Genomic DNA, 57,671 nt, shown 5'->3' on the forward strand with positions numbered 1-57,671 from the left:
GGCTAACCTAACTTATCGACGCCGAACACATGATCGTGGCCCCGGCGCCGCGCGCCCCCCTCACCCCAACTCCGCCCGCGTGAACGCCCGTCACGCCACAACACCGCTCCACCGACGCCCCCGTCGAGGGTTGCACGTTAGGTTACCCTTACCTAACTTTCCCCACAGGAGGTTGTTCATGCCTGAGCACATACCGGGCAGAAGAGGCGAGTTCGATGGCCGCACTGTCCTGGTCACCGGTGCCGCACAAGGCATCGGGGCGGCTGTCGCCGAATTGTTCGCCGGCCTCGGCGCCCGGGTGGCCGCCACCGACCGCGCGCCGGACGGCATCGACGCCCTGGCCGCGGAGTGCAACCGGCGACAGGCGAAGAACCCGGAGGGCGACCGCTCGGCAGGCCGTCTGGAGCCGTACGTCATGGACGTCACCGACCGGCCCTCGGTGGAGCGCACCGTGGCGCGTACCGAGCGCGAACTCGGCCCCGTCGACGTGCTCGTGAACGTCGCGGGCATCCTGCGCACCGGCCCCGCCACCGAACTCTCCGCCCAGGACTGGTCGGACACCTTCGCGGTCAACACCAGCGGTGTCTTCCATGTCTCGCAGACCCTCGCGCCGCTGATGGCCGGCCGGGGCAACGGCTGCGTGATCACCGTCGGTTCCAACGCCGCCGGAATTCCTCGCACCGGAATGGCCGCCTACGCCGCGTCGAAAGCGGCGGCCGCCATGTTCACCAGGTGTCTGGGCCTCGAACTCGCCCGCAGCGGTGTGCGCTGCAACGTGGTCGCACCCGGCTCCACCGACACGGCGATGCAACGCGCCCTGTGGACCGACCCCGGTGCCGAGCAGCGTGTCATCGACGGGGACCCGGCGACCTACCGCACCGGCATCCCGCTCGGCCGCATCGCCGCCCCCGAGGACATCGCCGAGGCCTGCGCGTTCCTCGCCTCGGACCGCGCCCGCCACATCACTCTGCAGGAGCTGTATGTCGACGGCGGCGCCACCCTGCGCTGAGCGGCCCTCAGTTCATCCGTACACCTCATCCACCGCACTCGCTGACGGAACCATCGAGAATGGAGCCCCCGTGTCGACGGCATCCCAGGTCGCCACACACGTACCCGCGGCCGATCCGGCCCATCCGGCCGTAGGCGCGGCCACCTCGCTGCTCGACGCCTACACACCGGGTGACCGCTTCCTCGCCACCCCCGGCCGCACCCTGCTGGCACGCGGTGCGGCCCGCCCCGTGCCGCACGACGAGAGGCCCCTGGACGACCGGGTGAAGTCCACCCTCGCCGAGGCCGAAGCGGCCGGGCAGGCGGCGCCCGTGGTCATCGGCGCCATCCCGTTCGACCACGGGGCACCGGCCGCCCTGGACGTACCGGCGGCCCTGCGCGTCGCGCCACCGCTCGCCTCGGATCCGCTGATCGCCCTGCCCGTCGGGGTGTCCGGCGCGGCGGACTGGGAGATACGCCCGGTGCCCGGCCCCGAGGTCTACGGAGCGGGCGTGGCCTCGGCCGTGGAGCGCATGTGGCGCGGAGAGTTCAGCAAGGTCGTGCTCGCCCGCACCCTCGAAGTCACCTCCCCCGACCCTCTCGACCTGCCCACGATGCTCCAGCGCCTGGCCCGCCGCGACCCCCTCGGCTACACCTTCGCGCTGCCGACCGGGGCGGGCCGCACCCTCATCGGCGCCAGCCCGGAACTGCTGGTCTCCCGGCGGGGGCAGCAGGTGGTCGCCAATCCGCTCGCCGGGTCCACCCCACGCAGCACCGACCTCGCCGAGGACGTCCGCCGGGCCGCCGCGCTCCTGGAGTCCGCGAAGGACCTGCACGAGCACGCCGTCGTCGTGGACGCCGTCCACCAGGCCCTGGCCCCGCACTGCACGGAGCTGACCGTGCCCGCCCGGCCGACCCTGATCCGCACCGCCACCATGTGGCACCTGTCCACCACGGTGACCGGCACGCTCGCCTCCCCCTACACCTCCGCCCTGGCCCTCGCCTGCGCCCTGCACCCGACCCCCGCCGTCTGCGGCACACCGACCACGACGGCACGTCAGGTCATCGCGGAGACCGAGCCGTTCGACCGCGGCTTCTTCACCGGGGTGGTCGGCTGGGGCAACGCCCACGGCGACGGGGAGTGGGTCGTGACGATCCGCTGCGCCGAGGCCGAGCGGCGCACACTGCGCCTCTACGCGGGCGCCGGCATCGTGGCGGCGTCCGAGCCCGAGGCGGAGACCGCCGAGACGGCCGCCAAGTTCCGTACGTTCCTCAGCGCCCTGGGGGCCGAGCTGTGAGCCCGGACGACGCACCCACCTGGCCGTCCGACTTCGCCGAGCGGTACCGGGCCGCGGGCTGGTGGCGCGGGGAGACCTTCGGCTCCATGCTCCGGGAGCGCGCCGAGGCGCACCCGGACCGGATCGCGGTGGTCGACCCCGTCGCGGACATCCGGTGGAGCTACGCGGAGCTGGACCGGCGTGCCGACCGGCTGGCCGCGGGCTTCCTCGCCCGGAACATCACCAAGGGCGACCGCGTGGTGGTGCAACTGCCCAATGTCGCGGAGTTCTTCGAGGTGGTCTTCGCGCTGTTCCGGATCGGCGCACTGCCCGTCTTCGCGCTGCCGGCCCACCGCGAGACGGAGATCTCGTACTTCTGCGAGTTCACCGAGGCGGTCGCGTACGTCATCGCGGCGGAACACGACGGATACGACTACCGTGAGCTGGCGGCGAAGGCACGCGCCGGGACGGACACCCTGCGGCACGTATTCGTCGCCGGGGACCCGGGCGCGTTCGAGGCGCTGGTCGACGTGGCGCGGGCTCCGGTGAGCTGCGTCCCTCCGCGCCCGGACGACCTGGCCTTCCTCCAGCTGTCCGGCGGGAGCACGGGCGTGCCGAAACTCATTCCGCGCACCCACGACGACTACATCTACTCGCTGCGCGGATCGAACGACATCTGCGGGGTCGACGAGCACAGCGTGTACCTCTGTGTGCTGCCCGCGGCCCACAACTTCCCGCTCTCCTCACCCGGTTCGCTCGGCACCCTCTACGCCGGCGGACGCGTGGTGCTGTGCCCGCAGCCCTCGCCCGAGGTGGCCTTCCCGCTGATCGAGCGGGAGGGGGTCACCCTCACCGGGCTGGTGCCGCCGCTGGCCCTGCTGTGGACCCAGGCGGCGACCGCCACCGGGCACGACCTCAGCAGCCTCGACGTCCTGCTGGTGGGTGGCGCCAAGTTCAGCGAGGAAGCGGCGCGGCGGGTCGGACCGGCCTTCGGCTGCACCCTGCAACAGGTCTTCGGGATGGCCGAGGGGCTGGTCAACTACACCCGGCTGGACGACCCGGACGAGGTGATCGTCACCACCCAGGGGCGGCCCATCTCGCCGGACGACGAGATCCTGGTCGTCGACGACGAGGACCGCGTGGTCGCACCGGGCGCGACGGGCCACCTGCTGACCCGGGGGCCGTACACGATCCGCGGCTACTGGAGGGCGCCGGAACACAACGCCCGCTCCTTCACCGAGGACGGCTTCTACCGCACGGGCGACGTCGTCCGGGTCGCCCCGAGCGGGCACATCGTCGTCGAGGGGCGCGCCAAGGACCAGATCAACCGGGGTGGCGAGAAGGTCGCCGCGGAGGAGGTGGAGAACCACATCCTCGCCCACCCGTCCGTGCACGACGCCAATGTGGTGGCCGAGCCCGATCCGTATCTGGGCGAACGCGTCTGCGCGTACGTGATCCCGCGGCCGGGCGCGGGTCCGCTGAAGCCGGTCGACATCAAGCGGTTCGTACGCGAACGGGGCCTGGCGGCGTACAAGGTGCCGGACCGGGTGGAGTTCGTGGACGTGTTCCCGCAGACCGGTGTCGGGAAGATCTCCAAGAAGGACCTGCGGACCGCCGCGGCCCGCAGCGCGGCCGTCTCCCCGAACGCCTGAACCGGGGCCGCACCGGCCTCCCCTGCCCGGCTTCCCCCTCCCCTTTTCCCGCTTTGAACGGATTCCCAGCACCATGGCTCTGCCCGTCATCACCCCGTACCCCATGCCGACCGCCGACGAGCTGCCCGCCAACCGGGTCGAGTGGACCGTCGACCCCGCGCGCGCGGTGCTCCTCGTCCACGATCTGCAGAACTACTTCCTTTCGGCCTACGACCGCCACACCTCACCGATTCCCGAACTCCTGTCGCATGCGGCGGAGTTGAAGAAGGAGGCGCGGCGTCTCGGCATTCCGGTGCTCTACACCGCGCAGCCCGGCGGCCAGAGTGCGGTCGAGCGCGGGCTCCAGCAGGACTTCTGGGGTCCGGGCCTGCCCGCCGAGCCCGAGGCCGCCGCCATCGCGGAGGCCGTCGCCCCCGAGGAGGGCGACACGATGCTCACCAAGTGGAAGTACAGCGGCTTCGTACGCACCGACCTCCTGGAGCGGATGCGCGAGCAGGGCCGCGACCAGATCGTCATCACCGGTGTCTACGCCCACATCGGCGTCCTCATGACCGCGTGCGACGCCTGGATGCAGGACATCCAGGCGTTCGTGGTCGCCGACGCGGTGGCCGACTTCTCCGCCGAGGACCACGCGATGGCACTGCGCTGGGCGGCCGGCAAGTGCGCCGTCGTCACCACCGCCCGGTCGGTCCTCGCAGGCGTCTGACCGCCACGGGGTGGGACACATCGCCGCCCGACGCGCGCGGCTACCGGTCGTCGGCCACGGCGGCGAGTCCGTCGAGCAGGGCGGTGACGGCGGCGTCCGTCATCCGGTAGCCGTCGGTGTTCCCGGCGATGTGCCCCGAGGCGACACGGGAGTTCCACCAGTCCTCGACGAAGCCGGGGGCGTATCCGCCGGTGCTGAAGTCGTAGGGATCGGCCACGAGACCGAAGACGATCATGAGTTCGTAGTCCGGCAGCGCGTAGGAACGCTCCTGCTCCGCAGGCGCTTTCAGGTACCGGCCGAAGGAGTCGACCTGGTTGAAGCTGGTGAACAGCCAGAACAGGTAGTCGTACATCAGCGTGGAGCGCTCATCGGCGTGCAGGGCGAAGAACCCCTTGTCGTGCACGATGGCCTCCGCGAGCACCCGCAGGCGCCGGTCCGCGTCGGGCAGGACGTCGGCGACCTCGCGGAAGGCACGGGACAGCACCGGGGAGAAGCTGCCGTCGCGGACGGTGGCCAGGGCGTCGATCCGGTCCTCCTCCGAGGTGTCGAAGACGGACTCGTCGACCAGCCCCGTGACGAAGGCCTCGAAGTTCTCGGCGACCGGGGTGATGGCGAAGTCGCCCTCCTGGTCGACGTGGACCACGGTCGGCTCACCATGCTTGCCGCAGGCACGGTAGTCGAGGGCGAGCATGTCGTGTCCGGCCGAGGGTGTGTCGGCGAAGTAGACACCGATGTCGGGGTACTCCCACATGTCGATCCAGAACCGGCTGCCGAACTCACCGCAGAGCGACTGCGGCCGTGTCCGCCCCACGCCCCTGATGCCGGTGATCGCGATGTGGTCGTCGGCCCAGGAGGTCGGCTCGTCCACGGGGAAGTGGTCCCGGTCCGGAGTGCCGCCGTTGTGGGCGGTCATCAGCGCGAGGTACGAGTCGGGCAGCCGGTATCCGCCGAGCTCCTCCTCCACCGACGCGATCAGCTCCGGCGTGGGTGGGGCCTCCTCCACGTACTCCCCCAGCGCGTAGGCCGAATCGTCCCAGAACCCGGCCATGTCGAAGCCTTTGAAATGTCCCACTGCGCCCTCCCAGGCCCGCTCGCCCGGCGATCGTACGTCCCGGCCCCGGACGCGAGCACGGCCGCCCCGGCTTCGGGGCAACCGGGCACGGTGTCCTCGCCGTGCTCCTCCCATCCGAGGCGCTACCCGCCCCTCGCCGTGGGATTGCCCTGATGGGTGAAGGCCGCCCAGTGGTGCAACCGGTGCAGATCGGGCCGGGCTGCCTCGGCGCGGAGGGGGCCGTCGAGGGTGGCGGGGGAATGCGGTGCGGGTCGGGCATCCAGAGCTGGGCGGCGCGCAGGGCATCGGGCGGTGTCAGGCCCCGGGCGGTGAGGTGGTGGTGGAAGACCGCCGTCATCACCGAGGTGGGCCCGTCGCGCACCGCCCAGCGTGAGCCCACGACATCGGCGGCCCCGCCCGTGACCAGTGCGGTGGCGAGGGTCAGTGCCTCGTCGTGGTGGCCCGCGCTCAGGTCCGTCTCGCAGGCGCTGAGGACGACCAGGGGGCCTGCGGTGCCGGGCCCCCGGTCGGCGGAGGCGTCGAGGATGTCGACGACGGTGAGCCTGCCCGCCTCGGCTCCGGCCCCGGGCGGGACGGCGAGCCGCAGTTCCGAGTCGGTGGGCCGGGGCACGGCGACGGCATGACAGGACAGGTGGACCGGGGAGGCCGGGGTCGTGCCTCCGGGCAGCACGGCGAGCAGGTCCTCCGGTGTGCCCCCGGCATCCCGCTCCTCGTCCGCCGTGAAGAACTCGCCGTAGCGCAGCGCTCCGGCATAGCAGGCGGAGCGCAGTGCCGCCGTCTCCAGCTCGGCCCATGGCAAGGTGAGTTCCGGCTCGGCGACGAGCACCTGCGGTCCGCCGGCGAGGGGCATCCGCCGCCGGGCGGCGCCGCCAGGAACTGGGCACCGGGGGGCGTAACTGACGTGGTGCGCGGCGAGGGGCCCGGGGAACTGCTGGACGAAGCCATCATCGAGTTGACCCGCGCCCGCGTGCTGATCACCGAGGGGCGTGGCCGGGCACACCGCGTGGACGTCCTGACGAAGCCGGCCGAGGCCCACCTCATGCGCGCCGCGCGCGGTGGCCCGCGCCGCGCCGCCGACCAGCGGGACTGCATCGACGTCTTCCGCGAGGCGCTGGGCGAACTGGCCGCCGACGTCCTGCTCCGGTCCGGCGCCGACCACGGCCTGACGGCGGCGCTCGACGGGGCCATGCTGGCGCGGCGCCTCGCGTTCATCGCCTTCCGCATCGACCGGCCGGTGGACGCGGTGGCCGACCTGGGGCGGGGCCGCGCCCTGCGAACAGCATCCGCAGTCCGAGAGCGCCTCGTCGGTCGTACTCCTGGTCGTGGTAGAGCTGTGGATCGTCGAGGTCACGGCGGAGCTCGGAGATCGCGCGGGACAGGATCTCCGGTGCGGCCGCCTCGGGCCGCGCGGGTCCGGCGGCGCCCCCGGGCATCCGCCCGTCCTGTCGGGGCGGCCGCAAGAGGGCGTCCAGCTCGGCGATCCGTTCCTCCAGCGCCCCGCGCCGGTCGCCGTCCGGCGGCAGGGCCGCGTACCGGCCGAGCAGTTCCTCGCCCAGGCGGGGCAGTTCCCCGTGGTTCCCGGTGCGCTGGGCATGGCTCAGCCCGGCACCGGCGGCGGAGAGCGCGAGGTCGAGGACGAACGGCGCGTCGGGCGGCACCGAGCCGTCAAGCTCCAGGGCGGCACGCAGTTCACGCAGGGTGGTCAGGGCGACCTCGGCGTCGTGGAAGCTGCCTCCGTACACGGCGGCCTGCTCCAGGAGGTCGACCAGCTCCGCCTGCAGGACCACGCCCCACCAGGAGCCGTCGGGGCTCGCGTCGATCGCCTCCCTGAGCAGCGCGGCGGCGTCGTCCAGATAGCCGGGGTCACCGGTGCGGTAGGCGAGGAGCCGGTCCCGCTGGGCTGCCGACTGCCGTTCGCGGATGCCGGTGTGCGCGACGAAGTCCCGTACGTGGCGGTCGAGGTACGGGAGGACGCCCGGATCCACCGCCGTACCGATCGGCCAGTCGGCCAGGCGGTCCGCGCTGTCGCCGTCCGGCTCGGGCGTGGGTCGCTCCACCTCGGAGAAATCGGCCGGCTCGCCGGTCAGGGTCTCCCATTCGAGCAGCAGGTAGGCGTGGAGCCTGGCCACCCGGGCTCGCTGCGGCGTGTCCGGCGGCACGGCGCGCAGACGCGTCAACGCCGGGTCGGCGGCCCGGCGTACCAGCCGCGCGGCTTCCGGGTCGAGAATCGAATCGGCGCAGGGTGGCATCGGCATCGAGAGCGGGCACGACCGTGCGCCAGGGGGTGCTGTCCGTGTCGCGGAGGACCGGGATTCCGGCTTCGGTGAAGGTCACCCGGGTCAGGTGGAGTCCATCGGGGGCGCACTCCACGAACGACAGTTCCGCGCTGCCGTGCCGGAGCGCGTCGAGCGGTGCTCCGTGTCCGGCCCGCGCGGGGAGGTCGCCGGGGAGACCGGTTCCGGACCGCTCCGCCTCGTCCCCCTGCGGTGGGCCGCCCCTGATGACGGCGGCGAGGCGCGGGTGGTCGTCCGGGCCGGGTGCGGCGAGTGTCAGCGCGCGCAGGTCCCAGGCGTGTTCCGCCGCCTGGAGGGCGGTCTCGGCGGCTGCCAGCTCCGACGCCGTCAGTTCACCGAGCACCGGGTCGTCGTGGAGGCGCCGGCCGCAGACCGCGCAGCTGTCGAGCCGGTCCTCCGGAGTCGCACACACCGGACAGACACCATGCACACCACAGCCCCCCGTAGTCCGTCCGTACCCCGGCTCGCCGTGGCGGTCCGGGCGCTGCCGAGGCCACGCGCCGGTGGCCGCGGTGATCACCCAACCCCCTTGAAAGGGAAGGATGATGATTTCACGTCAGATTTGCGTGCGGGCGACTTCCGTGAACCGCGGGCAGAACTCGCCGGAGACTCCATCAGCCACCCACGAACGGAACAATCCCCTCCGCTCTTCGTCGGCGGCACACCGTACGCACCCTCCCACCGGCCGCGCCGCTCGTACAGCCACGCGTTGCCCGCACGGCACCCCTGGATGCCGGTGCGAACGACCGGACGCCGTGCCATCAACCCGCTCACCACCCCATCGCTCACCGACCGGTGCCGTTGGGGAAAGCCACGACCGTGCGCGTCCCGACGGCGAATCCGGCGACACGAATGCGCCACGCCGCTCTCGCCGCGTCATCTGCCGGGCGGAGGGGCTCAGCTCCATTCCAGCGGGTCGGCCGGTCGCGGACCGGGCACGTTACGGGCGGATCCCGGACGCGATCCGCGCCACCAGGGCCGCCGCCTCCGGCGTGCGCACCACGAAGTGGACGTCCCAGTCCGCACCGCGCGCCAACTCCGCCTCGACGGCGGCCCACACGGCGCCCAGGCTGACGTGGTACGGCAGCCCGCCGCGTCCCGAGCCGAGCAGGGGGAAGCACACCGACCGCAGCGGCGGGGCCGTCCGCCCGGACTCCTCGGCCAGCACCGCGAAGGTCCGCGACACCGCCGCCGTGACATGGGTGGGCAGCACGTCGTAGTCGTTGGTGCCGGCCCGGGGCACCGCGATCGCGGCGTGGTAGATCCGCCGGACGCCCTGCGCGGTCAGGGCCCCCGAACCCGTGGCGACCACCGTGCCGGGCAGTACGGCGCGTCCCGACGTGTCGTGCTCGGCGGCCCACTCGCGCAGTCCGTCGTGGACCGGGTCCTCGATCACATCGCCGGTCACCCCCCACACGGTCGCCGCCCGCCGCAGTGACGCGGCGACGGAGGACTTGTACGCCTCGGGCAGCGCGAGATGGACGTTGATCGGCGAGACGACCACGTCCACGTCCCGCAGCAGGTCCACGGGGTGCATGTGCACGGTGAGCACCACCTGGCGGTCCCCGATGAGCACCCGCACCGTCCGGTGCGTGACGCCACCCCGCTCCCTTTCGCCGCCCGGGGGCGCCCCCTCCCCCGCTTCCCGCTCCGCAGGTGCCGCCGCCAGGCGTACGACGTGCTCGGCGACCTGCCCCAGGACCATCACCTCGTGGTCCTTGCGGAAGCGCTCGACGCTCACGCCGTACACCGAGGCCGCCCTGGCCCGGCGCGAGGACGCCGGCCAGTCGCGGGTGCCCTGCGCGAAACCCAGGGTGTACTCGGCGGCGGTACGGAGCGTGCCCTCGTCCAGGAGCGACACGGCGCGCCGCAGCAGCGACTCGACGGCCGCACCCGGCGTGCGGGCACCCGTCACGGCCACGGCCGCCGCCGACTCCAGGTGCGGCAGCGGGCGACCGCGCAGCCGGACGAGGCCGATGCGCCGGACTTCCCTGATCTCTTCCAGAGTTGACGCAAGGTCAGGTTGAGGCGATGCCATGCGATCACCATGGCACCGCGTCCCTCTGCGGACAAGCCGGTCCGGGTTCTCGCGGGTGTCACTCCCGTCGCGGCCGTGAGATCTCCGCGCGCAGGGGTTCGAGGTACTGGTTCGCCCGGTCGATGCCCGCGTCGGAGTCGAGCCGCGGGATCCCCGAGGCGGGCACCACGTCCAGCGGCTTGCCGTCACAGTGTGCGAACCGGTCGTGGAACAGCACCAGAGCGCGCTGCGGCCGGTTGTGCCGGGACTGCCAGATCAGCCCCATGGCCTCGGGCGCCTGCGCCCGGATCTCGCTCGCCCAGCGCCGGGCGGACACATAGTTCCGCTCGTCCTCCAGGAGCGTGGACTCCTGGCAGACGGCGGCGAGGTCCTTCGCCTCGATCAGGGAGACCAGGGTCAGCTCGCACCGGGTGCGCAGCACGCTCAGCGACCGGTGCAGGACGGTGGCGTACGGGATGCGCCGCCGCCCGGCCGGCAGTTCGAAGGGGCGGGAGCGCAGCACGCTCTCCGCGAGGGCCGTGGTCGCGGTGTCCCCGAGGTACAGACAGTGGTACGGGTCGAGCGGCGTGCCGTCGAAGCGGCTGCCGTTCTTGAACTCGAAGGGATCCGCCAGCTTCGGGTTGAACTCGTCAGGCGCGTAGCGGGTGTTGTGCACCCGCCACAGCTCGGTCCCGGCCGGGAGCACATGCGGGACGGGCCGCAGTTCCAGCGAGGTCATGGGAAAGATGCCGGTCATCAGTCCCCCTCCACCAGCGCGGCGGCCGCGCCCACCAGCTCCTGGTCCGGCAGCCGGCCCAGGAGTGCCGCGGGTGTCCCGCCCAGCCAGGTGTTGCCGCTGAGCCACCAGGCCGCCGCCCCCCAGGGGTCGATGTCGGCGAGGAGCAGCCGGTTGACCTGCATGACCACCTCGTACGGGCTTCCGCAGCCCTCGGGGAACTGGAACTCCGGGTAGCGCTCGCCGCCCCGTGGGTCCGCCAGCCTGATCAGTTCGGGCGGCGCCGCTCCCCCGCACCGGGCGTGCGCCTCGTCCCTGGAGAGGGCCGGAGCGCGGAGGAGGTCGTCCGAGGTGCCGTCCGATGTGTCCGGTGGCGGCACGGGCGCCATCAGCGCCATCAGTTCCCGCGCGCCCAGGACCACGGAGGGTTCGGGTGGCGCGGCGACCAGGCGTACGGCGTCCAGGGCGGCTCGTACGGGATGGTCGAACGGCAGCGCCAGCAGGGCGAGACGGATGCCCTGGCACGCCTTGCGGACGGCCATGCCGTCGTCGGGTACCACCGCGGCGAGCGCTTCCAGCCGGGTGAGCAGCAGTGCGTACTGTTCGTCGTCGAGCGCCGCGCGGACGGCGGTGCGGTGTTCCCCGATCAGTGCGAGCAGTCGGCCCGCCGGGCCCTCACCACTCGTGTTCATCCGGTCCCCCTCCTTCGTGTGTCTTCCTCGTCCCTGACGGGCCGGGGTGCCCCTGGTGGATGAACGCCGCCCACAGGGGGACGCGGTCCAGGTCGGTTCTTTCCGCCAGCCGCAGCAGCACACCGCTGAGCGAGCCCGGGTTCTCGCGGCCGGGATCGAGCATCCACAGCTGGGCGGTCCTGAGCGCGTCGACGGGGCTGAGCCCTTCGGCGTTCAGATAGTGGTGGAAGACCGCCATCAGCAGAGCCGCGGTGCCGTCGTCGGCCGCCCACCGGGATCCGACGACGTCCCGTGCGCCGCCCGAGACGAACGCCGTGGTGAGCGTCAGCGCCTCGTCGTGATCGCGGGTGCTCAGATCGGTCCGGCAGGCACTGAGGACGACCAACGGACCTTCCGTGGTTGCCTGTTGGTGTACCGGCTGGTCGAGCAGCCGGGTCACGGTGAGGTCGCCCGGATCCGCGCCCTCCGCTTCGGCGGGCGGGTCTCCCTCGGGCTCGGCGGCGAGGTGCAGGGCGGAGACCGTGGGCCGGACGCCCGCCGATCCGTGTGAGGCGACGTGCAGCAGGGAGGCCCCGTCGGCGAGGAACCCGAGGACCTCGTCCGGGGTGCCGGGAAGCAGTTCGTCCTCGGGCACCTCGAACATCCCCCCGCACAGCCGGGCCGCCGGGTAGAAGGCGTTCCGCAGGGCCAGGACTTCGACCTCGGCATAGGTCAGGCCCAGGGTGGGATCGGCGAGGAGCACGGGGGCGGCCGCCGGGTCCCGTGGCGCGCGCCGCACCGTACGCAGGAACTGGCTGCCGGACGCCGCGTAGCTGAACACCGTGGTCCGGCACAGATAGGCGGGCGAGGTCCCACCGGGCCCGCGCGCGGCGTGCCAGGGGACGATGCCGAGGCGGCCGCAGGGCACCAGAACGACGCGGAGCGGCTCCTTCGCCCGGTCGCCGCCGGGCCGCAGCGCCTCCTCCAGGGCGGTGACGACGGGGCCGAGCACGTCGTGGGCCCAGTCGCACAGCGCCCCCAGGGATTCCTCCCAGCCCTGGGCGGCGACCGCGTCGTCGGGGGCTGCGGCGTCGCGCAGGGCGGTGGCATCGAGGTAGCGCTCCATCGGGCCGTTCTCGGCGCCCGACAGGAGCGGCAGGACCTTCAGGGCGACGCCGCGCTCGGGCGCCACGATGATCGCCACTCCGGCTTCCGCGTCCTGTCCGGGGACGAGGTAGACCAGCGCGTCGGCACCGCTCGCCGCGACCCCGTCCGCGAGGTCGGCCGGCGTGGGGGTGCCGAGCAGCCCGCCCCGCTCGCGGTAGCCGAGGACTTCGAGGGCGCGGCGGCGCAGGGTGCTCGGCAGTTCGCTGGGTACCCGCTGCTCCCGGCTGTTGCCCGGTGCTCCGTCCGCCCCGGGCGCGACGGCCTCCCGCCAGGCGTCGGCGAGTTCGTGGTGCCCGTCCGCGTCGAGGAGTTCGGGGACGGCGGAGGAGGTGGACGCGGCGTGCAGCACCAGGGCCCGCCCCAGTTCGAGCACGGCCACCGCCTCGTGCAGCCGCCCCTGGGAGGCCGCCCACAGCGCTGCCTGGACCCCCCGGTTCGCCCCGGCGCGGGCGGTGAGGAGTCCGTGTTCCGCACCGGCCTGGAGGAGTACGTCGGCGGCGAGCGCGGTCAGTGCCTCCTCGGCCGCGCCCAGCGCCCTGATGTCCTGGACGTCCTGGTCGCGGACGCCGCGTTCGCGGTACGCCTCGGCCAGTCGCCACAGCGCCTCGGCGGCGATCCGGGGCGCCTTGCCCTCCCGTACGGCGTCCCGGACGCGCTCCAGTTCACCGATGAGCGTGTCGAGGACGGCCGGGTCGCGGGTGAGTGCGTACTGCAGTCCGACGGAGAGAGCGGCGGCGTAGACCTCGTCCGTGGAGGCGTCCGGCGGCGGTGGGACGTGGGCGACGCCGGGCGCCGTCCCGCCCGCGAGGGCGGCGCGCAGCAGAGCGAAGTCCGGGCCGGTGGGCAGAGGCATCGCCTCCGAGGACGGGAGGCCGCTCGCGCGGGCACCGGTCATCCCCCTCTCCAGGAAGGGGGTGCCGCGCCGGATCAGCTCCAGATCACCGATGACAGCGCCGCGCTGGGTCAGGGCCGCTCCCAACGTCATGTCGACGACACAACGGAGCGGGTGGCTCTCGGGAACGGTCCGGGCCAGCTCCTCCACATCGGTCACCAGGCCGCGGAGCGCTTCTCCGTCCTCCGCGTCGCCCGCGTCGAGCACCTTGGCGTAGAGCGCCTGCGCCCGTCCGAGGACGGCCGGGTCCCGGAACCCGGGAGGCAGCGGGCCGTCGTAGTTCTCGAAGTAGTCGGTGATGGAGTCCAGGTGGGCGCGGCCCGCGGACTGGTCCTGGATCGTGCCTCCGGCTCCGGCGCTGACGTTGAGCAGCAGCGCCTTCAGGGCCTCGATGCCGGGCGTCGGGTCGGGGCCGGGCGGCGGCTTGTCCTCCACGGAACGCAGCTTCCGGAGCATGTCGTTGAACGCCTGGGGATCGCCGTTCCTGAGCGCGTCGTCGAACCCGTGGGTGGTGGCGTGCACGGCGTCCAGGGCTGCGGCGATGCGCCGGATGTCACCGAGGGCGAGCGGGGGCTCGGGCGGCGGGTCAGGGGTGGGAGCGGCGGCAGGCGGGGCTTCCCCTTCCTCGACGTGCGCGGCGACGGTATCCCGTTCGCCTCGGGCGCCGTCGACCTCGGCCCTCTCGGGCCCCTCGGCTCCCGGCCCCCCGTCGCCGCCGAACATCCCCCCCACCGTCTGCCGCAGCACGTCCGCGAAGGGGTCACCGGCGGGCATCACGTTCGCGAGGATCTCGGTGAAATCCGCTCCCGTACTGGCCGAGAACAGCTCCCGCATCCGCCGGTACTCCCCGAGGAACTCGGGCGGCAGCGGCAGTTCCGCGATGTCGTCGGTCAGCTCGTGGATCTCCGTCGCGAAGGTCATCACCCCGTCCGGCCCGGACCGCGTGAGCCAGTCGACGAACGCGGCGAGGTCCGGCACGCCCCCCGGTGCGCCCGGCTGCGAGCGCATCGGTGTCAGGAGCGTCAGCAGGAACAGTGCCGCCCAGCGCCGCTCCTCCGCACCGACCGTGGCACCGAGCGCCGTGCGGCGGTCCCGCGCGTCCCGCAGGAGCCGTTCCGCCCGCTCCCGGTCCGCACCGCCCCCGGCCCCGGCGGACAGCCGCAGGGCGAGCGCACCGCCGAGCCATACGCTCACCGCGCCGCGCAGCACCGGATCGTGGTCCAACAGGCGGGACAGCTGGTCGAGTTCATCGACCGACCTGTGGTACGCCCCTGGCGGTACCGCTCGTGCTCCCATGGCCGGGATCAGCCCTCTGACCCGCTCCGCCGCCTCCGCCGACCAGGTGCGCAGCCCCTGGACACCGCCGCTCTCCTGGTCGCTCATCGGCACTTCCTCTCCCCTGGAGCCCGGACCGCCCTCGGCAACGACACCACTATGCCGATCCGTCGGACGTGGGACGACGGGTTCCCGGGCTTCGCCCACGGAACACCCGGGGCACGCCCAGTTCGGCCCGCATCTCCCGCCGCATCTCCCGCAGGCGGCGCCAGAGCACGTCGATGCGCTCCTGCACGGCGGCCGTGGAGTCCCCCTCGCGCGGCATTCCGCCGTCGAGGCGCCGCACCATGCCGTAGACCGTGCCCAGTTCGCGGCTGAGGTCGCCCGCGAGGTCGAGGACCCGGTCAGGTACCCGCAGTTGGGCCTCCGCGTACACGTCGCGGTGCTGGTCGCGCGCCTCGGCCAGCCGCTGCCGTACGCGCGCCGTGTCGTCGCGGCCCAGGGCGTGCACCTGGTCGGTGAGTGCGGCCAGATACTGCCGTGCCGCGGTGTTGAGGGCGACGTAGCACGCCCGCAGTTCCTTGGCCTCGCTACGCCGTTCCCGCGCCAGCTCGGCGCGCTCCCGCTCGTGCTGTCGGCTGCGGTCGGCGGCGCGTTGGGTCAGCAGCGCGGACAGCAGCGTCCCGACGACCCCCACGACGGCGGCCGACAGGGCGGTCGCACTCCCGACGTCCACGCGTCCCCCACTCCGGTGCCCGATCACGCCACGACGGTCCGGTCACGTCCTGGGTCCAGCGAAGCAGGGGCCCGCGGGGCTTGGGAACAGCGCGCCCGGAAGTCGCCCCGGGTACGGCCTGCCGACGACCAGCCCGCCCGACACGCGGGCGCGGGAGGAGAACTCCCGCCCCGCGCCCGGCGGGGCGGGCCGGTGCGGTACACGTCGATCTTGTGGTCGATGAGGGACAGGTTCTCCCGCAACTCGGCGATCCCGGCGGTCGCTTCGGCACGGTGTGCCTCCATGAGGGCCAGCCGCTCCTCCTCGTCGCGGTACCCGTCGGCGACGAGCGGGGCGTACTGCAGGATCGCCTTGATGGGCATGCCCGTCGCCCGCAATTCGGTGCAGAGCGTGATCCATTCCAGGTCACGGCGGTGATAGCGCCGCCGACCACCGGCCGTGCGCTCAATGCCGGTGATGACCAGGCCGACGCGCTCGTAGTAGCGCAGCGTGTGGACACTGACGCCGGTCCGGCGTGCGGCCTCGGCGATGGCCATACCCGGGTCGGACTCGCCCTGCGGGCGAACGGAGGGAGATCGAGTCCGCGACGTGAAATCGTAGCGTCGAGGACATGAGCCCTTCGACGCGGCCAAGCGCCGTACCCGGCAGGCCCGGCCCGCGGATACGGGGAGGGGCAGCGGCCCGACAGTGACCTCGCCCCCGACACGCTGCCCCACTGGGAGCTGCGGGCCACGTCGTCGCTGGTCACGGGATCGAGGACGCGTTCATCAACTCCTGCGGGGACGGGTCCTTCCAGTACCTCCTCATCGCGGCCGACCGCGTCTGACCTCCAGCTGACCGGTGGTGGGGGCCCGTCCCGACGGAACGGGCCCCCACCGTCGCCCTGCGGCGCGCGGGACACGGCCTCGCCGTGCGGATGACCGAGTGCGCCGCCGAAGTGTCCGCACGGCGAGGAACGCGACCGGTGCCGGTTCCGCCGGAGTCATCCCGACTTCGGCGGATTCTGCGCGTCGAAGGCGAAGACGGTGTTCTTGGCCGCGGCCACGATCACCGCGCCCCCCGCGACGGTCACCCGCGGGCTCGCGCCCTGCTCGCCCGTCAGACCATCGGCCTGCGGATCCGTCGTCCACAGCGGTGTGCCGTCGTGCGGCGACAGCGCGACCACCCGGCCGGTGGCCGAGCTGAAATACAGTGCGCCGGTACCCGCCACGGGGCCCGACGCACCCTCCACACCCGTCTGCCGGGTCCACCTCGTCCGGCCGGTCGCGGGGTCGAGCGCCGTGACGAGACCGGTCTGGCTGCTCACGAAGAGGGTGCCGTCCGCCATGCCGGGCGTCCCCGCGTACACCTCGGCCAACCGGGAGTACGTGACCTTCCGCGAGGCCGGATCGACCCGCGCCACCCCGTCGTAGCCGGCCAGCGACGGCCCCTCCATGTGCACCTGAAGAAGTACGAGCCTGCCGTCGGCGACGCCCATCGGCACGGCGGGGCCGTCGACCGCGATGGGCCTGCCCAAGGTCCCCGAGGCCCGGTCGACCGTGTACAGGGTGGAGTGGCGCACCTCCGAGGCATCCACCTCCGCGTTCGTCGCGCACATCGCCAGAAGCTGCGCGCCCATCGCTACGGGAGCGCACTGTGTACCCGCCGGGAACGGGGTCTCCCAGGCGACCGTACCGCTGTGCGCGTCCCGGGCCTCGAAGCGGGAGTTGGAACCGTCGACCGTCACCACGGCGGAGCCGACCACAGCAGCGTCCTGCGTCCGGCCCGTGACGGCCCTCGACTGGGCGCCGGACGCGACGGACCACAGCTCCCGGCCACTGCTCGCGTCGATGGCCACCACCTCACTGGGAGGGCCCTGCGGGGCGTCCTGGTCGGCGAAGCGGTAACCGAGCACCGTGTCGTCGGTGGCGCCCACCAGGTGCGTGCCCTGGACGGGGACGCCCGGACTCTTCACCGTCCACACCCGCGAGCCGTCCGAGGGCTTGATCCGGGCCGCGACAACACCGCCGCCCCCGCAGAACAGCGCGTCGCCGCGCGCGACGCAGCGCAACTCGTCGGGGATGTCCTCCTGGCCACCCGGCACGGTCCTGTGCCACGGCCGGAAGCCGTCCGGAAGCGCGGCACCCGGCGTCGCGACGCTGCTGCCCCTGTCGCCGCCGCTGTTCCCCCCGAAGACGCCCGCCTGCAGCGCGGCGGCTCCCCCGCCGATCGCTGCCACCGCGACCGCGGCCGCGAGCACGGGCCGCCATCGGCGCCGCAGACGGCGGCCGATGGAGGTGTCGGTGCTCCCCGTACCGGGACCGGCCGGGGCGGTGGTCGGAGCGGTCGGCGCCGGGGTGACCGGCGTCGCGAGGTGATGCTGGGTGATCATGTCGCGGGTGCGGCCCGTGCCGGCCCCGTTCGCGGCGGTCCCGCCGAGGTCGGCCGGCAGGTCACGCAGCAGCACGAGGAGTTCGTCCGCCGAGGGACGCCCCTCGGGCTCCTTGGCCAGGCACGGCTCGACGACCGCGCGCAGGGCCACCGGCACGGCATCCAGCGACGGCTCCTCGTGCACCACCTGGTACGCCGTCAGGTACGGGCTGTCCGCGTCGAAGGGTCCGTGGCCCGTCGCCGCGTAGACCAGCAGCGTCCCCAGTGAGAAGACATCGGAGCGCGGCCCCACACCACGCGGCGCCTGCAACTGCTCCGGCGACATGAAGGGCGGTGTACCGATGACCCGCCCTGTCATCGTCAGTGTCTGCTGGTCCGCGGCGCGCGAAATACCGAAGTCGATGACGCGCGGGCCCTCGGGCGAGAGCACGACGTTCGAGGGCTTCAGGTCACGGTGGACGACCCCCACCCGGTGGATGTCGCGCAGCGCCTCCGCCAGCCCGATGGCGAGCCTTCTCAGCTCCGCCCCGTCCAGCGGGCCGTCCTCCGCGATGCGCTGGGCGAGCGTGCGTCCCTCGATATAGGTCGTCGCCATCCACGGCTGCTCGGCCTCGGGGGCGGCGTCGACCACGGCGGCGGTGAACGCACCGCTCACCCGCCTCGCCGCCGCCACCTCCTGCCGGAAACGGATGCGGAACTCGTCGTCCCCCGCGAACTGCTGGTGGATCAGTTTGATGGCGATGGGCCGCCCCGAGCTCGTACGGGCCAGGAAGACCGTGCCCATGCCACCCGAGCCGAGCCGAGCCTCCAGCGGATAGCCGCCGATCTCGGCTGGATCACCTCCGCGCAGCGCCACTCTTCCCGACCTCCCGTCCCCCGTGCATCTCTGCCACCACGGGCCTGCGTATATGTCCTGCACACAAACTAGCCGCAGGGCAGTACAGCAGAACAAAGCGGGTGACGCACAGGACGCCCGGGGCTGCTGGGGCGCGGCCTGTCCAGGCGGCCGGTCCGGCGGCGCTGCGGGCGGCCACGGGACCTTCGGTACGCTTACCCGTCCGTGTGTCCGCCGCACGGGAAAGACCTAGGGGGACGAAGAACGTGAGCACCACCACCGACCCGGCCACCTCCGGCCACCGCGTCGCCATCCTCGACGAGGACCCGTTGCGCGCCCGGCGCGAGGCGCGCGAACTGCTCGCCGCCCTCACCGAGGCCGATGCCCGGGCCGCGCTCGACATCCCGCGCCCCCGGCCCGAGGACGAGAGCCTCAAGGGCGGCCCGGTCACCGAACTGATCGGGCTGGTCTTCAGCGGGGGTTCACTCGTCGCCGCCGGCATCCAGATCTGGCTGGCCCGTGTACCCCAGCGGACCATCGTCATCACCCGGGCGGACGGGGCGACGCTCCGCGTCTCCGGCAAGGAGGCCAGGGCCGACAGCGAGCTGATCGTCCGGTTCCTGGCCGGCGGTGCGGCCGAGGCCCGGGACGAGGAAGGCGACGGGACAGGGCCGGACGCGCGGTGAGCGACAACGACCGGTACGCCATGCTCATCGGCGTATCCACGTACGTCAGCGAGCACTATCACGACCTCCCGCCCGTCCGGGCCGACCTGCACTACATGCAAGCCGTGCTGGAGAGCACCGAGATCGGCATGTACAACGAATGCGCGATCGTCTCCGAGCCGACCCGCTCCGAAATGCTGTACGCCGTCGAGCAGTTCCTGGAGGAACGGCAGCCCAGCGAGACGGCCCTGCTCTACTTCAGCGGGCACGGCCAGTTCTGCGAGGACGACGGGCAGTTGTACTTCCTCACCCGGGACGCCGACCCGGACGACCTGCCCGGCACGGCCGTCCCGGCCGAGTTCCTGGAACGGATGCTCCAGTCCTGCCGGGCCGCGTCCAAACTGGTGCTGCTGGACTGCTGCTCCAGCGGGTCCGTCGTCCAGGGGTGGACCTCCAAGGGCGGTGCGGACCCCGGCGACCGGTCGGCGCCCAGCACGCTCCTGCACCCGACCGGCGTGTACTTCATCACCGCCTCCGACGCCCTCCAGGCCGCGTCCGCGATGGCTCCGGAGGGGTCCTCCCTGGGCACCTCCCGGTTCACCGGTGAGATCGTGGAGGGCCTGCGGAGCGGGCGGATCAAGGAAGGCGGCTGGATCACCCCGGACGACCTCTTCGAGTACCTGACCGCACAGATGGTGATCAAGGGCGTCCCCGAAGAACAGCGGCCGACCAAGTCCACGATCCGGGCCACCCGTTCACTGCCCTTCGCCCGCTCGGTCGCCCGTCCGGTCCGTCTTCCCGACGCACCGCGTGACACGGCCCGCGCCGCCGCCCGGTCCGGCGTCTCCCCCGCCCTGCTGAAGGCCCGGCAGCTGGTAGCCCAGGACGCCGGGGAGGGCATCGACCCGCAGCGACTGCTGCGGTACTACGCGCACTGCCTCGGCGCCCAGGTGGCATCCGGCATGCTGCCCGATCGCGACGGCGGCCGGGGATCGGCGTACTTCCTGCTGGGCAAGGGCCCGGAGGCGATCCAGTCCGGACTCGGGCACTCCTTCCCCGCCCCCGGGCAGTTGCCCAAACCGAGGAGCACGGGCGCACAGGCCGACGGGACCGGGCTCCAGGAATACTGGTACGGATATCCCGCGATCACCCTTCCCGAACGCTCGGACGGCCGTCGGCGGGCGCCGGTGCGGATCGCACCCCTGCTGGTCCAGCCGATGGAACTCACCCCGGACGAGAACGGCCGCGACCTGCTGCGCCCGAGCGGGGTTCCCTCTCTGCACACCGGTGTGGTCACCGAGCTGCTCTCCGACGACGAGGCCGCCGAACTGCTGGCCCACTGGCAGCCGAGCTGGCAGGAGGGCAACGGCACCCAGATGGTCAAGGCGGTACGGGAGCTCCTGGCCGAGCTCGGCGTTCCGGAGCTGGAGCCCTTCGACCTCTCCTCGCTCAGCGAGCGGTCCGTGATGGACTCGCTGCGGCCCGGCGCCCACAACGCCGCCGTGCTGCTGGCACCCTCCGGCCTGGAGCGGGTCGCGACCGAGGGCCTGGTCGACAACCTGCTCCAGATGTCCACGCGTACCGGTCAGATCGCGGGTACCGCGCTGGACGCCCTCCTCACCGGCGACGACGACCGTGGTGACGGGCCGGGTCGTGATGCGGCGGTCGTGACGGTGGTCTCCCCCGGTCCGTGCAACGAGAGCCAGGAGCAGGTGATCTCCTCGGCGATGACCCGCCGGCTCACCGTCGCGACCGGCCCGCCCGGTACCGGCAAGAGCGAGGTGGTGACGGCCGTGGTCGCGACCGCCGTCGCTGCCGGACAGTCCGTACTCGTCGCGTCCACGAACAACGAGGCCGTCGACGTGGTGGCCGAGCGGTGTGACGAGATCTCGCCGGGCCTGCTGGTACGGACCGGAAACGTGGAAGCCCGGGAGCGGGAGGCCGCGAAGTTGGCCGGGCTGCTGGCCGAGCCGACCGCGGCACCGGCCCGGGGTGCCGCGACCGTGGCCGGTGAGCTGCGCAACCACCACGGGCGTACGGCTGCGCTCCGGGCTGAGGCAGCGGAGCGGATCGGCGAGGAGGAGCGCCTGTTGGAGCTGGTCCGTGAGCGGGCCCGACGGGCGGACGGGCTCGCGCTGCCCGTAGGAGTGTTGGAGGGCGTTTGGGCGGCGGAGGAGCCGACCGCGCTCGCCCGCTGGGAGGAACGCGCCCGGAGGGCCGCCGGAGCCAGGTGGCCGGCCTTCGGCGGGTGGCGCCGCGGGCGGGCTCTCGCAGCCCTCGCGAGTTCGTCCGGCGGCGGATCCGGGGCTTCGTGGCCGGCCTGGGCCACGCAGCGCCCTGTCACGCCCGAGCTGCTGCTCGACCTCGTGGAGACCGCGGCGGTGGAACGGGCCCTGCGGGAGCTCGTACCGGCACATCTGGGCTGGGACGAGGACGCGCTGAAGCAGGCCCGGCTGGAGAGCGCCGCCGCGTCCTCCGCGGCATCGGGAGAGCTGGCACATTCCGTGGCCGCCGAGGCCACGGTGCGAGGTCGGTCGCTGATGAACCAGCGGCTCCAGGCACTGCGCCGGCGCTCCGGCTTCCAGAAGAGCCAACGCAATCTGATGGCGCACCTGAAGGCGTGGGCCATCAGTACGCACTCGGTGCGCCAGCTCGAACTCGCCCCGAAGCTCTTCGACCTCGTGGTGATCGACGAGGCGAGCCAGTGCTCGATCCCTTCGGTGCTGCCGTTGCTGTTCCGGGCGAAGCGGGCCCTGATCATCGGCGACCCGATGCAGCTCGGACACATTCCCGGGATCAGCCCGGAGCAGGAGCGGCAGGCCCGGGTACGGGCCGGCCTGACCGCCGCGCAACTGGAGGATCACCGTCTGGCCTACCACGTGCACGCCTCGTACCACGCGGCGGCGCAGCACGGTGAGGCGGCGCTGCTGCTCGACGAGCACTACCGGTGCCACCCCCGGATCGCGGACGTGGTCAACGGCTACTGCTACGCGGGCCAGTTGCAGGTCCTCACCGATGTCCGCAGGCAGGTCCCGCCGGTCGATCCGGCGGGGGCGGCCGATCCGGCTCCGGTGCTCGGCTGGGTGGACGTGCCGTACGGCGAGTCCGCGGCCGGCAGCGGCGGCCGGTCGTGGCGCAACCGGGCCGAGGCGGACCAGGTGCGGCAGACCGTGGACGAACTGCTGGCACGACTGCCCGAGGACGCCACCGTCGGGGTGGTGACGCCGTTCCGCGCGCAGAAGGAGGCGCTGGCCCGGGTGTGGGCCGGTGATGACCGGGTCCGGGTCGGTACGGTGCACGCCTTCCAGGGCGGCCAGCGTGATGTCATCGTCCTGAGCCCGGTGGCAACGGACAACACCCCGCCGAAGACGACGCACTGGGTGTCGAGCCAGGTCAACCTCTGGAACGTCGCGGTCACCCGGGCGAAGTCGCAGCTGATCACGGTGGGAAACCATCGCTTCTGGCAGGGGCAGGCGGGGCTGCCGACGGTACTCGCGGAGCGCTCGACGCTGCTGCGTACGGGGGCCGCCGACGACCGGGACACGATCCCCGCCACCCAGGCACCGTCAGCATTCCGCGAGGAACTGGCCGACCGGCTCCAGGAGTACCTCGGCTCCCGTGGCGTCACCGACCTGGAACGCGCAGCAGTGGTCGGCGGTCACACGGTGGACCTGCTGTTCACGGTGGACGGAGAGAATACTGCGGTGCTGATCGACGCGGGTACGCCGCCCGGACAGGATCCCGCACGCCACCTGCGGCTCAGCCACGCACGCGGTGACCTGTTGATCGGGCTCCCCTCCGGCGGTCGCGGCGCGAAGCCCGCACCGGTGACCCGAACGGTGCGCCTGCCGGCCTGGCGAGTAGAGGCCGGACCGGCTCTGCTGGACCCTCTCTTCACCTGACCGCCCCCGCACGGAACGGGTGCTGCGGGCAGGGTCACGCCCGCAGGCTCCGGACCACGTACGACATGTGCTGGACATTGCCCACGCGCAGCCAGACCGCCGCGTTGCCCGTCCCGGAGGGCCCTTGCCCCTACGCACGGTCCCGCAGCCAGGCTTCTCCCGCGCCGGCTGCCGCCCGGTCGACGGTGTTGCGGTCCTCGCCGCGGTCCGTCTCGACGGCCGGATCCGCGCGGGCCAGGAGATCACGCACGGCTACGGCGGCGGTGCCTTCCCACTGCTGATACCCGACGCGAGACCGCCCTCCTGCGGGCTGACCGACTGGATGGCCGCGCCGGTCAGCGGCGACATGGACAGGGCGAAGCCGGTGCCGGTGATCGCCAGACGCCACCAGACGTTCCCGTAACCGGTGTCCGCGTGGACGAACCCGAGCGTCAGCAGGCCGACCCCGGCCAGGGCCATCCCGGCGGTGACCACGATCCGGAAGCCGTACCTGGCGGCCGGCCGACCCGCGAACGGACTGACGATCGCCATCCCCAGCGAGATGGGCAGCGTCTCCAGACCGGAGTCCAGGATGGAGGCGCCCTGGACGGTGACGAAGAACTGCGAGAAGAAGAACACCGAGCCCATCAGCGAGAAACCGACCATCACCATGGCCGCGTTGGACACGGTGAACAGCGAGTTGCGGAACATCCGCAGCGGCATCATCGGCGTCGGGTTGCGCTGCTCCACGGCGACGAACACGACCAGGATCACCGCCGCGGCGACGAGGCTGGTCAGGATGGGGCCCGAGGTCCAGCCCTGGGAACCTCCCTCGATCAGGCCATAGGTGAGCGCCCCGACACCCAGGATCGACAGCACCGTGCGCGGGACGTCGATGGCCGGGGCAGCGAGATTGCGGGACTCGCTCAGGGTGGGCAGCGCGGCCAGCAGCAGGACCACACCGATGGGCACGTTGACCAGGAAGATGGCGCGCCAGTCGAACGCGTCGACCAGGATGCCGCCCGCCAGTTGTCAATCCGTTCAACCCTGGGGCATCCGGACAGAGGCCGCCGACGGCTCGTCCGCAGTGTGGGTCAACGCATCCGGCTCCTCCCGGAGTCGCGCCGCATGTCCCGTGACTCTTGCCGTGATCCCGGCGAGGACCTAGCATCCCCTCTCGATCGACAAAATTGGTCCAGTCCAGTCCCGTTCAAGGCTGAACACCACGTCGGGAGACTCTTGTTGCCCCCGTTCCCGCTCTCTCCGGAACAACAGAGCATGCTCTTCCTGGAAGGCCTCTTCGGTCCCGGGATCTTCCGCAACACGCTCATCTCCCTTCCGCTCCGGCCCGAGACGACCGAGGCCCGGGTCCAGTCCGCGATCACGCGTCTGCAGCAGCGGCAGGAGGCGTTGCGCAGCGGCTTGGTCGGGCGTGCGCCCTACCTGCAGCGGATCGAGGCCGTCGCCCCTCGGCTGAGCACCGTCATCGCTCGCCCCGGCGAGAGTGCGGGAGACCTGCTGGCCGCCAGGAAGGCCGATTGCCTGGTGTCGGCGCAGGTGCGCGAGATCCCTGGTCGCGCAGAGTACGCGCTGATCGAGGACTCGGCCGGGCGGGAACGATTCCTGCTGGTGACCCTGGATCACCTCGTCTGCGACGGACATGCCGAGCGGGTCCTGACAGCCGAGCTGACGACCCTGCTGGAGGGCGCTCTCGGGTGGCGCGGGAACGATTCGGACGAACTTCCGGTGAGTTACCGGGAGTTGTGCGAGAAGCGCGTCGACGCCGCGGCGCGTGCTGAGCGCGAGACACGGTACTGGTCCCGCTCCCTGGAGCGCCTCGAACCGGTTTCGGGACTGATCCCCCGGCCCGGCGGAACGGACGCCGGGCCGACAGGTGGACTGTTACTGGGCCAGGTGCAGAAACTCTATCGTGGACCTGCCCTGCATACGCTGGTCGGCGCCGTCTGCCGAGCCCAAGGGGCCACCGCTTTTTCGGTGTTGGCGGCGCTGACCGCGGCGGCGATCTGGCATCGTGGTGGCCCCCGTACGCTCGCGCTGTTCACGCCGGTCTCGACTCGGCAGCGGTCCGGGTTCGGCGTCGCGGCCGGCTGCTTCGTGCACGACCGTCCGGTGGTCTGCCACATCGATCCCGATCAGGCCCTGTCCGACTGTTTCAAGTCCGTCATGGGCCAGAATCTGGCCGCTCTCCGCTTCTCCGCGCTGAGCGTCGCGGATCTTGCCTGCGCCATACCACCGTTGGGTGTGGCGCTGCTCTCCGACGGCATCGACTATGTGCAACTGCATGTCGGGATGCCGGCCGAGGCCGCAGCCGACCCCGCGGCCGCTACGCGTTCCACCGCCGATGCCACCGGTCCGGTGCCGGCCCCGGACGAACGCGAGCCCCGTGATCTGGGGCCCTTCCGTCCGGCCCAGGACTTGAGTGTCACCACTCTGCGCTTCGAGTTCACCCCCGAGGCGACGACCGTGCGGGCCTTCTGCGGGGGCGCTCCCGGCGGGATGGCCGTGGCCGAGGGTCTCGCCGACGACGTGCTGGCGCTGTTGGCCGGCGTGCTGCGCAACCCGGATGGCACAGTCGCGGCCCTGGTCGAGAGCTCGTTGCCGCGGTGAAAGCGCGGGCGCGTTCCGGATACGGCGGTGCCGTAGCGGAGAAACAGCGTGAACGGCGGCTGTGGTCACGGGACTTCAAGCTGTTCTTTCTCTCCCGTGCTGTGGCCCGGCTCGGTGACACGATGCTACCGGTGGCGCTGGCCGCAGGGCTGCTGCAGCAGGGTCACAGCGCCACGTCGGTCGGTGTGGCCATGGCGGTACCCACGGTGTCCTGGGCCGTCCTGGTCATCTTCGCAGGGGTGATCGCCGACCGTGTCGATCCACGGCGGCTGATGATCGGGGCGGACCTGCTCCGGCTGGTCAGTCAGTCCTTCGCGGCCGGCATCTTCTTCTCCGGCCACGTGGCGCTCTGGCAGATCCTGGTGATCGGTCTCGTCAACGGTGGCGCCTCGGCGGTCTTCCAGCCCGGAGTGGCCAGTACGGTGCGCCAGTTGTCCGCGGACGCGCAACAGGGCAACGGGGCGATCCGCACCGTCGAGGCGGTGATGTCGCTCGTCGGTCCGGCGGCGGCCGGGCTTCTGGTCGCCGTGGCGTCGGCCGGCAGCGTCTTCGCCGTGCACGCCGGCACATACGCGGCCAGCGCCCTGTGTCTGTGGGCGGTGCGGCCGCCGGACCGTGCGGCGCCGTCGGGAACGCGCGCCGAGGAGGCGGGTACGACACCGTCCGCGACCGGCGGCATGTGCCAGGGCCTGAGAGAGGGCTGGAGGGCGGTCCGGGTACGGCCGTGGCTGTGGGGCGTGCTGGCGCTGTGGAGCTTCTTCGCGCTCACAGCGCGTGGCCCCACCACCCCGCTGATCGCGACGGAGATGGTCCAGCAGCACGGCGTGACCGACTACGGCCTCGTCAACTCGGCGCTCGGCTGCGGCACCGTCGTCGGCGGGATCCTCGCCATGCGGCTCCGGCCGGCCTTCCAGCTGCGGGCCGGAGCCGTGGGCGTGGCGCTGTTCGCCGTCTTCCCGTTCGCGGTGGGCAGCGGGCTGCCCGTGCCGGTGATCGCGGCGGGCGCGGTCATCGGAGGGCTGGGGATGGCGTTCTGGGGGGTGATGTGGGCAACCAGCATCCAGACCCAGGTCCCGCACGAGGTGCTCAACCGCGTGTACGCCTACGACATCGCCGGCTCGATCGCCTTTCTGCCGGTCGGCGAGGCGCTGGCCGGGCCCGCCGCGGAGCTGTTCGGCCGACGCTCCATGCTGCTGGCCGGTGCGGTGTGCACCATGGTGGTGTCGGTGGCGCTGCTGAGCGTGCCGGCGATCCGACGGCTGCGGCGGGTCGACGGTCAGGTCTGAGGCGGGCCGCGCTCCGGCTGTCCGGCTACGACTTGACCAGGCGGCTGTCGAAGCCGGCCCGCACCAGATGGTCGTATGCCCCTCGCACCGGGGCGGGCACCGGCTGCTCGGTCGCGAACCCGAGCCGCGGATACTCCTGTATTCTCTGCAGCTCTCCGACCAGCATGTCGATGACGAGTTTGCGATCTCCGATGGCCGCCAGGTAGTCCTCCAGGCCGATGCGTTCGGACGCACACTGCACAGCGACCTCCGGCCACACCTTGCGACAGGTGGCATAGGCCCGCCGCTCCATGTACGGCTTGCAGATGAGCATGACGGAGTCGACGGCCAGGCCCCGCTGGTCCAGCAGCGTTCGGGTGTAGGTGATGTTCTGTCCGGTGTTGGCGGCGCACGGCTCGACCAGCACGGCATCCTCGGGCACGCCGAGAGCGATCGCGTGCTCCCGGTAGTGCACCGCTTCGCCGCGTGGAAAACGGTCCTTGGTGGTGGGGCTGTTGCCGCCGGTGAAAACGAGAGTCGGAAAGAGCCCGGCGCGGTAGTGGCCGACCGCGGTCGTCGCGACCCCTAGATCATGGCTGCCGAGTCCGATCGCAGCCGAGCAGGGGCGGACCGGGCGGTCCAGGAGCAGGTAGTCCCACATCTGCCGTGCGGCGTGCAGATCCTGGTCGTGGATGGTGATGGTCATGAGTGTTCCACCTTCGCCTCAGGTTCGCGTGGTCAGCAGGCCGTCGAGCAGATTTCGCGGCCGGGCGGCGGCGCCGAGCAGCGCCCGGTGCAGGGGTTCCAGGCGTTCCGGGGCGAAGCCGCAGGCCCTCCAGTCGTCGTAGGACAGGGCAAAGCCGAGTTGCTGCCACAGCCGTCCGTTGGCGGCCTCGTGGCTGCCCGCCGGCTCCAACAGGATCAGCGGGGTGGCCGTCGAGAGGCTGTCGAGCAAGGTGCCACCGCCCGGCTTGCTGACGATGGCACTCGCCGACCGGGCCAGCTCATACGGCAGTTGACGCCCCTGTCCTTCGGGATCCGCGGGATCCGCGGGGACTTTGAGCAGTGGTGGCAGACCGTCGTCGTGCCAGGGATGCCAGTCGGGGTCGAGAGTGAAGCAACGGGCCCAGCCGACGGCCGCGGGCGCCTCCGGCACGATCAGATCGAGCGGCAGGCCGGCCCCCGCCAGCTCCCGCGCCCGGTCCCGGTAGCTGCCGATGGCCCAGCCGCCGCCGTGCACCAGCAGCCGCCCCTCGCGTGCGGACCAGGGGATCGGCGGGCGTGTGTCGACGGGGATGGTCCAGGGCAGGGTGCCGTCTTCGCGGGCCAGCCACACGTGCTCGGTCTCAGGTGCGTAGCGGCCCGCACGGCGGTACGACGGTGAGACCACGGCATCGACATGGCAGGCGACGGTGCGCGTCGGCCGACGGCCGAGGTAGCTGTCCAGGAGGCGCAGCCAGAAGCCGGAGAAGACCACGAAGGTCTCCACTCCCTGCTCCTCCCAGTGCTTCTCCAGCGCTCCCACGGCCTGTGGCGTGAAGTCGTCCACCGGGTCGGTCGCCAGGCCCTGGGCGGCCACCGCGAAGCGCAGATCCCGCTGGAAGCACCGGCGGGACTCCACCACGGCCGCCAGCCGGTCGCCGGGCAGCCAGCGTTCCAGTACGTCGACCATGACGTCCGCGCCGTGCTCCCGTAGCCGCTGGGCAAGGCGCAGACCTGGAACATGGGCACCGAGCGCCACCCCGGAGGTGAGGACGGCGATCATCCTGTGGGCACCTCCGTGCGTGTCGCGCTGATCCCGGCGGTCGCCGCGCACTTCTCGGTGCGGGCGCGCAGCGCCGGGAAGTCGCCCGGTCCGCAGAATGCGGCGCAGACGAGCCGACCCCGCGGGGTGCACAGACTGCCGCCGGACAGTGGCAGGACCCCGGGCCGTGCGCCGCCGCCGTACAGCAGTCCCGCCGCACGCAGCGCGGACAGCAGTGATGTCACGTCGGTTCCGTGCTCCACAAACATGTCCTGTTGCCACAGCTGCGCCCGCAGGCCGTACGGCCGGACGCGTTCGTCGAGCTCCAGCGTCAACAACCCCATCGACATGCGGGCGTTGATCTCCAGGACAGGCAGCCAGCCGCCGTCGGCCAGCAGCATGGAGTCGATTCCGACAGGGCCGGAGTAGCCCGCCACTGCCAGGGCGCGGGCCACCTGCTCCAGGATGGCCGGATAGCCACGCCGGTCGAGCTCGGCCGACAGGTCCGGCGGCACCGGGTGGGAGGCCGCGTGCCGGTAGCCGCCGTTGGTCATGCCTTGCAGGCCGCGCAGGGACCAGGAGCCGTCACGGCATATCTCCAGGTGGGCGGAGAAGTCCTGGGCCCGCTCGTAGCGGGGCTGCACCACCAGCTCGGTGCGCAGTCCCTCGTCCTCCTGGGCCCGCAGTCTGCGCACCAGTCGGCGCAGCGCCCCCGGCCCGGTGACCTCGACGGTGCCGCGGCCCGCCACCCCGTAGGGGTCCTTCACCAGGACCGTTCCTTGCAACCGCTGCACGGCGGCGGCCAGTTCGTCGGCGGATCGGACCACAGTGCCCGCCCCGGGAAGTTCGAGGGCGCCCGCCAACTCCGATGACCATGCCTTGCCATTGACCTGTTGGACCACCGAGTGGTGCGGCAACCCACCGGCCTTGTCGGGATGTTGCCGCAGCAGTTGTTGGGTCGCCGGAAGCACCGCGTACGGCTGGATGGCCGCGGCCGTGGCCACGGCACGGCACAGTGCGGGATCATCGGCGATCGCCTCTTCCACGGCGGCGTCGGCGTCGCCTGTCGCGGCTGGTCCGGCCGCGACGGACCGGAAGGTGATGCCTGCCGCACCGAGGGCTTCGAGCTGGGACTGGGCCAGGGTGCCGCGGGTGACCAACAGGTCGTCCGGCCGACAGGCCGCGGCAAGCGTCTCGTCCAGGCCGGAGATCACCGTGTGGGCCTCGGCGCCCGCCAGGCTCGGTAACCGGGTGAGGGAGGCGGGGCGCCAGAGCCGCTCCGCGTCGAAGGTGCCGAAGCGAGCGGTACCCCGGGGCCGCAGTGGGCCGGTTCCGACCGTCACCGGGAGGGTTCCCGGCGTGCGATGACTTCCGCGCTGAACATACGGACCGATGTGAGGTGCTGCAGGCTCAGGTTCTCGAAGTCCAGCTCGATGTCGAATTCGTCCTCGATCTGCAGCAGGAATTCGATGGCCTCCAGCGAATCCAGACCGAGGGCAGTCACCATGTCGACGTCGGGCGATATCCGAACGGGCTCAAGTCTGCGGCTGAGCACGTTGGTCAGCACCTTCATCACGCGCGTCTCGGTGTCGGTCATCTCCTGCACCGTTCACACCCCGTTCATGTAGAGAAGAATGCACTTCGAGCAGACCGGCATCATTCCCGTCTCCGCCAGGATCGTCCGGACTCGGCGGAACCGTTCGCTCTGCCACAGTTGCAGCGTCGGCGTCTCGTACAGATTCCCGACGACGAACTCCGGGAAGAACTTGCACGAACTCACATTGCCGTCCGCATGCACCTCCATGCGGTTGGTGACGGCCAGGCAGCGGGTGCGCCGCTGCGCCGGCTGCGAGGTGCCGAGGATGAACGACTCGACCTCGCCGTCCGCCAGTTCCGGCTGATAGCGGATCCGCGGCGCCCAGGTGCGCGAGGCCAGTCGGGCCATGGACTCCTGCAGCACCGGCAGCAGTTCCTCGGGCAGCCGGTACGTGTAGGAGTGCCAGGTGGGCCGGGCCGTACCGGTATCGGGCTCCAGCCAGGCGAAGTGCTCGCGGTAGACCTCGTCCATCGCCCCGGCGACCTGCGGGCTGATGTACCAGGGGAACTGGAAGTAGACGGTGTTGACTCCGGTTTCCTCCGCCCACTCCATGAACTCGTACATGCGATGCACGGTGACATGGGAAACCATGCATCCGACCGACACCTGGCCGCGATACTCGCCCTTTCGCTGCAGGTCGAGCATGGCTTCCATGTTCTTCATCGTCCGTTTGAACGTGCCGCGACCGCGCAGTTCGTCGTGGTCGGAGTCCAGCCCGTCCAGGCTCACGAGAAGGTTGAGGTGCTCCCCAATGCGCAGCAGATCATCCATGTGGCGCTGGAAAAGCAGACCGTTGGTGCACATGGTCACGGTGCGCGGATAGCTTTCGATCAGGCGCGACACCTCGTCGAAGCGGCTGTGCATCAAGGGCTCGCCGCCCCAGATGTACAGGCGTCCGGGCACCCCCGACGTCTCCTGCAGTATGTTCTCGATCAGTTCCGGGGCGAGTTCCTGCCGCTGCTTGTCGATTCCCCAATCCCGGAAGAACCCCTGCTCATTCCACTGATAGCAGTGCGTGCAGCGAAGGTTGCACTTGTATGTGAGCTGCAGGCTCACCTCACGCGGGATGTCTGCCGCATAGGCGCGGTCGGCGCGTAACCCCGCCCGGGATTCAGAGCGAATTGCGACCGTATGCTTGATGTCCGCAAATTCTTTGGCGGTGAGCTTACGGCTCGTCCTGGGGGACATCTCTCTCCTCGGTTCGGCTGGCAAGGCTAAGCGAATTCGTGGAGCAATGCGACGCATCGTGGCGTGCGTACACCGCCACTGTCAACCACTACTCGGCACGCCGAGCACCAGCCTCAACTTGCCTGCGGACCATGGACTGTTCGTCGACATGACCCCAGGTAGAGGCTTGACACCCACAGATGGTCTAGGCCATTATTCCAGGGTCTCACCTGCTGGTCCGGCATGGGTGAACCGCTGTATCTGGATTGCCACCCCGGAGGTCGGCCGTGGAATCGAGCGCGTTGGACAGGTCTGCCATGACGGTAATTCATCCCGGCTTCACCAGAACGACGACCGGCGCAATATAAATGACCCGGAACAGGCCGCCGCATTGATCCCTTGAGCGGTTTCAGCCGCCGGACGACAATGAAAAGGACCTCGCCGGGCAGAGCAGGCGGCGCACCGCTGCTGCCGACGCCGCCGAGTACCGCGCCGAAGGAGACGGGTCGTCGGCGGCCCCTCTCCGGTCACCGGGGGCGTCGGTCCGGCCGGGCTCAAGACCTCCGGACCGCTTCCTCGTCACGCAAGGAATGACAGCCGCACCTGCCGACGAGGATTGTCCTTGTTCGTATCCACCAGGCACACCGACTGCCACGTCCCCAGCTCCAGCCGGCCGCCGATCACCGGAAGCGTCGCGTGCGGGGGGACCAGTGCGGGCAGTACGTGGTCGCGGCCGTGGCCTGGGGTGCCGTGGCGGTGCTGCCAGCGGCCGTCGGCGGGCAGCAGGGTGTGGAGGGTGGCCAGGAGGTCGTCGTCGCTGCCGGAACCGGTCTCCAGGATGGCGATGCCGGCCGTGGCGTGCGGTACGAAGATGTTGAGGAGGCCGTCCCTGGAGGCGGCGTTCCGGGTGAGGAACTGCTCGCAGTCGGCTGTCAGGTCGGTGACGGTCTCCGTCGTTCCGGTGGTGATGTGCAGGACGCTGGTGGCGAAGGCGTGGGGCATGTGTCCATCTTCCCGCTCGTGCGGCGAGATCTCGCGTCCATCTGCCGAGACACCATTGACCGTTTCAGTCAGGGATCGCTACGTTCGGCGCCATGTTCCGTTCAGCTCTGCTCACTTCGCGCGGTCACATCGACCTGCTGCGGGTGGCCTCCGCCGCGTGTCGCCGCGGCTGCTGACGTTCTTCAGCACTTCCTCCCGCCGGTGACCCGGCGCTCCGGCCACCCGTTCCCACGGCTGTACGCGCCTGCCCGTATGCGCCCCGGCGTACCCCGGCCCGCCCACCACGCCTCGTGATCACTGTGCCGTAACCCCGGCGGTGGTCCGCGCGCCCGTGGCCGCGGCGCGCCTCCCCCTGTCCGTGGACTGCTCATGGAGCCCTCATGACCATCGGCCATGCTCTCGCCCCACCGGATATGTCATCGGAATCCGGAAAGATCCCTGTTCCGGCCGCTCATCGACCGCTCGATCTGGAGCCCGTCGTCCCGGCCTCCGCGCGAGGTACGCGGCTGCGTGCCGTGCCCCGCTGGCTGCGGCGTACCGCCGGGCCGCTGCTGCTGCTCGCGCTGTGGCAGGTGCTCAGCGCCACCGGGGTCCTGCACCCCGATGTGCTCGCCTCGCCCGGCACCATCGCCCGCGCCGGATCGGATCTGATCGCCGACGGGACGCTGCCCTCGGCCATGGCGGTCTCACTGCGGCGGGTGGCCGCCGGGCTGGTGCTCGGAGGTGTCGTCGGAACGGCGCTCGCACTGGTCTCCGGGCTCTCGCGGCTCGGCGAGGACCTGGTGGACGCGAGCGTGCAGATGCTGCGCACCGTGCCCTGGGTCGGACTGATCCCGCTCTTCATCATCTGGCTGGGAATCGGTGAGGCCCCGAAGGTGGCGCTCATCGCGCTCGGCGTCGCCTTCCATCTGTACCTCAATGTGTACGCGGGCATTCGCGGCGTCGACGCCCAGCTCGTCGAGGCCGGGGAGTCGCTGGGGCTCGGCCGATGGGGTCTGGTCCGGCACGTGGTGCTGCCGGGCGCGCTGCCCGGTGCGATGACCGGGCTGCGCTACTCGCTCGCCACCGCGTGGCTGGCCCTGGTCTTCGGCGAGTCCGTCAACGCCGACGCCGGGATCGGCTTCCTGATGAACCAGGCCCGGGAGTTCTTCCGTACCGACGTCATCGTCGTCTGCCTGGTCGTCTACGCCTTCCTCGGCCTCACCGCCGATGTCATCGTCCGCACGCTCGAAAGGCTGCTGCTGCAATGGCGACCGACCTTCACGGGGCAGTGAGCTCCCCCTCTCCGGCCGGCCCGGCCGGGACCGCCGTGCGGGTCGAGGGGCTGACCCGCTCCTTCGGCGGCAGGGCCGTCGTCGACGGACTCGATCTCACCCTGCGCACCGGGGAGTTCACGGCGCTGCTCGGGCGCAGCGGCTGCGGGAAGTCGACGCTGCTGCGGGTGCTCGCCGGACTCGACCGTGAGATCGAGGGCACGGTGCTCGTACCGAAGCGTCGGGCGGTCGCCTTTCAGGCCCCCCGGCTCATGCCGTGGAAGAAGGTCTGGCGCAATGTGCTGCTGGGGCTACCCGGGAAGCTCGAACGGGCGGTCGCCGAGCGGGCGTTGGCGGAGGTCGGGCTCGCGGAGCGGTCTGGGGCGTGGCCCAAGACGCTCTCCGGGGGCGAGGCCCAGCGCGCCTCGCTGGCCCGCGCCCTGGTGCGTGAGCCGGATCTCCTGCTGCTCGACGAACCGTTCGGCGCGCTGGACGCGTTGACCCGTATCAGGGCACAGCGGCTGGTGGCCGAGGTCTGGCAGCGGCGTGGATGCGCCGTGCTGCTGGTCACCCACGATGTGGACGAGGCGCTGCTGCTGGCCGACCGGGCGCTGGTGATGCGGGACGGAGCGATCGCCTACGAGACGCCGGTCGCCCTGGACCGGCCGCGCGGCGCGAGCAGTCCCGGATTCGCCGCGCTGCGCTCCCGGCTGCTGACCGAACTGGGCGTCGAGGGCGATGCCGCCGGTGACGCCGAGGCCGCCTGAGCCGGGTCTGCCGCATATCCATTGACGCCGAGGCGACCTGGGCCGGGTTCTGCCGCACATCCGTATCCCGCCCGCGCCGTACGACGAAAGAGCATCCGATGAGAAACCGCTCCCTGCCCGCCCTCCTTCTTCTGCCCCTCACCGTGCTGGTGTCCGCCTGCGGCGGGGCCACCTCCGCCTCCACCACCGGGAACACCGACGGGAAGGGCGCCGTCACCCTCGACGTCGGTGACCAGAAGGGTGGTTACGAAGCCATCCTGCGGGCCTCCGGTGAGCTGGACGATCTCGACTACCGGATCAAGTGGTCCACCTTCAGCTCCGGCCCGCCCCTGCTGGAGGCCGTCAACGCCAAGGCCGTGGACATCGGGGGCGTCGGCAATACGCCGCCGGTCTTCGCGGCGGGTTCCGATTCCCGGATCGTCGTGGTGGGGGCCGGCCACGGCTCGTCCGCCGGCGAGGCGATCGTCGTCCCCGAGGACTCGCCGTTGAAATCCCCCGAGCAGCTCAAGGGCAAGTCGATCGCGGTGGCGCAGGGCAGTTCGGCCCACTACCAGCTGATCGCCTCGCTGAAGAAGGCCGGGCTCGGCATCAAGGACGTGAAGCTGAACTACCTCCAGCCGGCCGATGCGCTGGCCGCCTTCAGCCGGGGCAAGGTCGATGCCTGGGCGATCTGGGACCCGTACACCTCACAGGTGCTTCGCAGCACGAAGTCCCGCGTGCTGACCACCGGGCAGGGCATCGTGAACGGGCTCAGCTTCCAGGTGGCCTCGCCGGACGCGCTGAAGGACGCCGGGAAGTCCCGGGCGATCGGCGATCTGCTGGTGCGTCTGCAGCGGGCCCAGTCCTGGGTGTTCAAGCATCCGGAGGCATGGGCGAAGGTCTGGGCGAAGGAGACCGGACTGCCCTACGCGGTGGCTCTGGACGCGGTCAAGCGCAGTTCCGGCACCCGTGTGTCCGTCGCCGTCGATCCTGCCGCGATCGCCTCCGAGCAGGCGATCGCCGACACCTTCGCCGATCTGAAGCTCATTCCGCGGCGCTTCGCCTTCGAGGACTACGTCGACACCCGGTTCAACCGCGATCTTCCTCCGTCCTCCACCGCTCCCCGCTCGTACGGAAAGGCCTCGTCATGAATGTTCATCTGCACTGGTTCCTGCCCACCGGCGGTGACGGGCGCACGCTCGTCGACCGGCACGCGTACACCGACGGCGGGATCAGGCGGGACCGGATCACTCCGGTGAGCGGGGTGCGCGCTCCCGACATCGAGTATCTGGCGCAGATCGCCAAGGCCGCCGAGCAGTTGGGCTTCGAAGCCGTGCTGACGCCCACCGGGACCTGGTGCGAGGACGCCTGGCTGACCACGGTGGCCCTGTCCCAGCACACCGAACGGCTGAAGTTCCTGGTGGCGTTCCGGCCGGGGGTGATCTCGCCGGTGCTCGCCGCGCAGATGGCGGCGACCTATCAGCGGATCACCCGGGGGCGGCTGCTGCTCAATGTCGTCACGGGCGGCGACTCGACGGAGCAGCGGCGGTTCGGTGACCATCTGGACCATGACCGGCGCTACGCGCGGACCGCGGAGTTCCTGTCGGTGGTGCGGGGTGCGTGGAGCGGGCAGCCCTTCGATTTCGACGGTGCGCACTACCAGGTGGAAGGCGGGCTGACCGCGCTGCCGCCGGACCCGCTGCCGGACGTCTTCTTCGGCGGTTCGTCGGCGGCGGCCGGTCCGGTGGCCGCCGCGCACGCCGATGTCTATCTGACCTGGGGCGAGCCGCCGGCCGCGGTGAAGGAGAAGATCGACTGGATCCGCGGCCTCGCCGAGGAGCAGGGCCGTACGGTCCGTTTCGGCATCCGGCTGCACACGATCTCGCGCGACTCCTCGCGCGAGGCATGGGCGACGGCCGACCGGCTGCTGGGCGATCTCGATCCCGAGACGATCGCCACGGCCCAGCAGGCGCTGGGGCGGAGCGAGTCGGTCGGGCAGCAACGGATGCTGGCGCTGCACGGCGGCTCGCGCGACAAGCTGGAGGTCTCACCGAACCTGTGGGCGGGAGTCGGTCTGGTACGGGGTGGTGCGGGCACCGCGCTGGTCGGGAGTCATGCGGAGGTCGCCGACCGGATCGAGGAGTACCACGCGCTGGGTGTGGAGCACTTCGTCCTGTCCGGCTACCCGCATCTGGAGGAGGCGTACTGGTTCGGCGAGGGCGTCACGCCCGAACTGGCGGCACGCGGCCTGCTGTCGACCGTACCCGCGTCGCCGCTGCTCGGAGTGCCCGCCGCCAACGGCAGGCCCGCGTCCGCGCCGGGCGGGGCGCCGCTGTTGGTCGCCGGGGGCCGCTGACCGGTCGGCGAGGAGAACGGTGGAGACCGGCGGGGCGCTGCGTCGTCGCGCCGGTCCGCCGGCGGGCGCTGATGGGGAAGGGGCCACGGGTGTTCGGGGAAGATCCGCAGCCCGCGCAGAGTTAGTAGAAGTGTGAACAACTTCGGGGTGGTCGCTGCGCGCAACATCGATGTCGTCGTGATCGGCGCCGGACAGGCCGGGCTGTCCGCCGCCTACCATCTGCGCCGCACCGGCCTGGAGCCCGATCGCGACTTCGTCGTGCTCGACCACGCCCCGCGCCCCGGCGGCGCCTGGCAGTTCCGCTGGCCCTCGCTGACGTACGGCAAGGTCCACGGCATGCATGCCCTGCCCGGCATGGAACTCACCGGAGCGGACGACGACCGGCCCTCCTCCGAGGTGATCGGCGCGTACTTCGCCCGGTACGAGCACACCTTCGACCTGCGGGTCCACCGCCCCGTCGAGGTGACCGCGGTACGGGAGGGGGCCGAGGGGCGGCTGCTCGTCGAGACCTCCGAGGGGGTGTACGCCGCCCGTGCCCTGATCAACGCCACCGGCACCTGGGACCGGCCGTTCTGGCCGCGCTACCCGGGCCAGGAGAGCTTCCTGGGGCGGCAGCTGCACACCGCGGACTACCCGGGTCCGGCCGGATTCGCCGGTCAGCGCGTGGTGGTGGTCGGCGGCGGTGCCTCCGGTACGCAGCACCTGATGGAGATCGCCGAGGTGGCGGCCGAGACGTACTGGGTGACGCGCCGGCCACCGGTCTTCCGGGACGGCCCCTTCGACGCGGACCGGGGACGGGCCGCGGTGGCGCTGGTGGAGGAGCGGGTACGGCGCGGGCTGCCGCCGCGGAGCGTGGTGAGCGTGACCGGGCTACCGCTCACCGACGCGGTGCGGCGCGCCCGCGAGACGGGGGTCCTCGACCGGCTGCCGATGTTCGACCGGATCACGCCGGGCGGGGTCGCGTGGGACGACGGCCGGACGGTCGAGGCGGATGTCATCCTCTGGGCCACCGGCTTCCGGGCCGCCATCGATCACCTCGCACCGCTGAAGCTGCGCGAGCCGGGCGGCGGCATCCGGGTCGAGGACACCCGGGCGGTACGGGACGCCCGCATCCATCTCGTGGGGTACGGGCCGTCCGCCAGCACGATCGGCGCCAACCGGGCGGGGCGGGCCGCCGTGCGCGCGATCGGCCGGCTGCTGGACGGGACGGGCCCGGCGGCGGAGGCCGACGGGGCGCTCGCGCCCGCCCCGGTGTGACGGTGCGGGCCCTCAGCCGGCGGACGCGCCGCGGTGGTTGCGGTTGAACTCCGCCACGTTCTTCTGCTGTTCCGTGTAGCTGCTGGTGAAGCGGGTGTCCCCGGGTGCGACCGTGACGAAGTACAGCCATGCTCCGGGAGTGGGGGCGATCGCCGCCGTCATCGCCTGCTCCCCCGGGTTCCCGATGGGCGTGGGCGGCAGCCCCTTGCGTTCGTAGCTGTTGTACGGGCTGTCGATCTTCGTGTCGCCCTTGGTGGTGTGCAGGGTGCTGCGGTTCAGGGCGTAGTTGAGCGTGGAGTCCATCTGGAGCGGCATGCCCCGGTCCACCCGATTGTAGACGACCCTGGCCACCTTGCCCATGTCGGCCGCCGAGTCCGCCTCGGCCTGCACGATGCTGGCGATCGTCACCGTCCGGTACACCGATACGCCGTTGCGCCGCGCGCCCGCGGCGATGTGATCCGCACCGAACCGTTCGACCGCGGTGTCGACCATGTACGTGAGCAGGCCCCGCGGGGTCGTGCCGGAGGTGATGGGGTAGGTCGCCGGGAAGAGGTAGCCCTCGGGGTTCCCCTTCGCCTCGGCCGGGAGCGCCAGATCCGCCGTGCCCGCGGCCTTCTCGGTGGTCCCGGGTTCGACCGCGAGGGCCTTGTCGACCGCCGCGTAGACCTGGGAGGCGCGCCAGCCCTCCGGAATCACGAGCGAACGGGCCCGCTCGACCCGTGGCGCCCTCGTCAGCAGCGGTACGAGCACGGCCGCTGCCACGACCAGGACGAGCACGATGCCGATGAACAGCGCCAGACGGCCGCGCCGGGTCGGGCGGAGCGTGCGGCGGGGCGGGGTGTCCGGGGACTCGTTCGCCATGCGGGCACGCTATCCCGCCGTCCCGAGCCACGGCCCGGACGACACGGTTCCCTCATTTCGCGAAGGGAACACACGAACAGGGGATCGGATGTTCGCTGGAACGCGTGATCGTCTCGCCATTCGTTGCTCAACTCCCCTGCGGCGCAGGATGATTACAGGGCGCAAGCGACGGGCTGCAGACCGCGACTGTGCTGTCCCAACACATGCACCATGTACAAGGAGAACCACCGAATGAACATCATCACCAACCTGCTCGCCGGCATCGTCCACTTCGTGGGTTGGCTCATCTGACCATTGCTCCGCCCGGCGCCGTCGCTCCCCGTCCCACGGGAGCGGCGGCGTCGCCGCGTGTCCGGCCTCCCCGGGGGCGGGGGCACCCCCGGCCCCTCGCATCAGCTCGCCGCGTGGGCGGGCTGGGTGTCCCTGCGGACCAGCGCGGCATAGCGGCCGTCCTCCTGGAGCAGCCCCTCGTGGCTGCCGCGCTCGGCGATCCTGCCGCCGTCCAGGACGACGATCTGGTCGGCGTCGCGGACGGTGGAGAGCCGGTGCGCGATGGTGAGGGTGGTGCGCCCCTCGGAGAGCGCGTCGATGGCTTCCTGCACGGCGGATTCCGTACGGGTGTCGAGGGCGCTCGTCGCCTCGTCGAGCACCAGGACGGGCGGGTCGCGCAGGATCGTGCGGGCGATGGCGAGGCGCTGCTTCTCCCCGCCCGAGAAGCGGTAACCGCGCTCGCCGACGAGGGTGTCGTAGCCGTCGGGGAGCGAGGCGATGTGGTCGTGGATCTGGGCAGCGCGGGCCGCCGCCTCGATCTCGGCATCGGTCGCGTCCGGCTTGGCGAAGCGCAGATTGTCGGCGACCGAGGCGTGGAAGAGGTAGGTCTCCTGGGAGACCACGCCCACGGCTCTCGCCAGGGTGTCGAAATCGAGATCGCGCACATCGACCCCGTCGAGCGTGACCCGGCCGCCGGTGACGTCGTAGAGCCTGGGGACCAGATAGCCGAGTGTGGACTTGCCGGACCCGGTCGGTCCGACGACCGCCAGGCTGCCGCCGGCCGGGACGGTCACGTCGATGCCGTCGAGGGTCGGGCCGCTCTTCTCGTCGTAGCTGAAATCGACGCCCTCGAAGCGGACCTCGCCTCGGATCCGCTCCAGCCGGACCGGATGCTCGGGCTCGGTGATGTCCACGTCGAGGTCGAGGTACTCGAAGATCCGCTGGAAGAGCGCGAGGGACGTCTGCATGTCCACACCGGTGGAGAGCAGGCTCACGGCGGGCCGGAAGAGGCCCTGCTGGAGCGAGACGAAGGCGACGAGGGTTCCGATGGAGACGTCGGGGCCGCCGGACTGCAGGGCGAGGCCCGCCGCCCAGTAGATGACGGCGGGCATGGCGGCCATGACGAGGCCGATCGTGGACATCCGCCACCGCCCGGCCATGCTGGAACGCACTTCGAGGTCGACGAGCTTCTCGGACTCCTCGGCGAAGCCCTTGGTGAGGGAGTCCGAACGGCCCATCGTCCGGCCGAGCAGGATGCCGCTGACCGAGAGCGACTCGGTGACCGTGGCCGCCATGGCGGCCATCTGCTGCTGACGCCGGGTGGTGATCCGCTTGCGCTCGCGGCCGACCCGGCGGCTGATCCAGACGAAGACCGGCAGCAGCAGGAGCGAGACCACGGTGAGCCGCCAGTCGAGCGCCAGCATGGCGACGACCGTGGCGATGACCGCGGTGAGATTGGAGACCAGGGACGTCGCGGTGGAGGTGACCGTCGCCTGCATGCCGCCGATGTCGTTGGCTATGCGGGACTGGACCTCGCCGGTGCGCGTCCGGGTGAAGAAGGCGAGCGGCATCCGCTGCAGCTGGGCGTAGACGGCGGTGCGCAGGTCGTGCATGACCCGCTGGCCGACCGTGGTGGAGATCAGGGTCTGCAGGACGCCGAAGATGCTGTTCAGCACGGCGGTGAGGATCATGCCGAGGGCGAGCAGCGACAACAGTCCCGTACGCCCCTGGGGAATGGCCTCGTCCAGGATCTCGCGCAGAAGGAACGGCGAGGCGACCGACACCAGCGACGAGGCGCCGACGAGCAGACCGACCAGGGCGAGCCGGCCCCGGTAGGGACGGAAGAGGCGCAGGATGCGGCGCACCTCGGCGGGCGGACGGTTCGCGTCCTTCGGCGGGGGTGTCCAGTTGATTGTGTCGGGTTTCATGGGCTCCTTCGGAGGGGGTGCGGCGGCCGTGACCCCGAACGGGGCTCGGGCAGGCGCTCGGGCGGGCCGATTTCGAGAGCCTAGCTCATTGTTACCTATACTCACAATGAACAGGGTCCTGATATTGTTCCCTCCATGGACTCCTCCGACGCCGATGGCGTGCTCGCCGAGCAGCTGCTGAGGGTGACCCGCAGACTCCAGCGGATCCAGAGCCGCCAGCTGGAGCCGATGGGCATCACCCCCGCCCAGTTCCGGCTGCTCCGCACCGTCGCGCATTACGACGGCCCGCCCCGGATGGCCGATCTCGCGCAACGCCTGGATGTCGTCCCGCGCGCCGTGACCACCCTGGTCGACGGACTGGAGGCGAGCGGGCGGGTGCGTCGCGCCCCCGATCCGGACAGCCGCCGCGTGGTCCGCATCGAGATCACCGAGGAGGGCCTCGCCACCCTCCGGTCGCTGCGCGACGCGCGCCGGGCCGCCGCGGAGGAGATCCTGGCCCCACTCACCGCCGATCAGCGCGAGGTGCTCGGCGGGCTGCTGTCCGCCCTGGTCGACGGAATGCCGGAGCGACGCTGTTAGACACCGCCCGGACGGCCCCGCCCCCGCCGGGTGACGCACGTCCGCCGTGATACCGAACCGAACCGCCGAGGAGAGCTCGACATGCCACTGCTGGAGCCGAAGCCGGAAGCACTCCGCCCAGGTGCGGTACGTACGCCGTCCATGGACCGGGTCCCCGACCGGCAGGCTCCGGGCACGCCCGAACCGCTGCGCGGCGACCTGCTCGCCCTGCTCGGGCCGGAGAAGGTGCTGTGGAAGGTCTCCGACCTGGTCAAGTACGCCTCGGATGCCAGTCCCTACCGCTTCGTCCCCCAGGTCGTCGTGGTCCCGCAGGACATCGACGACATCGCCGCGGTCCTGTCGTACGCGCACGCGCAGGGCCGCGAGGTCGTCTTCCGGGCGGCCGGCACCAGCCTGAACGGCCAGGCCCAGGGCGAGGACATCCTGGTCGACGTGCGCCACCACTGGGCGGGCATCGAGGTCCTGGACGACGGCGCACGGGCCCGCATCCGGCCGGGTACGACGATCGTGCGGGCCAACGCCGCCCTCGCCCGGCACGGCCGGCTGCTGGGCCCCGACCCGGCCAGCGCGATCGCCTGCACGATCGGCGGAGTCGTCGCCAACAACGCCTCGGGCATGACGGCGGGCACGACCCGCAATTCGTACCGCACGGTCTCCTCCCTCACCTTCGTGCTGCCGAGCGGCACCGTCGTCGACACGGGCGCCCCGGCCGCGGACGAGGACCTCGCCCGCGCCGAGCCGGAGCTGTGCGCGGGGCTGCTGGCCCTGAAGGCGGAGATCGAGGCGGATGCCGCGCTCACCGCCCGGATCCGTGCCAAGTACGAGATCAAGAACACCAACGGCTACCGCCTCGACGCCTTCCTGGACGGCTCGACGCCGGTCGGGATCCTGCGCGGTCTGATGGTCGGCTCCGAGGGCACCTTCGGCTTCATCTCCGAGGTCGTCTTCGACACGCTGCCGCTGGACCGGCGTGTCTCCACGGCCCTGCTGTTCTTCCCGTCCCTGACCGCGGCGGCGGCCGCCGTGCCCCGTTTCAACGAGGCGGGGGCGATCGCCGTCGAGCTGATGGACGGCAATACGCTGCGCGCCTCGGTGAGCGTCCGGGGCGTGCCCGCGGACTGGGCCGATCTGCCCAAGGAGACCGCGGCGCTGCTGGTGGAGTTCCGGGCCCCGGACGAGCCCGGCCAGGAGGCGTACGAGCGGGCGGCGGCGGCCGTGGTCGAGGGGCTCGACCTGGTCGCGCCCGTCCCCTCGGTGACCAACGGTTTCACCCGCGACGCCAAGGTCATCGCCGGGTACTGGAAGGCCCGCAAGGCGTTCGTCACCGCGGTCGGCGGCTCCCGGCCCTCGGGCACGACGCTGATCACGGAGGACTTCGCGGTGCCGCCCTCCCGGCTGGCCGAAGCCTGCGAGGCCCTGCTCTCGCTCCAGGCGGAACACGGCTTCGACGCCGCCGTGGCGGGCCACGCGGCCCACGGCAACCTCCACTTCCTGCTCGCCTTCGACGCGGCGAAGCCGTCCGACGTCGACCGCTACGCCGCGTTCATGGACGACTTCTGCCGGCTGACGGTGGAGCGCTTCGACGGCTCGCTGAAGGCCGAGCACGCCACCGGCCGCAATATCGCCCCCTTCCTGGAGCTGGAGTGGGGCCCCAGGGCGACCGAGCTGATGTGGCGCACCAAGCAGATCATCGACCCCGACGGCGTCCTGGCCCCCCGGATCGTCCTCGACCGCGACCCGAAGGCCCATCTGCGCGGGCTGAAGACCATTCCCGAGGTCGAGGCGGTCGCCGACCCCTGCATCGAGTGCGGCTTCTGCGAGCCCACCTGTCCCAGCCACGATCTGACCACGTCCCCGCGCCAGCGGATCGTGCTGCGCCGGGAGATGATGCGGCAGCCGGGCGGCTCCCCGGTGGAGACACAGCTGCTCGACGCCTACGGCTACGACGCCGTCGACACCTGCGCGGGCGACTCGACGTGCAAGCTCGCCTGCCCGGTGGGCATCGACACCGGCGCGATGATGAAGGACTTCCGCCACCAGCGGCACTCGCCGCGCGAGGAGCGGGTCGCGGCGCTCACCGCGAAGAACTTCAAGGCGGTGGAGGCTGCGGCGCGGCTCGCGGTGGCCGCCGCCGACCGGATCGGCGACCGGCTCGGCGACGGACCGCTGGAGACCATCACCGCTCTCGCCCGCAAGGCCGTGCGCCCCGATCTGGTGCCCGAGTGGCTCCCCGAGATTCCCGGGGCCGCCGCCCGGAAGCTGCCCAGGACCTCGCGCGTCGGGGCGAGCGCCGTCTACTACCCGGCGTGCGTGAACCGTATCTTCGGCGGCCCCGAGGGCCATCGCGGCCCGTCGCTGCCGCAGGCCGTCGTCGCCGTCTCGGCCCGCGCCGGAAAGCCGGTGTGGATCCCGGACGACGTGGCGGGCACCTGCTGCGCGACGATCTGGCACTCCAAGGGGTACGACGAGGGCAACGCCGTGATGGCCAACCGCATCGTGGAGGCGGCCTGGGGCTGGACGGCCGGCGGAAAGCTGCCACTGGTCGTCGACGCCTCGTCGTGCACCCTGGGCATCGCCCATGAGGTGGTGCCGTATCTCACCGATGACAACCGGGAGTTGCACCGCGAGCTGACCATCGTCGACTCCCTGGTCTGGGCGGCCGACGAACTGCTTCCCGGGCTGACGGTCCTCCGGAAGACCGGTTCGGCGGTCCTGCATCCGACGTGCTCCATGCAGCATCTGGACGATGTGGAGCAGTTGCGTACGGTCGCGGAGGCCTGCGCCGAGGAGGTCGTGATCCCGGACGACGCCGGATGCTGTGCCTTCGCGGGCGACCGGGGCATGCTGCACAAGGAGTTGACGGCCTCGGCGACGGCGAAGGAGGCCGCCGAGGTGAACGGGCGCGCGTACGACGCCTATCTCTCGGCCAACCGGATGTGCGAGATCGGAATGGACCGGGCCACGGGGCATACGTACTACTCGGTGCTGATGGAACTGGAGCGGGCGACCCGGCCGGGGGCCGTGGTGCGCTGACCGCCGGGGACGTTCGGTCCCCGTAGGCGCCCCCGGACAGCCGGGCGGGCTCGGCACATACGAGCCCGCCCGGCTTTCGCATGTGTACGAAAGTCCATGGTTTCAAAACAGGAGTCCAATCACTCCCCTTGCGCAACAGCAGACCCGACTACCAAGGTCCATCACGAGGTTCATTCACCAGCCGCGCACGTCAGACCCCCCTTACGGAGGATCGATGAACGACGCAGCACAGCAGAACGACGGTACGCAGGACGGCGACGAGGGCTCGATGAGCCGCCGCTCGGTTCTCTGGACGACCGCCGGAGTGGCCGGTGCCGGGCTCGGACTCGGCGCCCTCGGCGGCTCCACCGCGGCCGCCGCCCCCGGCCGGACCCCGGACGCCACTGCCCCGGAGGGGGCGGACGCTCCGAAGCGCCAGGGCAGGACCATGGTGGGCGTCCCCTTCGACCGGCGCTCCACCGTCCGGGTCGGCATCGTCGGCCTCGGCAACCGCGGTGGCAGCATGATCGATCTCTTCCTCGCCGTCAGTGGCGTACAGGTCGTCGCCGTCTGTGACCCGGTCAAGGACAAGGCGCAGCGCGCCGCCGCGAAGGTGACCGCCGCGGGGCAGCCGGCCCCCGCCGTCTACACCCATGGCGAGGACGACTACGAGAACCTCTGCGAGCGCGGAGACATCGACTTCGTCTATGTGGCGACCCCCTGGGACTTCCACTTCCAGATGGCGAAGACCGCTCTGCTGAACGGCAAGCATGTCGGCGTGGAGTGTCCGATCGCGCTCCGGCTCGACCAGCTCTGGGAGCTGGTCGATCTGTCCGAGCGCACCAGACGCCACTGCATGCAGCTGGAGAACTGCTGCTACGGGCAGAACGAGATGCGGGTGCTGCGCATGGCGCACGCCGGTCTCTTCGGCGATCTGCTGCACGGCGCGGGCGCGTACAACCACGACCTGCGCGGCCTGATGTTCGACCCTGGCTACTACGAAGGCCCCTGGCGCAGGCTCTGGCACACCCGGCTGCGTGGCGATCTCTACCCCAACCACGGGTTCGGCCCGGTCGCCAACTACATGGACATCAACCGCGGCGACCGTGCGGTGAGCATCACCAGCGTCGGTTCCCCGTCCCTCGGGCTCGCCGAGTACCGCAGGAAGAACATGCCGGCCGGCGACCCGAGCTGGAAGGAGACCTATATCGAGTCCGACCGGACGATCAGTCTCGTCCAGACCGCCAAGGGACGGGTCATCCGGCTGGAGCACGACGTGTCCACTCCGCATCCGTACTCGCGGATCAACAGCCTCGGCGGCACGAAGGGCGTCTTCGAGGACTATCCCGCGCGCATCTACATCGAGCCCGACCACACCGACGACAACTGGGGCGACTTCTCCCGGTACCAGGACTGGGACCACTGGCTGTGGAAGGAGCACGCCAACCCGCCCGGCGGCCACGGCGGCATGGACTACATGCTGGTCTTCCGGCTGATGCAGTGCATGCGGCTCGGCCTCGTCCCCGACTTCGATGTGTACGACGCGGCGACCTGGACGTCGCCGGTGCCACTCAGCCATCTTTCGATCAGGGCGAAGGGCGCTCCGCAGGAGATACCGGACTTCACCCGCGGTGAGTGGAAGAAGGCCCGCTCCGGCATGGACTCGGAGAATCCCGAGCAGTCCTAGCCGCCGCCGCGGCCGGGCGGGCCCGGTACGTGCCCTGCGGGGCCCGGCCCGGCCCGCCCGGCCGCTTCTCAAACATGGCGCGATGTGTACCGTTCGTGAAGAAAACCAATTGCTCCGACCGACGTCCCGGGGCGAACCTGGCACGGTTTGGATCATTCACCTTGATCCATCCACCGAACCACCGGCACACCGAACCATGGGACGTCATGCAGATTCGCGATCTTCCCTACCCGGATCCAGGCGATCCCGATGTCCGTTCAGGTCCACGCTTCCTGCTCTGGCTCGGCCGCAATCAGCTCGGGGGCCAGCTCAGATCCATGTCCTGGGGCCTGCTGCACCAGTGCTCCATCGCCGGGCTGTCGCCCGCCGTCGGGCTCGCCGTCCAGGCCGTCGTCGACCGTTCCGGCACCCGCCTCGCGTGGACGGGCGGGCTGATCGCGGTGCTGGGCGTGCTGATCGCGCTCGGCGACACGATGCTTCACCGGACCGCCATCACCAACTGGATCACCGCCGCCGCCCGGGTCCAGCAGCTGCTGGCCCGCAGGACCGCGGAGCTCGGCTCGGCGCTGACCCGTCGGGTCGCGGCGGGCGAAGTGGTCGCGGTGTCCACCGGGGACGTCGAGAAGATCGGCTGGTTCGTCGAGGCCGTCTCCCGCTTCGCCGCGGCCGCCGCCGCCCTGGTACTGATCTGTGCGGGGCTGCTCCTCTATCTGCCGTCGCTGGGCATCCTGGTGACGGTCTCCGTGCCCTTGCTGGCCCTCGCCGTGCTGCCGCTGCTCCCCCGGGCCACCAAACGCGCGGACCTCCAGCGCGAGAAGGCCGGCAAGGCCACGGAGCTGGCCTCGGACACCGTGGCGGGGCTGCGGGTGCTGCGCGGGATCGGCGGCGAGGAGCTGTTCCTCGGCCGCTACCGGCGAGCCTCGCAGGAGGTCCGGGAGGCTGCCGTGCACAGCGCCCGGATGTGGTCGCTGATCTCCGCGGTCCAGGTGCTGCTGCCGGGCGTGCTGCTCATCTCGCTGGTCGTCTACGGGGCGGTACTGGCCCGGGACGGCCGGATCGGGGTCGGCCAGCTGGTCACGGTGTACAGCGCGGCGACGCTGATGCTGTTCCCGCTCCGGCACTTCGAGGAGATCGCGATGGCGTACTCCTTCTCGCGGCCGTCCGCCCAGCGCGCGGTCCGGGTGCTGTCGTTGCACCGTACGGCCGGGCCGTCGACTGTCGACGGCGCGCCGACCGGCGCGCTGTACGACCCGGCCACCGGTCTGATGGCCCCGGCCGGGCTGTTCACCGCGGTGGTCTGCGGCGATCCGGACGAGGCGGGCCGACTGGCCGAGCGGCTCGGCGGACACGCGCAGACGGACTCCGACCCGGAGTCCGACGAGGGCGCCGCGGCACAGAAGCCCCCCTCCGTCCTGCTCGGTGGCGTACCGCTGGACGAACTCCCGCTGGACTCCGCCCGGACCGCCGTACTGGTCCAGGACAAGGACCCGGTTCTGCTCTCCGGCACCCTGCGCGAGCTGCTGGACGTCCCGTCGTCCGGCCGGGTGACCCCCGAGGAAGCACTTGCGGCCGCACAGTGCGGCGATGTGCTGGATTCCTTGGCGCAGGCGTCACCGGCCGCGGACGGCGACCCGATGGCCACCCGGATCACCGAACGCGGCCGGTCGCTCTCGGGCGGCCAGCGTCAGCGGCTCGCACTGGCCCGCTCCTTGGTGACCGACCCGGAGGCGCTGGTTCTCGACGAGCCGACCTCCGCCGTCGACTCTCACACCGAGGCCCGGGTCGCCGCCGGGATCAAGGCACTGCGCCAGGGCCGCACCACCGTCGCGTTCGCCTCCTCGCCCCTGCTGCTCGACCTCGCGGACCGGGTGGTGCTGGTGCACCGGGGCACCGTCGTCGCGGTCGGCGAGCACCGCGAGCTCCTGGACACGGAACCCCGCTACCGGGCGGTCGTGACACGCGAGACGGACGACGAGATCGCGGCCCTGACCACCGGGTGCGCGACCGGAACGATCGAGGAAATCGAGGAACGGGCATGATCGGCGTCGCAGTACCGGCGTACGACCCGGCCGCGCCGGAGTCGGCGACGACCCTGCCGGTCGGCACCCCCACCACCGTACGGAGCTATGTACGGGAGCTGCTGCGGCGCCATCGCGGCCGGTTCACCGTGCTCGTCGCGTTCAACGCGATCGCGGTCGTAGCGTCGATCGTCGGACCGTATCTGCTGGGCGGGCTGGTGGAGGATCTCTCCGACGGTGTGCGGGACCTCCATCTGGAGCGCACCGCCGGGATGTTCGCGCTCGCGCTGATCGTGCAGACCGTGTTCACCCGGCTGATGCGCCTGCGCAGCGCGATGCTCGGTGAGGAGATGCTGGCCGATCTGCGCGAGGACTTCCTCGTCCGGTCGGTCAAGCTGCCGCCGGGGGTGCTGGAGCGGGCCGGGACCGGAGATCTGCTCTCCAGGATCACCACGGACATCGACCGGCTGGCCAACGCGATGCGCGAGGCCGTGCCGCAGCTGGCGATCGGCGTGGTGTGGGCGGGGCTGCTGCTCGCCGCCCTCACCGTGACGGCCCCGCCGCTGGCGCTCTCGGTGCTGATCGCCCTGCCCGTGCTGATCCTCGGCTGCCGCTGGTACTTCAGGCGGGCGCCGTCCGCGTACCGGTCGGAGGCCGCGGGATACGCCGCGGTGGCCGCGATGCTCGCGGAGACGGTGGACGCCGGACGGACCGTGGAGGCGCACCGTCTGGGTGCCCGGCGGGTGGCGCTGTCGGACACCCGTATCACCCAGTGGGCCGCGTGGGAACGCTACACATTGTTCCTGCGCTCGGTGCTCTTCCCCGTCATCAATGTCACGTATGTAACGATTCTGGGCGCGGTGCTGATGCTCGGCGGCTGGTTCGTCATCGAGGGCTGGCTGACCGTGGGGCAGCTGACGACGGGTGCGCTGCTGGCGCAGATGATGGTCGACCCGATCGGTCTGATCCTGCGCTGGTACGACGAGCTCCAGGTGGCACAGGTGTCGCTGGCCCGGCTGGTCGGCGTACGGGAGATCGAACCGGGCGCGGGCGACGCGGAGGTCGTCCCGGACGGCCGGGACGTGCGGGCCGACGAGGTGCGCTTCGGTTACCGCGCCGGCCTCGACGTCCTGCACCGGGTGTCGCTGGACGTCGCACCGGGGACGCGCCTCGCGCTGGTCGGCCCGTCCGGCGCGGGCAAGTCCACGCTGGGCCGGCTGCTGGCCGGGATCTACGCCCCGCGCACGGGCGAAGTGACGCTCGGTGGCGCCGAGTTGTCACGGATGAGGGCGGAGGACGTACGTACGCATGTGGCGCTGGTCAACCAGGAGCACCATGTGTTCGTCGGTTCGCTGCGGGACAACCTCCTGCTGGCCCGTACCGGCGCCGAGGACGCCGAGCTGTGGGCGTCGCTGGCGGCCGTCGACGCGGACGGCTGGGCGAGGAGCCTGGCGGAGGGGCTGGACACCGAGGTCGGTTCCGGCGGTCTGGCGCTGACTCCGGCCCAGGCCCAGCAGATCGCCCTGGCCCGGCTGGTCCTGGCCGATCCGCACACGCTGGTGCTGGACGAGGCGACGTCGCTGCTGGACCCGCGGGCCGCCCGTCATCTGGAGCGTTCGCTGGCCCGGGTGCTGGACGGCCGTACGGTCGTGGCGATCGCCCACCGGCTGCACACCGCGCACGACGCGGATGTGATCGCGGTGGTGGAGGGCGGCCGGATCAGCGAACTGGGCAGTCATGACGAGCTGGTGACGGCGGACGGCGCGTACGCGGCGCTGTGGCGGTCCTGGCACGGCTGAGCACACCGCCCTGGGCCCGCCCGGTCACGCCGGGCGGGCCCAGGGCGGTGTGCCGTCAGATGAAGTTCAGCGCGGCCGCCCCGCCCACTCCCCCGAGCACCATGAACACCGGCATCAGTACCTTCAGCTCCACCCAGCTCCCGGCCCGGAACCGCATGGCCTTCGGCGGGCCGATCGGGTACCAGCGCTTGCGGCCGATCGGGATGGGCCACAGGATCGGGCAGCCGGAGACGGTCAGCGCGTCACCGATGTCATGGACGAGTGCGCCGAGCACGATGGGCAGCCCGAGCCAGAGGTACTCCTGGCCGGGGGCGGTGAACAGCCAGTCCGAGCCGTTGCCCGGCTTGTCGAGGACGCCGGCGAGTATCCAGGCGCTGGTCGCGCCGAGCAGCCAGACCAGGACGTCGCTGGACATCCGGGCGGCCCGCCACAGCAGCCCCTCGACGGCGAGCACCAGGTGGACGAAGAGGATCGCCAGCACCGCCCACCGGCCGCCGGTGATCGCCGCGGCGGAGGCGCCGGCGCCGATCAGGACCGCCCACACCCAGGTGTGGGTCAACGTCCGGTGGCCGCCGTTGCGGGCCGAGTCACCGCGCATCTTCGTCGCCTTGTAGACGGCGTGCGAGAGCTTGTCGACGATCTCGCAGAGCCCCCGGGACACCGGCCCGAAGGCGCGCGAGATGGTCGCGGACTTGTGGTCGAGGTCCGGGGCCAGTGCGGCTCCGGCGGTGATCAGCGCCCCGACGACGAGGACGGGCCACGGCATCGCGTGGCCGGCGGCCGCCGCCGCCGCGCCCACCCCCAGCCAGGCCGCCGCCCCTGACAGAGAGTGTGCCGGTCCCATCATGGTTCTTCCCGCCCCCAGAGTCGTATCGCTGCCATGGCCGTTGTGGCATGGCCGAGTTGAGTGGGAAGCGTATCGTCCGTGATCTTCATACGGTCGTCCGGTTCCCTCATCCGGGCGGAAGGCAGGCAAGATGGGGGCGTGACCCTTATCGATCAGCTGCCCCCGACCGACGACCCCGACGCCCTCTTCGAGGCTTTCTCGTCATGGACCGAGACGCAGGGCATCACCCTCTATCCGGCTCAGGAGGAGGCGCTGATCGAGGTGGTCTCCGGCGCGAACGTGATCCTTTCCACCCCGACCGGCTCCGGAAAGAGCCTGGTCGCGGCGGGTGCGCACTTCACGGCGCTGGCCCAGGACAAGGTCACCTTCTACACCGCGCCGATCAAGGCACTGGTCTCGGAGAAGTTCTTCGACCTGTGCAAGCTGTTCGGTACGGAGAACGTCGGCATGCTCACCGGCGACGCCTCGGTCAACGCCGACGCCCCGGTGATCTGCTGCACGGCCGAGGTGCTGGCCTCCATCGCGCTGCGTGACGGCAAGTACGCCGACATCGGCCAGGTCGTGATGGACGAGTTCCACTTCTACGCCGAGCCGGACCGCGGCTGGGCCTGGCAGATCCCGCTGCTGGAACTGCCGCAGGCCCAGTTCATCCTGATGTCGGCCACCCTCGGTGACGTCCGGATGTTCGAGGAGGACCTGACCCGCCGCACCGGCCGCCCCACCTCCGTGGTGCGCTCCGCGACCCGGCCGGTGCCGCTGAGCTACGAGTACCGGCTGACCCCGATCACCGAGACCCTCACCGAGCTCCTGGACACCCGGCAGTCGCCGGTCTACATCGTGCACTTCACCCAGGCCGCGGCGGTCGAGCGGGCGCAGTCGCTGATGAGCATCAACATGTGCAGCAAGGAGGAGAAGGAGAAGATCGCCGATCTGATCGGCAACTTCCGCTTCACCACCAAGTTCGGCCAGAACCTCTCCCGCTATGTGCGGCACGGCATCGGGGTGCACCACGCGGGTATGCTGCCGAAGTACCGGCGTCTGGTGGAGAAGCTCGCCCAGGCCGGTCTGCTGAAGGTGATCTGCGGTACGGACACCCTCGGCGTCGGCGTCAACGTCCCCATCCGCACGGTGCTGTTCACCGCGCTCACCAAGTACGACGGCACCCGTGTGCGTACGCTGCGCGCCCGCGAGTTCCACCAGATCGCCGGCCGCGCGGGCCGGGCGGGCTTCGACACGGCGGGCTTCGTCGTGGCGCAGGCGCCCGAGCACGTCATCGAGAACGAGAAGGCCGTCAAGAAGGCGGGCGACGACCCGAAGAAGAAGCGCAAGGTGGTCCGGAAGAAGGCCCCCGAGGGCTTCGTCGCCTGGTCGGAGACGACGTTCGACAAGCTGATCCAGTCCGACCCGGAGCCGCTGACCTCCCGCTTCCGGGTCACGCACACCATGCTGCTGTCCGTGATCGCGCGGCCCGGCAATGCCTTCGACGCGATGCGACACCTGCTGGAGGACAACCACGAGCCGCGCCGGGCGCAGCTGCGGCACATCCGCCGGGCCATCGCGATCTACCGCTCGCTGCTGGACGGCGGTGTGGTGGAGCAGCTCGACGAGCCGGACGCGGAGGGCCGGATCGTCCGGCTCACCGTCGATCTCCAGCAGGACTTCGCGCTCAACCAGCCGCTGTCCACCTTCGCGCTGGCCGCGTTCGACCTGCTGGACCCGGACTCGCCCTCGTACGCGCTGGACATGGTCTCCGTCGTCGAGTCGACGCTCGACGACCCGCGGCAGATCCTCGCCGCGCAGCAGAACAAGGCACGCGGCGAAGCGGTCGGGCAGATGAAGGCGGACGGCATCGAGTACGAGGAGCGGATGGAGCTGCTCCAGGAGGTCACGTACCCGAAGCCGCTGAGCGAGCTGCTGTGGCACGCGTACGACGTGTACCGCAGGAGCCACCCGTGGGTGGGCGACCACCCGGTCTCGCCGAAGTCCGTGATCCGTGACATGTACGAACGCGCCATGACGTTCACGGAGTTCACCTCGAACTACGAGCTGGCCCGGACCGAGGGCATCGTGCTGCGGTATCTCGCCAGTGCGTACAAGGCGCTGGAGCACACCATCCCGGACGACCTCAAGTCCGAGGACCTGGAGGACCTGATCGCCTGGCTGGGCGAGATGGTCCGCCAGGTGGACTCCAGTCTGCTCGACGAGTGGGAGCAGCTGGCCAACCCGGAGGTGGAGACCGCCGAGCAGGCGCAGGAGCGGGCCGACGAGGTGAAGCCGGTCACGGCCAATGCCCGCGCCTTCCGGGTGCTGGTGCGCAACGCGATGTTCCGCCGGGTGGAACTGGCCGCGCTGGACCGGGTCCGCGATCTCGGTGAGCTGGACGGCGAGGCGGGCTGGGACGAGGACGCGTGGGGCGAGGCGATGGACGCCTACTGGGACGAGTACGAGGACCTGGGCACCGGTCCGGACGCCCGCGGGCCGAAGCTGCTGAAGATCGACGAGGACACGGCGCACGGTCTGTGGCGGGTCCGGCAGACCTTCGCGGATCCGAACGGCGACCACGACTGGGGCATCAGCGCGGAGATCGATCTGGCCGCTTCCGACGAGGAGGGCCGGGCCGTGGTCCGCGTGACCTCGGTCGGTCAGCTGTGAGGGCGTACGCCGTGGCGGCGCCGCTGCGGGAGTGGGGACGAACGGCATGACGAATCCCGCCGAGCGCCTGGTCGATCTGCTCGACCTGGAGCGGATCGAGGTCAACATCTTCCGTGGGCGCAGCCCCCAGGAGTCGCTGCAGCGGGTCTTCGGCGGGCAGGTCGCCGGGCAGGCGCTGGTCGCGGCGGGCCGGACCACCGACGGGGACCGGCCGGTCCATTCGCTGCACGCGTACTTCCTGCGGCCGGGGCGTCCGGGTGTGCCGATCGTGTACGAGGTGGAGCGCGTCCGGGACGGCCGGTCGTTCACCACGCGCCGGGTCACGGCCGTCCAGCAGGGCCGGACGATCTTCAATCTGACGGCGTCCTTCCACCGGCCGGAGGAGGCTGGCTTCGAGCACCAGCTGCCGCCCGCCCGCGAGGTCCCGGACCCCGAGGAGTTGCCGACCGTCGCCGAGGAGGTCCGTGAGCACCTGGGAGCGCTGCCGGAGGCACTGGAGAGGATGGCTCGCAGGCAGCCGTTCGACATCAGGTACGTCGACCGGCTGCGCTGGACGAAGGAGGAGGTCGAGGACGCCGATCCGCGCAGTGCGGTGTGGATGCGCGCGGTCGGCCCGCTGGGCGACGACCCCCTGGTGCACACCTGTGCGCTGACGTACGCCAGTGATATGACGCTGCTCGACGCGGTCCGTATCCCGGTGGAGCCGCTGTGGGGGCCGCGCGGCTTCGACATGGCGTCGCTGGACCATGCCATGTGGTTCCACCGCCCGTTCCGGGCGGACGAGTGGTTCCTGTACGACCAGGAGTCGCCGGTCGCGACGGGCGGGCGGGGGCTGGCGCGGGGCCGGATCTACGACCGCGGTGGCAATCTGCTGGTGTCCGTGGTGCAGGAGGGGTTGTTCCGCCGCCTCGGTGCGTAGCCGTGCCCGGGTCAGACGCCGGGCAGCGGGTCCTGCTCGACCTCGTGGCGGCGGGTGCGGATGTCCGGGGGCGCGGGGTGGAGTTTGGCGTCGCAGGCGGGGCCGAGACCGGTGCGGCGTGACTCCGTACCGGTGAGCGGGCGGCCGCAGAGGCGGCAGCGCACCACCTTCCGGCGGGCGGTGCGACCGGCCGGTTCGTCCTCGGGCGAGGGCTCGGTGCCGGATCCGGGGAGGGGCTCGGGGAAGGGCTCGGCGGATTCCACGGATCGATCTTCTCAGGACGCACGTCCACGGTGCGACGTCCCGGGTGCCGGGCGCGCGGGACGAGTTCATCGGCACGCTCGTCCGCGAGCAGGCCCTCCATGGCGAGGGGCTGCGGACCCGGTCACACGGCCGGACCGGTCAGGAGGCGAGGATCCTGGCCTTCTGGGCCTCGAACTCGCCCTGGCTCAGCACTCCCTGGCTCTTGAGGTCGCCGAGGTCCTTGAGCTGGGCGATCTTGTTGCTCATCTCGTCCTCGGGCGGGAGGGAGGCGGGCGGCGGCGCGGCGGGGGTCGGCCGTGTCTGCTGGGCGTCCTGCTGCGCCCAGCGGCCCGCCTGGCGCCGGGAGACCCGGTTGGAGACCGAGGTGGCGGTTCCGGCGATCACCGCTGTACGGGCGACGCCACGAAGAAGGCCTGGCATGGTGCATCTCCTTTGACTGGCTCGGCGAGAACGGCCGGGCGACCGGCCTGCTCCGCGTGGACGTCCGGCCCGGCCTACCCGGCCTCGGCCGCGTCGAGCGATGCCAGGAGCTCCTGGACCGGGATCCGCCCGCCGGCGACGAGCCGTCCTCCGGAGCGGCGCAGGGCGGCCGCGAACGGTCCGGCCCAGGCGTTCTCGTAGATGACGATCCCGGCGGCGCTGCCGGGTTCGAGGACCGCGCTCACCTCGTCGATGTCGTCCCGGCCGAGCAGGCCGGAGGACACCCCTTCGAACACGGCGAGCTCGTCGTGGCCGTCCCCGGTCAGCTCGGAGAGTTCGACCCCCGCGACCGTTCCGTCCTCGTCCTTCCTGACGAAGACCAGGTCGAGGATCCGGATGATTCCCCGGTCGACCAGGTCGACCAGCAGGGGCAGCCCCTCGCCCGTCATCCGGTTTCCCGGGAACTCGACCACCAGGTAGTCGATCGGCCCTGTCTCGTCGGTCTCGCTGCTCACACCGGCTCCTCGGAGTCTCGACTGCCCCGCGTCCGGCCGGGGCCTGTGCTTCCGTCATTGGAGCAGCGGGCGGGCCGGTGCGCATCTCGGTCGTGGGTGTCGCCCGGGTGTGGCCGGGCGCGGCCCGGTTACGCCGTCGGAGGGACGGCGGGGCCCCCGATGGCCCAGTGGCGCGAGCCGCGCGCCGCCCGTCCCCCGCCGCCACGGATGGTGATCGCGCGCACGGCCCACGGGGCCGGCCCGGGGTCCCTCGGATCCCGGTACCAGCGGCGTCCGAGGAGGCACGGACATGACGGCCGATCGAGTCATGGTGGGCGTGGCCCTCATCGTGGTGCTGGCCCCGCGCGGCATGGTCGCCGCGGCGACCGCGTCCACGTTCTCCGCGACGCTGGTGGCGCAGGGCGTCGCCGGCGCCGGCGCCGGCGACGGCGCCGAACGGATCCTGCCCGCGACCTTCGTGGTGATCGTCGCCACCGTCACGCTGTACGGTCTGACGGCCTTCCCGGTCGCCCGGCGGCTCGGGGTGCTGCGCCCCGCGCGCTCCCGCCCCCTGCTGGTCGGCGGCGCGCCCTGGGCGGTCGACCTGGGACGCGCGCTGGGCTCGACGGGGCTCGACGTGCTGATGTGGGCGGGCGCCGAGCGGCAGCGGGCCCGGATCGAGGAGGCCGGACTGGCCCTGGCGCCGGGCGAACTGCTCGCGGCGGCCTCCGGTGCCGGGGCGGAGCTGGAGGGCATCACCGGTGTGCTGCTGCTCACCGAGGACGACGACTTCAACGCGCTCGCCGCCATGACCCTGCGGGAGAGCGTGGAGGGACCGGTCCACCGGCTCGCTCCGGCCGCCGGCCGCCAGGGCGTGGTGGCGCCGTACACCGGGAGCGAGCCCCTGTTCCGTACCGGTCTGACCGGGCCGGAGCCGGCCCGCCGGTACGAGGCCGGGGCCCGGGTGCTGACGCGGCACGCCGACGGCGGCCTCCCGGCCGGTCACGAGGTGCTCTTCGTCGTCAGCGCCGACGGGCGGCTCGCACCGGTCACCCACACACGTACACCGGACGCCGGGCCGGGCGATGTAGCCGTGCTCCTCGGTCCCCCGTCCCGGCAGCCGTCGGCCTGAGGGGGCGGCCGCGTTCCCGGGTGTGCGGGCCGCGCTTCCCCTGCCCGTGACCGGAGCGGGCCCGCTGTGCTCTGATGATCGTTCCGCCATGACAGCCACGAAGGCCGTGAAGGCCGCGAAAGGACACCGCGCATGACCGAGATCGTCCCTGTGCACGGACCCGAACTGGTCACTTATTCCGATGAGTTGGCCGCTCTCCTGGTGGACACCGTGAACGGCGGGTCGTCGGTGGGTTTCCTCGCGCCACTCGAGCGTGACGCGGCCGCCGCCTGGTGGCGGGAGCGGGCCGGGGCCGTCGAAACGGGCCACCTCCAGGTGTGGATCGCCCGCGACGCCGAACGGGTCATCGGAACCATCGGACTGGTCCGGTCCCCGCTGCCCAACGCACGGCACCGCGCGGAGGTGACCAAGCTGATGGTGCGTCCGTCGGCCCGCGGCCAGGGGCTGGGCCGGTCGCTGCTCGACGCCGTCGAGCGGTCGGCCGCCGAGGCCGGTGTCACCCTGCTGGTTCTGGACACCGAGAGCGGAAGTCCCGCCGAGC

44 protein-coding genes and 3 pseudogenes (1 of these 47 running past the window's edge) are annotated in these 57,671 nt (G+C 71.6%); 24 read left to right on the forward strand and 23 right to left on the reverse strand.

The features are described from left to right. The first annotated feature begins 178 nt into the window (after window positions 1-178). The 4 genes from dhbA to GA0115234_RS38075 all read left to right on the forward strand — a co-directional run bounded on the left by dhbA (window position 179) and on the right by GA0115234_RS38075 (window position 4,622). Window positions 179-1,009 carry a 2,3-dihydro-2,3-dihydroxybenzoate dehydrogenase gene (dhbA, locus tag GA0115234_RS38060; protein ID WP_093550917.1) on the forward strand — a complete coding sequence of 277 codons (831 nt, stop codon included), beginning with the start codon at window positions 179-181 and terminating at the stop codon, window positions 1,007-1,009. Window positions 1,010-1,079: 70 nt separating this feature from the next. After that, window positions 1,080-2,285 (forward strand): isochorismate synthase DhbC, encoded by a 1,206-nt coding sequence (dhbC, locus tag GA0115234_RS38065; protein ID WP_093550919.1) that lies wholly within the window; start codon window positions 1,080-1,082, stop codon window positions 2,283-2,285. After that, window positions 2,282-3,916 (forward strand): (2,3-dihydroxybenzoyl)adenylate synthase, encoded by a 1,635-nt coding sequence (locus GA0115234_RS38070; RefSeq protein ID WP_093550921.1) that lies wholly within the window; start codon window positions 2,282-2,284, stop codon window positions 3,914-3,916. The genes dhbC and GA0115234_RS38070 overlap by 4 nt, the downstream gene beginning before the upstream one ends. Before the next feature lie 73 nt (window positions 3,917-3,989). Next, window positions 3,990-4,622 carry an isochorismatase family protein gene (locus tag GA0115234_RS38075; RefSeq protein ID WP_093550922.1) on the forward strand — a complete coding sequence of 211 codons (633 nt, stop codon included), beginning with the start codon at window positions 3,990-3,992 and terminating at the stop codon, window positions 4,620-4,622. Window positions 4,623-4,662: 40 nt separating this feature from the next. On the opposite strand, the gene GA0115234_RS38080 is transcribed toward GA0115234_RS38075, so the two are convergent. From GA0115234_RS38080 to GA0115234_RS38120, 9 genes and pseudogenes are all read right to left on the reverse strand, one after another. Then, complete coding sequence (locus GA0115234_RS38080) at window positions 4,663-5,694, reverse strand: SMI1/KNR4 family protein (RefSeq protein WP_202554613.1); 1,032 nt, start codon at window positions 5,692-5,694, stop codon at window positions 4,663-4,665. Between the two features lie 298 nt (window positions 5,695-5,992). After that, window positions 5,993-6,544 (reverse strand): annotated as a pseudogene (locus GA0115234_RS38085) (CHAT domain-containing protein); the annotation flags it as partial. A 358-nt stretch (window positions 6,545-6,902) separates the two neighbouring features. Further along, window positions 6,903-7,949 carry a hypothetical protein gene (locus tag GA0115234_RS38090; RefSeq protein ID WP_093550924.1) on the reverse strand — a complete coding sequence of 349 codons (1,047 nt, stop codon included), beginning with the start codon at window positions 7,947-7,949 and terminating at the stop codon, window positions 6,903-6,905. Window positions 7,950-8,928: 979 nt separating this feature from the next. Continuing rightward, complete coding sequence (locus GA0115234_RS38095; protein ID WP_093550926.1) at window positions 8,929-10,026, reverse strand: hypothetical protein; 1,098 nt, start codon at window positions 10,024-10,026, stop codon at window positions 8,929-8,931. A 58-nt stretch (window positions 10,027-10,084) separates the two neighbouring features. Further along, on the reverse strand, window positions 10,085-10,762 hold the full coding sequence (locus GA0115234_RS38100) for an RES family NAD+ phosphorylase (protein WP_093550928.1): 678 nt from the start codon (window positions 10,760-10,762) through the stop codon (window positions 10,085-10,087). After that, window positions 10,762-11,433, reverse strand: a complete 672-nt coding sequence (locus tag GA0115234_RS38105) for a hypothetical protein (RefSeq protein WP_093550930.1) — start codon at window positions 11,431-11,433, stop codon at window positions 10,762-10,764. The genes GA0115234_RS38100 and GA0115234_RS38105 overlap by 1 nt, the downstream gene beginning before the upstream one ends. Beyond that, the gene (locus GA0115234_RS38110) at window positions 11,417-14,854 is read right to left on the reverse strand and encodes a CHAT domain-containing protein (protein ID WP_093550931.1); all 3,438 of its coding nucleotides are present in this window, start codon (window positions 14,852-14,854) and stop codon (window positions 11,417-11,419) included. The genes GA0115234_RS38105 and GA0115234_RS38110 overlap by 17 nt, the downstream gene beginning before the upstream one ends. A gap of 49 nt (window positions 14,855-14,903) precedes the next feature. After that, window positions 14,904-15,482, reverse strand: coding sequence for a hypothetical protein (locus GA0115234_RS38115; RefSeq protein ID WP_256088913.1), 579 nt, complete (start codon window positions 15,480-15,482; stop codon window positions 14,904-14,906). A gap of 23 nt (window positions 15,483-15,505) precedes the next feature. Continuing rightward, window positions 15,506-16,018 carry a MerR family transcriptional regulator gene (locus GA0115234_RS38120; RefSeq protein WP_093550933.1) on the reverse strand — a complete coding sequence of 171 codons (513 nt, stop codon included), beginning with the start codon at window positions 16,016-16,018 and terminating at the stop codon, window positions 15,506-15,508. A gap of 153 nt (window positions 16,019-16,171) precedes the next feature. On the opposite strand from GA0115234_RS38120, the pseudogene GA0115234_RS41660 reads away from it, so the two are divergent. Continuing rightward, window positions 16,172-16,308: pseudogene (locus GA0115234_RS41660) on the forward strand (SAM-dependent methyltransferase); the annotation flags it as partial. A gap of 156 nt (window positions 16,309-16,464) precedes the next feature. On the opposite strand, the gene GA0115234_RS38125 reads toward GA0115234_RS41660, so the two are convergent. Beyond that, window positions 16,465-18,708 (reverse strand): serine/threonine-protein kinase, encoded by a 2,244-nt coding sequence (locus tag GA0115234_RS38125; RefSeq protein WP_093550935.1) that lies wholly within the window; start codon window positions 18,706-18,708, stop codon window positions 16,465-16,467. Between the two features lie 245 nt (window positions 18,709-18,953). Between GA0115234_RS38125 and GA0115234_RS38130 the strand changes: the two genes are divergently transcribed. Beyond that, a complete protein-coding gene (locus GA0115234_RS38130) occupies window positions 18,954-19,373 on the forward strand; it encodes an effector-associated constant component EACC1 (protein ID WP_093550937.1) in 420 nt (139 codons plus the stop codon). Next, a complete protein-coding gene (locus tag GA0115234_RS38135) occupies window positions 19,370-23,254 on the forward strand; it encodes a caspase, EACC1-associated type (protein WP_093550940.1) in 3,885 nt (1,294 codons plus the stop codon). Before GA0115234_RS38130 ends, GA0115234_RS38135 begins: the two co-directional genes overlap by 4 nt. 273 nt (window positions 23,255-23,527) lie before the next feature. Here GA0115234_RS38135 and GA0115234_RS38140 read toward each other — a convergent pair. After that, window positions 23,528-24,262 (reverse strand): annotated as a pseudogene (locus tag GA0115234_RS38140) (MFS transporter); the annotation flags it as partial. A gap of 99 nt (window positions 24,263-24,361) precedes the next feature. Between GA0115234_RS38140 and GA0115234_RS38145 the strand changes: the two are divergent. Both GA0115234_RS38145 and GA0115234_RS38150 read left to right on the forward strand, forming a co-directional pair. Then, a complete protein-coding gene (locus tag GA0115234_RS38145) occupies window positions 24,362-25,861 on the forward strand; it encodes a condensation domain-containing protein (protein WP_093550942.1) in 1,500 nt (499 codons plus the stop codon). Beyond that, window positions 25,858-27,147, forward strand: coding sequence for an MFS transporter (locus tag GA0115234_RS38150; RefSeq protein ID WP_093550944.1), 1,290 nt, complete (start codon window positions 25,858-25,860; stop codon window positions 27,145-27,147). The genes GA0115234_RS38145 and GA0115234_RS38150 overlap by 4 nt, the downstream gene beginning before the upstream one ends. A gap of 25 nt (window positions 27,148-27,172) precedes the next feature. Here the strand turns inward: GA0115234_RS38150 and GA0115234_RS38155 are convergent, their stop codons facing one another. The 6 genes from GA0115234_RS38155 to GA0115234_RS38180 form a co-directional block, all read right to left on the reverse strand. Beyond that, window positions 27,173-27,832: a YdcF family protein gene (locus GA0115234_RS38155; RefSeq protein ID WP_093550946.1), complete on the reverse strand. Its 660-nt coding sequence runs from the start codon at window positions 27,830-27,832 to the stop codon at window positions 27,173-27,175. Between the two features lie 18 nt (window positions 27,833-27,850). Continuing rightward, window positions 27,851-28,891, reverse strand: a complete 1,041-nt coding sequence (locus GA0115234_RS38160; protein WP_176729387.1) for a hypothetical protein — start codon at window positions 28,889-28,891, stop codon at window positions 27,851-27,853. Further along, window positions 28,888-30,213 carry a hypothetical protein gene (locus GA0115234_RS38165; protein WP_256088914.1) on the reverse strand — a complete coding sequence of 442 codons (1,326 nt, stop codon included), beginning with the start codon at window positions 30,211-30,213 and terminating at the stop codon, window positions 28,888-28,890. The genes GA0115234_RS38160 and GA0115234_RS38165 overlap by 4 nt, the downstream gene beginning before the upstream one ends. Then, window positions 30,210-30,467, reverse strand: a complete 258-nt coding sequence (locus GA0115234_RS38170) for an acyl carrier protein (RefSeq protein WP_141718535.1) — start codon at window positions 30,465-30,467, stop codon at window positions 30,210-30,212. Before GA0115234_RS38170 ends, GA0115234_RS38165 begins: the two co-directional genes overlap by 4 nt. A 12-nt stretch (window positions 30,468-30,479) precedes the next feature. Then, window positions 30,480-31,655, reverse strand: a complete 1,176-nt coding sequence (locus GA0115234_RS38175) for a radical SAM protein (RefSeq protein WP_093550950.1) — start codon at window positions 31,653-31,655, stop codon at window positions 30,480-30,482. A gap of 558 nt (window positions 31,656-32,213) precedes the next feature. Continuing rightward, window positions 32,214-32,636, reverse strand: coding sequence for a secondary thiamine-phosphate synthase enzyme YjbQ (locus tag GA0115234_RS38180; protein ID WP_093550952.1), 423 nt, complete (start codon window positions 32,634-32,636; stop codon window positions 32,214-32,216). Window positions 32,637-32,728: 92 nt separating this feature from the next. Here GA0115234_RS38180 and GA0115234_RS44550 point away from each other — a divergent pair, with 92 nt between their 5' ends. The 6 genes from GA0115234_RS44550 to GA0115234_RS38205 all read left to right on the forward strand — a co-directional run bounded on the left by GA0115234_RS44550 (window position 32,729) and on the right by GA0115234_RS38205 (window position 38,248). Next, the gene (locus tag GA0115234_RS44550; protein WP_350692898.1) at window positions 32,729-32,812 is read left to right on the forward strand and encodes a putative leader peptide; all 84 of its coding nucleotides are present in this window, start codon (window positions 32,729-32,731) and stop codon (window positions 32,810-32,812) included. Window positions 32,813-33,016: 204 nt separating this feature from the next. Further along, on the forward strand, window positions 33,017-33,910 hold the full coding sequence (locus tag GA0115234_RS38185; RefSeq protein WP_176729388.1) for an ABC transporter permease: 894 nt from the start codon (window positions 33,017-33,019) through the stop codon (window positions 33,908-33,910). Next, the gene (locus GA0115234_RS38190) at window positions 33,883-34,656 is read left to right on the forward strand and encodes an ABC transporter ATP-binding protein (RefSeq protein ID WP_093550956.1); all 774 of its coding nucleotides are present in this window, start codon (window positions 33,883-33,885) and stop codon (window positions 34,654-34,656) included. Before GA0115234_RS38185 ends, GA0115234_RS38190 begins: the two co-directional genes overlap by 28 nt. 98 nt (window positions 34,657-34,754) lie before the next feature. After that, complete coding sequence (locus tag GA0115234_RS38195; RefSeq protein ID WP_093550958.1) at window positions 34,755-35,786, forward strand: ABC transporter substrate-binding protein; 1,032 nt, start codon at window positions 34,755-34,757, stop codon at window positions 35,784-35,786. Further along, a complete protein-coding gene (locus GA0115234_RS38200; RefSeq protein WP_093550960.1) occupies window positions 35,783-36,991 on the forward strand; it encodes an LLM class flavin-dependent oxidoreductase in 1,209 nt (402 codons plus the stop codon). Before GA0115234_RS38195 ends, GA0115234_RS38200 begins: the two co-directional genes overlap by 4 nt. A 132-nt stretch (window positions 36,992-37,123) precedes the next feature. After that, window positions 37,124-38,248, forward strand: coding sequence for an NAD(P)-binding domain-containing protein (locus GA0115234_RS38205; RefSeq protein ID WP_093550962.1), 1,125 nt, complete (start codon window positions 37,124-37,126; stop codon window positions 38,246-38,248). 12 nt (window positions 38,249-38,260) lie between these two features. Here the strand turns inward: GA0115234_RS38205 and mltG are convergent, their stop codons facing one another. Next, window positions 38,261-39,109 (reverse strand): endolytic transglycosylase MltG, encoded by an 849-nt coding sequence (gene mltG, locus GA0115234_RS38210; protein WP_093550964.1) that lies wholly within the window; start codon window positions 39,107-39,109, stop codon window positions 38,261-38,263. 392 nt (window positions 39,110-39,501) lie between these two features. After that, window positions 39,502-41,307, reverse strand: coding sequence for an ABC transporter ATP-binding protein (locus GA0115234_RS38215; RefSeq protein WP_093550966.1), 1,806 nt, complete (start codon window positions 41,305-41,307; stop codon window positions 39,502-39,504). Window positions 41,308-41,442: 135 nt separating this feature from the next. Here GA0115234_RS38215 and GA0115234_RS38220 point away from each other — a divergent pair, with 135 nt between their 5' ends. The 5 genes from GA0115234_RS38220 (at window position 41,443) to GA0115234_RS38240 (ending at window position 50,402) form a co-directional block, all read left to right on the forward strand. Further along, window positions 41,443-41,886, forward strand: a complete 444-nt coding sequence (locus tag GA0115234_RS38220; protein ID WP_093550968.1) for a MarR family winged helix-turn-helix transcriptional regulator — start codon at window positions 41,443-41,445, stop codon at window positions 41,884-41,886. Between the two features lie 81 nt (window positions 41,887-41,967). Next, window positions 41,968-44,919: an FAD-binding and (Fe-S)-binding domain-containing protein gene (locus GA0115234_RS38225; protein ID WP_093550970.1), complete on the forward strand. Its 2,952-nt coding sequence runs from the start codon at window positions 41,968-41,970 to the stop codon at window positions 44,917-44,919. A gap of 214 nt (window positions 44,920-45,133) precedes the next feature. Further along, the gene (locus GA0115234_RS38230) at window positions 45,134-46,585 is read left to right on the forward strand and encodes a Gfo/Idh/MocA family protein (RefSeq protein WP_093550972.1); all 1,452 of its coding nucleotides are present in this window, start codon (window positions 45,134-45,136) and stop codon (window positions 46,583-46,585) included. Between the two features lie 206 nt (window positions 46,586-46,791). Continuing rightward, window positions 46,792-48,624 (forward strand): ABC transporter transmembrane domain-containing protein, encoded by a 1,833-nt coding sequence (locus tag GA0115234_RS38235; protein ID WP_093550974.1) that lies wholly within the window; start codon window positions 46,792-46,794, stop codon window positions 48,622-48,624. Next, window positions 48,621-50,402 (forward strand): ABC transporter ATP-binding protein, encoded by a 1,782-nt coding sequence (locus tag GA0115234_RS38240; RefSeq protein WP_093550976.1) that lies wholly within the window; start codon window positions 48,621-48,623, stop codon window positions 50,400-50,402. The genes GA0115234_RS38235 and GA0115234_RS38240 overlap by 4 nt, the downstream gene beginning before the upstream one ends. Before the next feature lie 55 nt (window positions 50,403-50,457). On the opposite strand, the gene GA0115234_RS38245 is transcribed toward GA0115234_RS38240, so the two are convergent. After that, complete coding sequence (locus tag GA0115234_RS38245; protein WP_093550979.1) at window positions 50,458-51,249, reverse strand: metal-dependent hydrolase; 792 nt, start codon at window positions 51,247-51,249, stop codon at window positions 50,458-50,460. Between the two features lie 138 nt (window positions 51,250-51,387). On the opposite strand from GA0115234_RS38245, the gene GA0115234_RS38250 reads away from it, so the two are divergent. Continuing rightward, window positions 51,388-53,901 carry a DEAD/DEAH box helicase gene (locus GA0115234_RS38250; RefSeq protein WP_093550981.1) on the forward strand — a complete coding sequence of 838 codons (2,514 nt, stop codon included), beginning with the start codon at window positions 51,388-51,390 and terminating at the stop codon, window positions 53,899-53,901. A gap of 46 nt (window positions 53,902-53,947) precedes the next feature. Then, window positions 53,948-54,820, forward strand: a complete 873-nt coding sequence (locus GA0115234_RS38255) for an acyl-CoA thioesterase (RefSeq protein WP_093550983.1) — start codon at window positions 53,948-53,950, stop codon at window positions 54,818-54,820. Window positions 54,821-54,831: 11 nt separating this feature from the next. Here GA0115234_RS38255 and GA0115234_RS38260 read toward each other — a convergent pair whose 3' ends face one another. The 3 genes from GA0115234_RS38260 to GA0115234_RS38270 form a co-directional block, all read right to left on the reverse strand. Next, window positions 54,832-55,083, reverse strand: a complete 252-nt coding sequence (locus GA0115234_RS38260; RefSeq protein ID WP_093550986.1) for a DUF6011 domain-containing protein — start codon at window positions 55,081-55,083, stop codon at window positions 54,832-54,834. Between the two features lie 139 nt (window positions 55,084-55,222). Continuing rightward, the gene (locus GA0115234_RS38265) at window positions 55,223-55,504 is read right to left on the reverse strand and encodes an SHOCT domain-containing protein (protein ID WP_093550989.1); all 282 of its coding nucleotides are present in this window, start codon (window positions 55,502-55,504) and stop codon (window positions 55,223-55,225) included. Window positions 55,505-55,578: 74 nt separating this feature from the next. Further along, window positions 55,579-56,019: a DUF6325 family protein gene (locus GA0115234_RS38270; RefSeq protein ID WP_176729389.1), complete on the reverse strand. Its 441-nt coding sequence runs from the start codon at window positions 56,017-56,019 to the stop codon at window positions 55,579-55,581. Between the two features lie 289 nt (window positions 56,020-56,308). Here GA0115234_RS38270 and GA0115234_RS38275 point away from each other — a divergent pair, with 289 nt between their 5' ends. Beyond that, window positions 56,309-57,130 (forward strand): hypothetical protein, encoded by an 822-nt coding sequence (locus GA0115234_RS38275; protein WP_343335971.1) that lies wholly within the window; start codon window positions 56,309-56,311, stop codon window positions 57,128-57,130. 132 nt (window positions 57,131-57,262) lie between these two features. Then, on the forward strand, window positions 57,263-57,671 hold the 5' portion of the coding sequence (locus GA0115234_RS38280) for a GNAT family N-acetyltransferase (protein WP_093550991.1). 134 nt of this gene lie beyond the right edge of the window; 409 of the gene's 543 nt are visible here — the first part of the coding sequence; the start codon lies at window positions 57,263-57,265; its stop codon lies off the right edge, out of view.

The organism is Streptomyces sp. DvalAA-43, assembly GCF_900091725.1.
GTDB classification, from domain to species: Bacteria; Actinomycetota; Actinomycetes; order Streptomycetales; family Streptomycetaceae; genus Streptomyces; species Streptomyces pulveraceus.

Coding starts and splice junctions, on each gene's coding strand:
- GA0115234_RS38175 (WP_093550950.1), bottom strand. CDS start 31,655: ATGTCCCCCAGGACGAGCCGTAAGCTCACCGCCAAAGAATTTGCGGAC.
- GA0115234_RS38090 (WP_093550924.1), bottom strand. CDS start 7,949: ATGCCGATGCCACCCTGCGCCGATTCGATTCTCGACCCGGAAGCCGCG.
- GA0115234_RS44550 (WP_350692898.1), top strand. CDS start 32,729: ATGTTCCGTTCAGCTCTGCTCACTTCGCGCGGTCACATCGACCTGCTG.
- GA0115234_RS38100 (WP_093550928.1), bottom strand. CDS start 10,762: ATGACCGGCATCTTTCCCATGACCTCGCTGGAACTGCGGCCCGTCCCG.
- GA0115234_RS38200 (WP_093550960.1), top strand. CDS start 35,783: ATGAATGTTCATCTGCACTGGTTCCTGCCCACCGGCGGTGACGGGCGC.
- GA0115234_RS38185 (WP_176729388.1), top strand. CDS start 33,017: ATGACCATCGGCCATGCTCTCGCCCCACCGGATATGTCATCGGAATCC.
- GA0115234_RS38220 (WP_093550968.1), top strand. CDS start 41,443: ATGGACTCCTCCGACGCCGATGGCGTGCTCGCCGAGCAGCTGCTGAGG.
- GA0115234_RS38245 (WP_093550979.1), bottom strand. CDS start 51,249: ATGATGGGACCGGCACACTCTCTGTCAGGGGCGGCGGCCTGGCTGGGG.
- GA0115234_RS38255 (WP_093550983.1), top strand. CDS start 53,948: ATGACGAATCCCGCCGAGCGCCTGGTCGATCTGCTCGACCTGGAGCGG.
- mltG (WP_093550964.1), bottom strand. CDS start 39,109: ATGGCGAACGAGTCCCCGGACACCCCGCCCCGCCGCACGCTCCGCCCG.
- GA0115234_RS38225 (WP_093550970.1), top strand. CDS start 41,968: ATGCCACTGCTGGAGCCGAAGCCGGAAGCACTCCGCCCAGGTGCGGTA.
- GA0115234_RS38145 (WP_093550942.1), top strand. CDS start 24,362: ATGTCCCGTGACTCTTGCCGTGATCCCGGCGAGGACCTAGCATCCCCT.
- GA0115234_RS38155 (WP_093550946.1), bottom strand. CDS start 27,832: ATGACCATCACCATCCACGACCAGGATCTGCACGCCGCACGGCAGATG.
- GA0115234_RS38180 (WP_093550952.1), bottom strand. CDS start 32,636: ATGCCCCACGCCTTCGCCACCAGCGTCCTGCACATCACCACCGGAACG.
- dhbA (WP_093550917.1), top strand. CDS start 179: ATGCCTGAGCACATACCGGGCAGAAGAGGCGAGTTCGATGGCCGCACT.
- GA0115234_RS38230 (WP_093550972.1), top strand. CDS start 45,134: ATGAACGACGCAGCACAGCAGAACGACGGTACGCAGGACGGCGACGAG.
- GA0115234_RS38235 (WP_093550974.1), top strand. CDS start 46,792: ATGCAGATTCGCGATCTTCCCTACCCGGATCCAGGCGATCCCGATGTC.
- GA0115234_RS38160 (WP_176729387.1), bottom strand. CDS start 28,891: ATGATCGCCGTCCTCACCTCCGGGGTGGCGCTCGGTGCCCATGTTCCA.
- GA0115234_RS38195 (WP_093550958.1), top strand. CDS start 34,755: ATGAGAAACCGCTCCCTGCCCGCCCTCCTTCTTCTGCCCCTCACCGTG.
- GA0115234_RS38075 (WP_093550922.1), top strand. CDS start 3,990: ATGGCTCTGCCCGTCATCACCCCGTACCCCATGCCGACCGCCGACGAG.
- GA0115234_RS38240 (WP_093550976.1), top strand. CDS start 48,621: ATGATCGGCGTCGCAGTACCGGCGTACGACCCGGCCGCGCCGGAGTCG.
- GA0115234_RS38275 (WP_343335971.1), top strand. CDS start 56,309: ATGACGGCCGATCGAGTCATGGTGGGCGTGGCCCTCATCGTGGTGCTG.
- GA0115234_RS38265 (WP_093550989.1), bottom strand. CDS start 55,504: ATGCCAGGCCTTCTTCGTGGCGTCGCCCGTACAGCGGTGATCGCCGGA.
- GA0115234_RS38215 (WP_093550966.1), bottom strand. CDS start 41,307: ATGAAACCCGACACAATCAACTGGACACCCCCGCCGAAGGACGCGAAC.
- GA0115234_RS38120 (WP_093550933.1), bottom strand. CDS start 16,018: ATGGCCATCGCCGAGGCCGCACGCCGGACCGGCGTCAGTGTCCACACG.
- GA0115234_RS38095 (WP_093550926.1), bottom strand. CDS start 10,026: ATGGCATCGCCTCAACCTGACCTTGCGTCAACTCTGGAAGAGATCAGG.
- GA0115234_RS38190 (WP_093550956.1), top strand. CDS start 33,883: ATGGCGACCGACCTTCACGGGGCAGTGAGCTCCCCCTCTCCGGCCGGC.
- GA0115234_RS38170 (WP_141718535.1), bottom strand. CDS start 30,467: ATGACCGACACCGAGACGCGCGTGATGAAGGTGCTGACCAACGTGCTC.
- GA0115234_RS38105 (WP_093550930.1), bottom strand. CDS start 11,433: ATGAACACGAGTGGTGAGGGCCCGGCGGGCCGACTGCTCGCACTGATC.
- GA0115234_RS38110 (WP_093550931.1), bottom strand. CDS start 14,854: ATGAGCGACCAGGAGAGCGGCGGTGTCCAGGGGCTGCGCACCTGGTCG.